We start from the raw sequence: 55813 nt of genomic DNA, 5'->3' as shown, positions 1-55813 counted from the left end.
AGAGTACTCTGTATTATAGAGTTATCTATTGATGGTGAGTTCAATGGAGTTGAGCCATGGCGAAGCAGCTGCTGCGCGGCGTGTTGAACGGACTGAAATGGGCCCTGTGCGCAGTCGGCGCCGTGGCGCTGATCCTGGTCGCGATGATCGCAACGCCACCGGAGCGGCCGCCCGAGATGCGGTCGGTCTCGGAGTCGGTGAAGCTTGTCGACTTCTCGACCATGCCGCCGCTCGAGCGTTTTCAGGCCCGTGACGGCACCTGGCTCGGCTTTCGCCACTACGTCCCGAACGGGTCGGCGAGCGGCCGTGGCGCGATCTTCATCCACGGCTCCTCCGGCTCCAGCGGCACCGTCAACCACGCGCTGACCCATGCGATCGCCTTGCGCGGCGTCGAGACCTGGGCGCTCGACATGCGCGGCCACGGCGCCTCGGGCACGCGCGGCGATATCGGCTATGTCGGTCAGCTCGAGGACGATCTGGTCGACTTCGTCGCTCATGTCCGCAAGGCTGCGCCCGATCTGCCGCTGACCTTGATCGGCCATTCCGCCGGCGCCGGCTTCTCGCTGCGCGTTGCCGCGACGCCGATCATGCAGGACATGTTCGTGCGCACCGTGCTGCTCGCGCCCTATCTCGGCTACGACGCGCCGACCAACAAGCCGCATGCCGGCGGCTGGGCCATTGCCGACGTTCCCCGCCTCCTCGGCCTCACCGCCCTCCGCAAGCTCGGCATCGACTGCTGCTCGCAGCTTCCGGTGCTTGCTCTCGCCGTGCCTGCGAATTCGGCGAAGTATCTCGTCTCCACCTATTCCGATCGCCTGATGCGCAATTTCGCGACGCGCGGCTATCGTCTCGATCTCGCGGCGACGACGCGCCCCATCACGATCTTCGGCGGTGCCGAGGACGAGATGATGATCTCGGACAAATATGCGGAGACGGTACAGGCGATCAAACCGTCGGTCGACGTCAAGATCATCGACGGCATCAACCACATGGGCATCGTCACCAGCCCGAAGGCGATCTCGGCCATCGCCGAGGACGTGGCAACGCGCGGGAGCGGGCAGTCATGATCGACAGCAAGGAGGCGTCCGCCGCGCTGGCCGACATCGACGATATCGTTCAGCGCGTGAAGCAATCGCAGCTCTATGAGCTCGCAAGCTATGCGGCCGTCTGGTGGGGCGTACTGGTGTTCGCAGGCAATCTCGTGACCTGGCTCTGGCCGATCTACGCGGTCTATGCCTGGGTCGCGGTCGATGTTCTCGGTGTCGGCGGTCTGGTTGCGCTACGCCTGCTCAATCCGCCGCATCATCCCCATGGTGCCGGCTTCGACGTCAGGCTGCTCCTGGTGTTCGTGCTGTTCTTCGCCTTCGGTTATCTCTGCACCAACGTGATCGGCCATTTCGGCCCGCGTCAGCTGGGCGCGTTCTGGCCGCTCTACTTCATGCTGTTCTACACGCTGGCCGGACTCTGGTTCGGCTATGCCTTCGTGGCGATCGGCCTCGGCATCTCCGCGCTGACGCTGATCGGCTTCTTCACCATCGGCGAGGCGTTCCCGCTCTGGATGGCTTGCGTCAACGGCGGCGGGCTGATCCTCGGCGGCCTCTGGATGCGGCGGATCTAGCCAATGGCCGAGCTCGACGACATCATCCACCAGCCACTGCGGCTCAAGATCATGGCGGCGCTGAACGCACTGCCTGTGTCCGCTGGCCTCGAATTCGCGCGGCTGAAAAAGCTCACCGGCGCCACCGACGGCAATCTCGGCGCGCATATCGAGACCTTGGCCAAGGCCGGCTATGTGTCCGTGGAGAAGGCCTTTGTCGGCAAGAAGCCGCAGACCACGGTGACCGCCACCGCTACCGGCCGCGGCGCCTTCGCGCGCCATGTCGCGACCTTGCAGGAGATCATCGCGGGCAAGCAGGTCTGACCTCCCCGTCATTCCGGGGCGTCCCGCTCTCTTCGCCGTCATTCCGGGGCGCGCCCTTTTGGGCGCGAGCCCGGAATCCATTTCACTACCAACGCTGCGGGCCAATGGATTCCGGGCTCGCGCTACGCGCGCCCCGGAATGACGGGGAATTGGAATGGCGCCCCCTTGAGACGCGCCGCGATTCGTGCGACCTCCGCCCCCAGCAAACCCCTCTTTTCGAGCCTTCGATGCACATTCTCCTGCTCGGTTCCGGCGGCCGCGAACATGCCCTCGCATGGAAAATCGCGGCCTCCCCCCTGGTGACCAAATTCTGGTGCGCGCCTGGCAATGCCGGCATCGCGCGCGAAGCGGAGTGCGTGGCGCTCGATGTCGCCGACCATGCCGCCGTGATCGACTTCTGCAAGACGAACGCGGTCGAGTTGGTGGTGGTCGGCCCGGAGACGCCGCTGGCCGCCGGCATCGTCGATGATCTCACCGCCGCCGGCATCAAGGCGTTCGGGCCGAGCGGGGCCGCCGCCCAGCTCGAAAGCTCCAAGGGCTTCACCAAGGCGCTCTGCACCGAATTCGGCATTCCGACCGGCGCCTACAAGCGCTTCACCAACGCCGATGACGCGCGCGCCTATGTCCAGAGTCAGGGCGCGCCGATCGTCGTGAAGGCCGACGGTCTTGCCGCCGGCAAGGGCGTCGTCGTCGCCAAGACCGTGCGTGAGGCCGAGGACGCCATTGCCATGATGTTCGAGGGCGCCTTTGGCGAAGCCGGCACTGAAGTCGTGATCGAGGAGTTTCTCCCGGGCCGCGAGATCAGCTTCTTCGCGCTGTGCGACGGCGAGACCGCCATTCCGCTGGCCTCCGCGCAGGACCACAAGCGCGTGTTCGACCACGACGTCGGCCCGAACACCGGCGGCATGGGCGCCTATTCGCCGACGCCGCTGGTGACGCCGGCGATCCATGACGCGATCATGGCCAGGATCATTCTGCCCACGGTCGCCGGCATGAAGCAGCGCGGCACGCCGTTCCGCGGCGTGCTCTATGCCGGGATCATGCTGACCACGCAGGGTCCGAAGCTGTTCGAGTTCAACGTCCGCTTCGGCGATCCCGAGTGCCAGGTCTTGATGCTGCGCATGATGTCGGACATCGTGCCGGCGTTTATCGCCGCCTGCGACGGGGAGTTGAAGCATTTCGATCTGCGCTGGTATCCGGAATCCGCGCTCACCGTGGTGATGGCGGCGAAGGGCTATCCCGGCGACTATCAGAAGGGCACACGTATCGAGGGGTTGGAGGAGGCCGCCAAGGTCGATACCGTCGAGATCTTCCACGCCGGCACGGTCGCAAAGGACGGCGCAATCCTCGCCAATGGCGGCCGCGTGCTCAACGTCTGCGCGCTGGGGGCGACCGTGACGGAGGCGCAAGGCCGCGCCTATCAGGCCGTGGACCGCATCAACTGGCCGGAAGGCTTCTGTCGCCGCGATATCGGCTGGCAGGCGGTGGAAGCCGAGAAGGCCAGGGGCTGACAGGCTTTTTTCCGCTGCGCGCGCACGGAACCTTGCGCCATCGCGCCGCCACATCGACATTTCAAAAATGCGTAGTCGGCTGTTGGGCTTAGCGCCCTTCGCCGAGGACGCGTGCTACTGTGCATGGGGTTGTTTTCGACATTTTTGTTGGGAGCCGCTCCGGGACTGACCAGACAAGGATGCAGAAAGATGTCCGATCTCGCCGACCTCTACCCCGGCTTCGCCTCCGAGTGGATCAACACCTCCTTCGGCCGCATCTTTGCCCGCGTCGGCGGCAAGGGACCGCCGCTCTTGCTCCTTCACGGCTTCTCCGAGACGAATGTGATGTGGCACCGCGTGGCGCCGCAGCTTGCCGACAAGTTCACGCTGATCATCGCCGACCTGCCGGGCTATGGCTGGTCCGACATGCCCGAAAGCGACGCGCTGCACATGCCCTACAGCAAGCGCGCGATGGCCAAGGCCATGGTGGAGGCGATGGAGCGCCTCGGCCACGTGCACTTCGCGCTCGCCGGCCACGACCGCGGCGGCCGTGTCTCCTACCGCCTCGCGCTCGACCATCCCGGCCGGCTGTCGCGGCTCGCCGTGCTCGATATCCTGCCGACCTATAATTACTGGGAGCGGATGAACCGCGCCTACGCGCTGAAGATCTATCACTGGACCTTCCTGGCGCAGCCCGCGCCGCTGCCGGAGACGCTGATCTCGAGCAATGGCGAGTTCTTCCTGCGCTTCAAGATGGCGAGCCAGACCAAATCGAAGACGCTCGACGCCATCGACGAGCGCGCGCTCGAACACTACATCGCCCCGTTCCGCGATCCCGCCCGTGTGCACGCGATGTGCGAGGACTACCGCGCCGGCGCCTATTTCGACTACGACCTCGACAAGGCCGATTTCGAGGCCGGCAAGAAGATCACCATTCCCATGCTGGCGCTGTGGGGCAACGCCGGCGTCGCGCAGGCCGCCGCGACACCGCTGGATACGTGGAAGCAATGGGCGACTAATGTCGACGGCATGCCGGTGGATTCCGGCCACTTCCTCACCGAGGAGAACCCCGACGTCACCGCGCAGGCGCTGCGCGAGTTCTTCCTCGCGGGCTAACGCCGCTCCCGGAAGAACTCCCTGAGCAGCCGCGCTGCTTCGCTCTCGCCGACACCGGAATAGACGTCCGGCGCGTGATGGCAGGTCGGTGAGGCAAAGAACCGCACACCGGACTCGATCGCGCCGCCCTTGGGGTCGGCGGCGCCGTAATAGAGTCGCCTGACCCTTGCAAAAGAGATCGCGCCCGCACACATGGTGCAGGGCTCCAGCGTCACGTAGAGGTCGCAGTCGACCAGGCGCTCGCTGCCGATCTTTTTCGCGGCCTCGCGCAGCGCAACGATCTCGGCATGGGCCGTGGGGTCGTAGTCGGTCAGCGTCCGGTTCGCCGCGGTGGCGATGACCTCGTAGTTGCGGACGACCACGCATCCGATCGGAACTTCGCCCGCCTTTCCGGCATTTTCGGCCGTTTTGAGCGCCAAATCCATGAAAGAGGGGGCTTTCAAGCCTCGTATCATCGCCAGAAACCTGCTAGTAGCTCCGCCTTCAGCAAGAGTGAATACCGGTTTTGCCTGAGCATGCGGCTCGGAACGAGCGCGCACACTGCTTTCTGGCCACCCCCTGAGTGAGATTATTCATGCCTCGCGACAGCGACAAAGACAACGATTCCCGCGGCCGGCGTGATCGTGGCCCGGCCAAGGGCCGGTCCGGCAAGCCGCGCGGCCCCGAGAAGAAGTTCGCCAAGCGCGGCCCTGAGGGCAAGGGCGACAGCCGCCCGCCCCGCGGCGACCGCGACAGCCGTCCGTTCCGCCGCCGCGAGGAGGGCGATGCGCCGCGCCGCGATTTCAGCGACCGCCCGCGCTTCAAGCGCGACGACCGCGGCGGTGAGGAGCGCAGCTTCAAGCCGCGTGGCGACCGTCCGTTTTCCGATCGCACCTCGCGCGATGGCGAGAAGCGGCCGTTCAAGCCGCGCGGTGATCGCCCGTCCTACGGCCGTGACGACCGTCCGCCGCGCAGCCGGGATCGCGACGACTCCCGTCCGGCCGGCCGGACCGGCGACAAAAAGTTCGGCGACAAGCGGCCCTACGCGCCGCGTGGCGACCGTCCGGAACGCAAGTTCGACGGTGAACGGAAATTCTCGCGCGGCGCACCGGACCGCGGCGACCGCCCGCGCGATCGTGGCGAGCGCAGCGATTCGAAGCCGTGGCAGAAGCGCGATGCGGGTCCGCGCGGCGACCGGCCGCCGCGCAAGGATTTTGGCAAGGGTCCGCGCAAGGATTTCGGCGGCCGCGACCGCGGCGAGGACAAGCCCTGGCAGAAGCGCGAAGGCGGCGAGGATCGCCCCCGGTTCTCGCGTTCGCGCGACGATCGTCCGTCGGGCGATCGTCCGTTCCGCGAGCGGCCCAAGTTTGATCGCCCCAAGTTCGATCGCCCGCGCGATGATCGTCCAAAATTCGATCGCCCCCGTCGTGACGGCGATAGCGAGCGCGGCGGCGACCGTCCGAAATTCAATCGCCCGCGCGAGCGCTCGGAAGGCCGCTCCGATTGGCACGAGCATCCGCGCAGCGAAGGTCGCTTCGGTGATCGTCCGCGCCGTGAAAACGAGGACGAGAGCAGGATCTTCGAGAAGCGCCCGGCCTTCGGCGGCCGCGGTGCCTATCGCGAGCGCGATCGGGATTTCGAGGGGCGGCCGCGCCGCGAAGAAGCGCCGAAGCCGAAGAAGGCCGGCGAGCGCATCGCCAAGGCGCTGGCGCGTGCGGGGCTTGCCTCGCGCCGCGACGCCGAGGAGATGGTCACGCAGGGCCGCGTGACCGTCAACGGCCGCGTCATCAATTCGCCCGCACTCGACGTGACGCCGAACGACGTCGTCGCTGTCGACGGCAAGCCGTTGCCGCCGCGCGAGCGCACGCGGCTGTTCCTCTATCACAAGCCGCGCGGCCTCATGACCACGCATGACGACCCCGAGGGCCGTCCGACCGTGTTCGACAATCTGCCTGAAGGTCTACCGCGCCTGATCAGCGTCGGCCGGCTCGACTTCAACACCGAAGGCCTGTTGCTGCTCACCAATGACGGCGGCCTCGCGCGCACGCTTGAGCTGCCGGACACCGGCTGGCTGCGCCGCTACCGCGTCCGCGCCCATGGCGACGTCACCCAGGCACAGCTCGACGAGCTCAAGAGTGGCATCGAGGTCGAGGGCGTCAAATACGGTCCGATCGATGCGACGCTGGAGCGCGACCAGGGCGCCAATGTCTGGCTGGTGTTCGCGATCCGTGAAGGCAAGAACCGCGAGGTGCGCAACGTCTGCGCCCATCTCGGGCTCGAGGTGAACCGGCTGATCCGCGTCTCCTACGGCCCGTTCCAGCTCGGCGAAGTCCCCGAGGGGCAGGTCGAGGAGGTCAGGTCCCGCGTGCTGCGGGATCAGCTGGGCGACAAGGTGATCGAGAAGTCGGGCGCCGAGTTCGACGTGCCGCAGAAGGCCGCTTCGACCGACGACGGCGTGCCGCGCGAGAAGAAGCCCGCCAGCAAGCGCGCCGTGATCAACGACCGCAAGGGCCGCCGCGTTCTGGTGCAGCGCACCGGCAGCGACGAAGCGCGCGAGCGCAACGAGGCGGAGGCGAGCGGCTACGGCCCGCCGCGCCGTCCCAAGCGCGGCTATCACGGCAAGCGCGACCTGACGCCGCGGGACGGCGAGTAACGTCGAATGGTTCAAGCGACCCTGACACTCCGCAACGGATCGTCATGGCCGGGCTTGACCCGGCCATCCACGTCTTGCTCGGGTCCATGGTTGAAGAACGTGGATGCCCGGGACATCTGCGCGAAGACGCGCTTCGCGCTTTTGCCCGGGCATGACGGAGACATCTAGATGCGCGTCGTCGGCGGTCGATTGAAGGGGCGTAATCTCGCCTCACCGTCCTCGCGCGACATCCGCCCCACGGCGGATCGCCTGCGCGAGTCCGTGTTCAACATCCTCGTCCACGCCTATGACGATCCGATCGAGGACGCGCGCGTGCTCGATCTCTTCGCCGGCACCGGCGCGCTCGGCATCGAGGCGTCTTCGCGTGGCGCGAAGTTCGTGCTGTTCGTCGACAACGGTGCGGAGGCGCGGGCGTTGTTGCGCAACAATGTAGAATCGCTCGGCCTCGGCGGGGTGACAAAAGTCTATCGCCGCGATGCGACCGATCTCGGCCCGGCGCATCCCGTCGAGCCGTTCTCGCTGGTATTCCTCGATCCGCCCTATGGCAGGGGACTTGCGGAGAAGGCGCTTGTGAGCTTGCGCGACGGCGGCTGGCTCACGCCGGGCGCGTTGCTGGTGGTGGAAGAGGCGAAGGCCGCGCAGTTCGCGACGCCTGATGGCTTCGAGGAATTGGAGCGGCGGGCTTATGACGACACGGAGTTCGTGTTTTTGAAGAGGCCGTAGCTTTGCTGCCGTAGGGTGGGCAAAGCGAAGCGTGCCCACCACTTCTGCTGCTCTCTCGGAGAGATGGTGGGCACGGCGCTACGCGCCTTTGCCCACCCTACGAACCCTACGAAATCACCGCCGCCCGAACAGCTTCTCCACATCCGACAGCTTCAGCTCGACATAGGTCGGCCGGCCGTGATTGCACTGGCCGGAGTTCGGCGTCTCCTCCATCTCGCGCAGCAGGGCGTTCATCTCCTCGGGCCTGAGCCTGCGGCCGGCGCGCACCGAGCCGTGGCAGGCCATGGTGGCGGCGACGTGCATCAGGCGGCGCTCGAGCGGCAGCGCTTCGTCCCACTCGGCCATATGCTCGGAGAGGTCGCGCAAGAGCCCGCCCGCGTTGGTCTTGCCGAGCAGCGACGGCGTCTCGCGCACGGCGACCGCGCCCGGGCCAAAGGATTCGATCGCAAGCCCGAACGAGGCAAGCTCCTCGCTGCGCTCGAGCAGGCTCTCCACCGTGGCCTCGTCCATCTCGACGATCTCGGGGATCAGCAGGATCTGCCGCTGCACGCCGTTGGCGGCCAGCGAGGCCTTCAGCCGCTCATAGACGATGCGCTCATGCGCCGCGTGCTGGTCAACGATGATCAGGCCGTCGCGGGTCTGCGAGACGATGTAGGTCTCGTGGATCTGCGTGCGCGCGGCGCCGAGCGGGCGATCGACGAGGTCGCCGACGGGCTGCGTCTCGAACCGCACGTCCGCACTGGGCGCGCCGACGTCGAACGCGGCTTGGGCGCGCTCGGCGAAGGCAGGGGCCGCCGCCCCGTCGAATGACGGCATCGGTGCGACCGGCGCGGATGGCGAGGCCCGCCAGTCCCAGCTCGCCGGGCGCGGCGTGAACGCGGGCCGGAACGAGGACAATGCGCTCTCGCCGCTGTTGGCGGCGGTGCGCCTGCCCTCGCGCGCGAGCCCTTCCTTCAATCCATGCACGATCAGCGCGCGCACGAGGCCGGCGTTGCGGAAGCGGACCTCGGTCTTGGCCGGATGCACGTTGGCGTCGACCTCGCGCGGATCAAGCGTGACGAACAGCGCCACGACCGGATGACGGTCGCGCGGCAGATAGTCGGAATAGGCCGCGCGCACCGCCCCTAAGATCAGCTTGTCGCGCACCGGGCGGCCGTTGACGAAGAGATATTGCCCGAGCGCGTTGGCTTTCGTCAGCGCAGGGGCTGCGGCATAGCCGGAAACGACGACGCCCTCGCGCTCGGCATGGACCTCGATGGCATGGCTGCGGAATTCCGCGCCGAGGATGTCGCCGAGCCGTGTCAGCCGTCCGGCGGCGCCGGGTAGCGCCGCGGCCCAGGTCACCGGCGCACGCTCTTCGCCCGCGAGTGTGAAGGCGACGTCCGGTCGCGCCATTGCGAGCCGCCGCACCACCTCGCGGATCGCCTCGGCCTCGGTGCGGTCGGTCTTCAAAAACTTCAGCCGCGCCGGCGTGGCGTAGAAGAGGTCGTTGACCTCGACGCGCGTGCCGTGGGCCAGCGCCGCCGGCATGATCTCGGACTTCTCGCCGCCCTCGACGGTGAGCGCCCAGGCGTGCGGCTCGCCGGCATGGCGCGTGGTGATCGACAGACGCGCCACCGAGCCGATCGAGGGCAGGGCCTCGCCGCGGAACCCGAGCGTGCGGATCTGGAGCAGGTCCTCGTCGTCGAGCTTGGAGGTCGCGTGGCGCTCCACCGCGAGCGCGAGATCCTTCGCCGTCATCCCGCTGCCGTCGTCGGTGATGCCGATCCGCCGCCGGCCGCCGCCATCGGTGAAGACGTCGATCCGGCTCGCGCCGGCGTCGATCGCGTTCTCGACCAGTTCCTTGACCACGCTCGCGGGCCGTTCGACCACCTCGCCGGCGGCGATGCGGTTGACGACTTGCTCTGGCAATTGGCGGACGGGCATGGGCTCACTCGGCGAATATCCCAGTCTAATGCCTCGGGGGCACAAATGCATGGGGAAGGTCGAGCTTCCCACATGGCAAATGTGGGCGCGTCCAACCTCGCGTACTTCTTATGCACGCGGGGAACGTGTTCCGCGCTGCCGCATATGCGGAGGACAATTCCGCGAAACCGCCTCGAAATCCCTAAACGATCACCACATGAGGCGGCTTGCATCGCGATTGCGCCGTTCGAACTCTCTATGCGATGAACCGGTCCGGTGCAGGCGGACGGCGCAGGACGCAGCCGACCCGGTCATCGCAAAAAATCCAGGAGAAATGGATGAAGTTGGTGAAGACTTCTGCAATCGCATGCGCTCTTGCGGCCCTCATTGCGACGCCCGTTTTCGCGCAAGGCACGTCAGCTGGCACCAAGCCCGGCGGCACCGTGCAAAGCAAACCCATGCAGGGGGGCGCGTCAGCCAGCGAAGATGAGGATCTCGGCACGCAGCAGGGCGCTGCGGGTGAGAAGGTGGGCATGAAGTCGACCAAGGGAACGAAGGGCGCGGTCGGCACAACGGGAAGCGCAGCACACAAGGGGGCGGTCGACGATTCCGCTTCGGGCAGTCCCGCTACCGGCAAGCGTTACTGACGCCGAGACGTGAACCTGCAAACCTCCGGTCGCTCGGCGGCCGGAGGTCTTTGCCCATTCAATCGTCGAAACTCCGGCCGCGTCCGGCCTTGACGTCGCTGCGACGCTTCTTGCCGTCGAGGCGGCGCTGCTTGGAGCCAAGGGTCGGCCGTGTCGCGCGCCGTGGCTTCGGCCGTATCATCGCCTCGCTGAGGATCTCGACGAGCCGGTCGATGGCGTCCTGGCGGTTGCGTTCCTGGGTGCGGAAGCGCTGGGCGTGGATCACGATCACGCCGTCCTTGGTCATGCGCTGGCCGGCGATGCGGGCGAGCCGGATCGTTGCATCCTCCGGCAGGGTCAGCTTGCGCGTGTCGAAGCGCAGCTGGGCCGAGGTTGCGACCTTGTTGACGTTCTGCCCGCCGGGGCCGGAGGCGCGGACGAAGCCGATCTCGATGTCGTCCTCGTCGATGACGAGATCGCGGGATATCCGCAGCATGATGGCACCATTCGTGATGACCGGACATATCCCGGACGTCCACGTTCGGCAATGGCGCTCATGCGAAACGCAAATGGCCGGGGCAAGCCCGGCCATTTAACACCGCGGATGGAAGACCTCAGTTCGACTTGGGCGCCGCTGCCGCCGGCTGCGCGGCGGCCTGCGGGGCGCGGCCGACGACGACGGTCAGGAGGCCCTGGCCCCAGAGGCGCTTGGCGGCCGCCTTGGCGTCGTCCAGCGTCACCGCGTCGACGATGGCGTTGCGCTTCTCGATATAGTCGATCGGCAGCTTGTCCTGCTGATATTGCAGCAGCGCCTGGGCGAGCTTCGAGGACGTATCCAGCGCCAGCATCTGCGAGCCCTTGAGGTAGGACTTGGCCTCATCGAGCTCCTTCTGCGTCGGGCCCTCCTCGGCGATCCGGCGCACCTCCTTCTCGATGGCCTCGATGGTGTCGCCGGCGCGGTCGGCGCGGGTGCCGGTATTGCCGATGAAGACCGCCGAATGCTCCATCCAGAGCAAGGATTCGAACACCGAATAGGCCAGCCCGCGCTTCTCGCGGACCTCGCGATAGAGCCGGGAGGACAGTCCGCCGCCGCCGAGGATGTGGTTGACGACATAGGCCGCCATGAAGTTCGGGTCGCTGCGCTTCACGCCGGGGCCGCCGAAGGTGATGACGGTCTGCGGCACGTCGAGCGGCATGAAGGCGCGCTGCGGCGGCTTGGCCGCCTCGATGTCGGGGACCGGCACGAGATTGGCTTTGGCGGGCAGGCTGCCGAAGGTGTGGTCGAGCAGCTTGCCGAGGGTCGCCGGATCGACGTCGCCGACGACTGCGACCTTCAAAGTGTCCTTGGCGAGCACGCGGCCGACATAGTCCTTCATGTCGGCGACGGTGACGGTCGGCACGGTGTCCAGCGTGCCGTTGGTCTGCCGGCCGTAGGGATGATCGCCGAAGGCGACCTCCAGGAATTTGCGGCTCGCCAGCGACGACGGATTGGTGGTCTCGCGGCGCAGGCCCGAGATCACCTGCGAGCGGATGCGCTCGACGTCGGCGGTGTCGAAATGCGGCGAGGTCAATGCCATCCGCAGCAGGTCGAAGGCCTCGTCCTTGTTGTCGCGCAACATGCGCAAGCTGCCGCGGAAGGCGTCGCGGGTGGCGCTGAAGGAAAGCTCGATGGCGCGGCGGTCGAGCCGCTCGTGGAAGGTCTTGGAGTCGAGATCGCCGGAGCCTTCGTCGAGGAGATCGCCGACGAGATTGGCGACGCCCGACTTGTCCTTGGGATCCTGAGCCGAGCCGCCGGCAAAGGAATATTCCATGGCGATCAGCGGAACGGTGGCATCCTGCACGAACCAGGCCTCGATGCCGCCCGGCGAGATCAGGCGCTGGATCTTTGCTGCGGCCTGCGACGGCGAGACCGCGGCGAGCGCGAGCGCCGCGCCAGTGACGAAGGACAGCGCGAAGTGCCTTGTGCGTCGGAAGTGTTTTGCGCGAAGGAAGGGATAGGTCACGAACGCTTCTCCTCGCGCTTGGTGGTCGCAGTGTCCTTGATCAGATAGCCCGTCACCGAACGCTTCTTCTCGAGCCATTTTTGCGCAGCAGCGCGAACCTGTTCGGCGGTGACCGCGCGAATGCGGTCGGGCCAGCTCCTGATGTCCTCGATCGACAGGCCCGTGGTCAGCGCGCCGCCATACCAGCGCGCCAGCACCGCCTGGTTGTCCTGGGCGTAGATCGCTTCCGCGATGAGCTGGGTCTTGACCCGCTCGAGATCCTCGGCGCGGATCGGGTTCTGCGCGATGTCGGCGATGACGCCATCGGCCGCCTGCTCGACCTCGGCGAAGCTGACGCCGGGTTTCGGCGCGGCCGAGATCGCGAACTGCGTCGGGTCGAGCGAGATGCTGGAATAGCTGGCGTTGGCGGAGACCGCGAGCGGCTTGTCGACGACGAGGGCGCGGTAGAGATAGGAATTGCTGCCGCTGCCCATCAGCTGCGCGAGCACGTCCAGGGCCGCGCTTTCGCCGGCCGCAGCCGTGGTCGCCGAGGGAACGAGATAATAGCGCCGCAGGCTCGGCTGCTCGACGCGCGGGTCGGCCAGCGTGACGGTGCGCGGTGCCGCCGGCTCCGGCTCCTGCGGGCGGACGCGGCGTGCCGGGATCGCGGGCTGGGCGGGGATGGCGCCGAAATTGCGCTCGACCAGCGGACGGATGTCGGCGGCTTCGACGTCGCCGGCGATCACCAGGATCGCGTTGTTCGGCGCGTAGAAGCGACGGTAGAAGGCCAGCGCATCCTCGCGATCGAGTTTCTCGATCTCCTGGTGCCAGCCGATCACCGGCCGGCCATAGGGATGGTTGAGATAGAGCGCGGCCATGATCTGCTCGTTGAGCCGCGCGTCCGGATTGTTGGCAACGCGCATGTTGTACTCTTCGAGCACGACGTCGCGCTCGGGCAGCACGTTCTCGTCCTTGAGGATCAGGCCGGTCATGCGATCGGCCTCGAACTCCATCATGGTCGGCAGCTGCTCGCGCGGCACGCGCTGGTAGTAGTTGGTGTAGTCGACCGAGGTCGAGGCGTTCTCGTTGCCGCCGACACGAAGCACGGTCTGGGAGAATTCGCCGACCGGATGCTTCGAGGTGCCCTTGAACATCAGGTGCTCGAGGAAGTGCGCGAGCCCGGATTTGCCCGGCGTCTCGTCGGCCGAGCCGACCTTGTACCAGATCATCTCCGTGACCACGGGCGTGCGGTGATCCGGGATCACCACGACCTGCATGCCGTTGCTGAGCGTGAAGCTGGCGGGCGGGGCCGATGTCACCGTGGTCTGGGCGAGGGCCGCGCTGGCTGAGAGGACACTCGTCGAAAGCAGCGCGGCAAGGAGGCAGGCAGCCGATCGGTAAGAGGACATCATGATCCCTAGTGAAAGGCCGAGGTCCGGATGTCCGGCTCGGCGGCACGGCATGCTACACCGTGCGGCTGAGGCTTCGCGTCACGAAGCAGAGAACGCCGTCATCGTGAAGTTAAAGATAAGTCATGTGCTTCGTCCGGCCTACACCGGGCGATTGCGGCAGTTCCGTATGGGGACGCCAATCGGCAAGAGCGCTATTTCTCTTTTTCCTTACCACTGAGCACGTCAAAATAGGTCCTTTTGGACTTATCCGGTCCCCCGGCGCCATAGGCGTAATTGGGCGAGGGCGTCTGGTATCCGGGCGGTGGTTCGGTCAGGGATGCCCGCGGCGGCTCAGACGTGAATTGCTTGGATTCTTCGCTGTCACCCTTGAAGAGGCCGAGCAGACCTCCCTTATAGCCGAGCTGGCTGGGGCTCAGGGTTGGATTGTTCCCGCCCGGCTGGACAGAGTCGTTGCTCGACGTGCGGCTGTTGCCGCTGGTCTTGGCGGCGTTCAATTCGGCCGGAGTGAGTGGTCGGGCCGCTTCCCAGGGGTTCACGAACTTGGTGCCGGATTTCTTCCTGGCAGCGGCAGCCTCCTTGCGGCGCTTTTCATCCGGGTCATTTGGCCAGTTCGGAGGAGCCGCCTCGGCGGACGATGCCGGGGGCGGCAGGTCGAGCTTCGGCGGCACCACCAGCGGCGAACGTTCGCGGTATTCAATTCCGGGCGTTTCCATGCTCTTGGCGCCGAGACCGGACATCAAATTATCGATGATCTTTTCCTCGAAGGTCCGATCGTCTTCGTCATCATCGCCGGCGCGGGCCGCGCCTGCTGCCATGACGAGACCGATGCCGAGCGCGACAGTGGACAATTTCAACGCCCGCCAGAACTCCCACCGGGGGTCTCGAACCATCGAACCGCTGGTCTTCGAGCTGCGCATCAGTGTACCTGTTCCATATTGTGGCAGATTGCCGCTCGCACGCGGCTCAAATTCTCGCAAAAAGCGGGTTCCACCTGCCGGTCCGTATCGGCCGGGATCAGGGCGCTTTTGCGGCGGGTACCCCCAGGAAGGAATCATACAATAGCGCCGCCACCCCAGCAACGATGGCCACGTCGGCGAGGTTAAACACATACCAATTATAGGTATTTCCGCCGATCTCGATGTGGAATAGGGCGAAATCGATCACTGCGCCATGGGCGAACCGGTCGATGCCGTTGCCGATCGCGCCGCCGATGATCAACCCCAAGGCGACGGTCGCAAGGCGGGTGTGCGACCGGACCATCCAGATCGCCAAGGCGACCACAGCAATGACCTTCACGGCCATCAGCGCGAGCTGCGCCGCCTGGCCGTCGTTCTGGAGCCAGCCGAAGCTGATCCCGACGTTCTTGGCCAGCACCAGGTCGAAGAACGGCGTCACCTTCACCGCGCCGCGACGGGCGAGGTCGAACACGTTCAGCAGCCAGAGCTTCGAGGCCTGGTCAAGGATGACCGTGGCGATGGCCGAGACGATGCCGGCGCGGAGGGGGGTCATGCCAATCCCGTCGCCCCATTTTCCGCCGTCGTCCCGGCGAAGGCCGGGACCTCCGCGCGAGCGCTATGCGCTCGTCGCGACACTCCGAGGCGGTATTTGTTTGAAGGACTCGCGGTCATCAGCCTTCGCTGCAATTGGCGGCGGTGGTTATGGGTCCCGGCTCCCGTGCGCAATTGCGCAACTAGGCCGGGACGACACAGGTTAGGTCTGCACCCCCAGCGCCTTCCATTCGCGCAGCGCCTTAGCATCGCGCGGGGTGACGTCGGGGTATTCGGGGTCTTCGCCGACTGTCGGCGAGATCTTCCAGGAGCGGGCGCATTTGGTGCCGACCGCCTTCTCCACCACGACGGCAACGCCGGGCACGGCATCGAGGCGGAACGCAGAAGCCGGCGCCTCGCCCTCGCGCACCTCGTAGTTCGAGGTGATGCAGACTTCGGCGAGGTCGGTGTCGAACAGCGTCGCCAGCATGCCGCGGTCGGCGACATAGATGACCGGCGAGGCCTCCAGCGACGAGCCGATGTTCTTGGCGGCGCGTTCGAGCTCGAGCGCGCCGGTGACGACACGGCGGACGTTGCGGATCGCCTCCCATTTCTCGGCGAGCTTGTCGTCGCGCAGGCTTTCGAGATTGGTCGGGAACAGCGTCAGATGCACCGACGGTTCGGCGTCGGGCCGGTACATGCGCCAGGCTTCCTCAGCGGTGAAGCTGAGGATCGGCGCCAGCCATTTCAGGATCGAGGCGCACAACAGGTCGATCGTGGTCAGCGCCGCCTTGCGCGTCGGCGAGGACGGCGGATCGCAATAGAGCGTGTCCTTGCGGATGTCGAAGTAGAACGCGGACAGCTCGCTGTTCAGGAACGCGGACAGCGTTGCCACCACGCTCTTGAAGTCGAACGTCTCGTACGCCTTGCCGATCAGCTCGGCGCGCATCGCGAGCTCGTGCAGCATCAGCCGCTCGAGCTCGGGCATCTCGGCCGGCGGAACCGCGTCAGCCGGCTTGTAATGATGCAGCGTGCCGAGCATCCAGCGCACGGTGTTGCGCAGCTTGCGATAGGTCTCGACGGTGTTCTTCAGGATCTCGGGGCCGATGCGCTGGTCGTCGGTGTAGTCGCAGGCGGCAACCCAGAGCCTCAAGATGTCGGCGCCGGATTCCTTGATGACGGCCTGCGGCTCGATGGTGTTGCCGAGCGACTTCGACATCTTGCGGCCGTGCTCGTCCTGCGTGAAGCCATGGGTCAGCACGATGTCGTAAGGGGCGCGTCCCCGCGTGCCGCAGCTCTCCAGCAGCGAGGAGTGGAACCAGCCGCGATGCTGGTCCGAGCCTTCCAGATACATCACGGTGTCGGTGCCGCCGTCGACCTTGCGCTTGATGCCTGACAGCCCCGGGAAGTGCACGGGGTCCTCGAGCACGAAGGCGTGCGTCGAGCCGGAATCGAACCAGACGTCGAGGATGTCGTCGACCTTCTGCCAGCCTTCGCTCGCGCGCGGGCCGAGGAAGCGTTCGCGCGCGCCTTTCGCGTACCAGGCATCCGCGCCTTCCTTTTCGAAGGCGTCGCCGATGCGGGTATTGACGGCCTCGTCCTGGAGGATCTCGGCGGAGCCGTCCGCCTTCTCGCGCACGAACACGGCGATCGGCACGCCCCAGGCCCGCTGGCGCGAGATCACCCAGTCGGGGCGCGCCTCGATCATGCCGTTGATGCGGTTTTCACCGGACGGCGGCACCCATTGCGTCACCGAGATCGCGTGCAGCGCGCGGGCGCGCAGCGTGTCGCCGGACTTGGTCTTGCCATCGGTGGCAACATCCTTGTCCATCGCGATGAACCATTGCGGCGTGTTGCGGAAGATCACCGGCTTCTTGGAGCGCCAGGAATGCGGATATTGATGCTTGAGCCGGCCGCGCGCGAGCAGCATGCCCTTTTCGACCAGGGCCTTGATCACGGCCTCGTTGGCATCGCCCTTCTCGCCCTTGTCGTTGATGACGCGCTTGCTGACGAAGCCGGGGGCATGGTCGGTGTAGGCGCCGTTCTCGTCGACCGTATAGGGGATCGCCGTGTTGACGCCGCGCGCATCGAGATCGCGCCCATGTGCCATCCAGGCGTCGAAGTCCTCGCGGCCATGGCCGGGGGCGGTATGGACGAAGCCGGTGCCGGTATCGTCGGTGACGTGGTCGCCGGGCAGGAGCGGCACGACGAATTCATAGCCGCCGGCAAGACCCTTCAGGGGATGGGCGCATTCGATTGCGTCCATGGTGTCGGCGGGGACGTCGCGCACCTTCTCATAGGCGGTGACACGCGCCTGCTTGAACACTTCTTCGGCGAGCGCATCGGCGAGGATCAGGAGATCGCCGGTCCTGGCCCAATTGTCCGCGGGCGCATCCGTGACCTTGTAGAGGCCATAGGCGATCTTCGGCGAGAACGAGATGGCGCGGTTGCCGGGTAGCGTCCAGGGCGTGGTGGTCCAGATCACGACGCTCGCGGAGGCCAGCACGCCATGTGCCGGCGAGGTCACCGGGAATTTCACCCAGACCATGTCGGAGGTGTAGTCCTCGTACTCGACCTCGGCTTCGGCCAGCGCGGTCTTCTCGACCACGCTCCACATCACCGGCTTGGAGCCGCGGTAGAGCGTGCCGTTGGCGGCGAACTTCATCAGCTCGCGCGCGATCTGGGCTTCGGCCGGGAAGCTCATGGTGGCGTAGGGATGGTCCCAGTCGCCGATCACGCCGAGACGCTTGAACTCCTCACGCTGCACGCCGAGCCAATGGGTGGCATAGGCGCGGCATTCCTTGCGGAAATCGATCATCGCGGCACTGTCGCGGAAGTCGGGCTTCTGCTTGCCCTTCTTGCGATAGTGCTCCTCCTCGACCTTCCACTCGATCGGCAGGCCGTGGCAGTCCCAGCCGGGCACGTAGTTGGAATCGAAGCCGAGCATCTGCTGGCTCTTGGTGACGAGATCCTTGAGGATCTTGTTCAGCGAGGTGCCGATGTGGATGTTGCCGTTGGCGTAGGGCGGGCCGTCATGCAGCACGAACTTGTCGCGGCCCTTGGCGCCCGCGCGCAGCTTCTCGTAGAGGCCGATCTCGTACCAGCGCTTGAGGATTTCCGGCTCGCGCTGCGGCAGGCCGGCGCGCATCGGGAATTCGGTCTGCGGCAGGAACAGGGTTTTCGAATAGTCTTTGACTTCGGACTTTTGGGACTTTTGCGGCTTTTCGGACATGAGGCTGACTGGCTCGGAAGGGCGCGGGAAAACGGATGGCGATGCGGAATCGCGGGGGTGAAACGACGACATCCCGGTCTTGCGCCGAGCCAAAGGCTCAGGCGGAAGCCGGGCCGCTAATCCCTATGATGCGCCGCGCAAACATGGGCTCTCCATAGCAGCCGGGCGGAGGAAGCGCAAAGGTCCGGCAGGCCGGTTTTCGGCCTCAATCGATGACGCCAAGCCGCGGAAATGCGTCCGGGGCGGCGGCCAGCATGGCGCGGGCGCGGGCGGAATCGTCGTCCATCTGGCGGATCAGGGCCTCGATGCCCTCGAATTTCAGCTCCTCGCGGATGAAGCCGACGAAGGCGCAGTCGAGCACCTGCCCGTAGAGGTCGCCCTTGAAGTCGAACAGGAAGATTTCCAGGAGAGGGGCGCCATTGTCGAAGGTCGGCCGGCGGCCGAAACTGGCGACCCCGTCCAGGCGCTCGGCGCCGCGGCCGACCCGTACCGCATAGATGCCGTGCTTGAGGCCGCAATTGGCGTCCAGGCGGATATTGGCGGTGGGGTAGCCAAGGTCGCGGCCGCGCTTCTCGCCATGGATCACCTCGCCGGTGATGAACCAGGGGGCGCCGAGCATGGTGGTGGCTTCGTCCAGCTGGCCTTCGGCGAGCGCAATCCGGATGGCGCTGGAGGAGACCGGCCGTTCGTCGAAATCGACATGCGGTTGCACGTCGACCTCGATGCCGAGCCGGGGCGCCTCGTTGACCAGCAGGCTCGGCGAGCCGACCCGTCCCTTGCCGAAATGGAAGTCGTAGCCGACCGCGATTGCGCTGACGCCGAGACGCCCGATCAGCTCATGGTGAATGAAATCTTGCGCGCTGGTGCCGGCTCTTGCCTTGTCGAAGGTCATGACCACGGCGCCGGAGAGCCCGGTCCCGGCCAGAAGCCGCAGCTTGGCCCGCTCGTCCGTCAGGCGGAATTGCGGGGTGTTGGGGCTGAAAAACCGCCGTGGGTGCGGCTCGAAGGTCAACGCCAGCGCAGGGCGGCCATGCGCCCGGCCCATCTCCAGGGCCGCTGCGATCACTGCGCGATGGCCGAGATGAACCCCGTCGAAATTGCCCATGGCGACCACGGCGCCCCGGGGAATAGCGGAATCCGGCGTGGTGTCGCGGATAACGGTAAAATGCGGGGCCATCAGGGGAATTCTCGAGCCGGGCGGGACCGGCCGGGACCGTGGCTTGACCCGCCCGGCGAAGTCAAGCGGGGGGAGGCGGCGGCATTGAACGCGATTTCAATTCTTCGGGGGCGGTCCCAGTTAACGCGCTGTTTAACGCCTTGATGCTAGTCCTTGAAACGTGGAACTGCACGGGCCTCAGGCCTGGCAGCTCCAATCGTAATATTCCTGGGTTTGCGTTGGGGGAGTCGAGATGGCGGTTGATTTGTCGATGCCGGTTCTGGTGGTGGATGACTACAGCACCATGATCCGTATCATCAGGAATCTGCTGAAGCAGCTTGGCTTCGAGAACATCGACGATGCCAGCGACGGTTCGGCGGCGCTGAACAAGATGCGCGGCAAGAAGTACGGCCTCGTGATCTCCGACTGGAACATGGAGCCGATGACGGGTTACGACCTCTTGCGCGAAGTGCGCGCGGATCCGAACCTCGCCACCACGCCTTTCATCATGATCACGGCGGAATCGAAAACCGAGAACGTGATCGCGGCCAAGAAGGCCGGCGTGAACAACTACATCGTCAAGCCGTTCAACGCGGCGACGCTGAAGACCAAGATCGAGGCGGTTTTCCCGGACATGGCGAGCGCGTAAGCGCGCTTTCGAATCCATCAGGTGAATTTGGAAAGCCCGGGCGCTCGTCCCGGGCTTTTCCGTGTTGGGCCAGTCATTCCGGGGCTATGCGCCAGCACTGAACCCGGAATCTAGAAGATCACCACTTCAATTCGCGCATCAGCGCCTTCGGGGGGTGACCGAACAATTCCATCACGGACGCCGGGTCGAGCTGGTCGAGACCTTCGAACTCCTCGGCATGGATGCCGCGGGTGACGAACAGGCAGTCGATGCCGAATTCGCGCGCGCCGGTGAGGTCGGTGCGGACGGAATCGCCGATCGCCAGCACGCGTCTGCGGTCGATCTGGTGGCCCTGGCGTTCGCCGGCGAGCGCCATCGCGCGCTCGTAGATCGGCCGGTGCGGCTTGCCGTAGAAGATCACCTCGCCGCCGAGCTCGCGATAGAGCTCGGCGATCGCGCCGGCGCAATAGATCAGCCGGTCGCCGCGTTCCACCACGATGTCCGGGTTGGCGCAGACCAGCGTCAGCTTGCGCTCGCGCGCCTTCAGCATCATGCCGCGATAGTCTTCCGCCGTCTCGGTCTCGTCGTCATAGAGGCCGGTGCAGACGATGTAGTCGGCCTCTTCCAGCGGCGCGGTCACCGCATCGAGGCCGCGATAGATCGAGTTGTCGCGCTCGGGGCCGAGCCAGAACATCTTGCGGCCGGGATGATCGGCGACATAGAGCCGGGTCAGGTCGCCCGACGAGACGATCGCGTCATAGGTCTCGTCGGCGACGCCGAGCTTGCGCAATTGCCGCTGCACGGAGTCGGCGGGGCGCGGTGCATTGGTGATCAGGATCACCGTACCGCCGCGGTTGCGATAGGTGTGCAGCGCTTCGCAGGCTTCGGGGAAAGATTCCAGGCCGTTGTGAACCACGCCCCAGATGTCGCTGAGCACGACGTCCACATCGCCCACGAGCTCATGCAGGCTTTCGGCGAAATGCAGCGTGGTCATGATGCGCGCGGCCGATCAGATTCGGCGCGCGAGCGCCGCGTTGCCGGTGATGCGTTGTGCCGCAGGTGCGGCTGACGTCGCGCCTGGGCTGGGTGGAGCGGAGCCATTGGATCCCTGAATGTCCTGCGCCTGGTTCGGCGAGGCCCCGCCGGTAGCAGATGCCCCCTCCGGCCGCAATGGCCGGGGCGGCGCGAACAGGAACCCCTGGCCGAACCGCACGTCATAGTCGAGCAAGTCGACCACGGCGCGCTCGCCTTCGATCCGCTCGGCGATCAGGTCGATGCCGAAACGGCCGAGCAGGTCGGAGAGGTCGGACGGGTGGATGTCTGAGGTCGAGGCCTGCCTCGGGTCGAGCAACAGCGTGGCCGGCACCTTGATGAAGCGCACGCCGCGGTCGGCGAGCTCGCGCGGTTCGATGCGCAGATCCGTGACATGGTCGATCGAGAAGCGGAAGCCGCGCTGGGCGAGCGCGGCGAGGTTCTCGGACTCGGCCGGGCCGAGATTGCGGAAGGTCGACTGCTTGAACTCCAGCACCAGCGACGGCGCCAGCGCCCGGTTGGCTTCGAGGAAGTCGAGGCATTGCGCGAAGGTGGTGGAATTGCCGAGCGTGGAGGCCGCGACGTTGCAGAACACGCCGACGTCCTTGTTGCGGACCATGAGGCGGCGCAGCACCTGCACACAGCGCAGCATCACCATGTTGTCGATGCGCCCGATCAGGCCCGAGGCCTCCGCGATGCTGATGAACTCCTCGGCGGCGATCAACTGGTCGCGCTCGTCGCGGACCCGTGTCACCGCCTCATAGAACCGCACCTTGCGCTGCGGCAGCGTCACCATCGGCTGGAGGAAGATGTCGATGCGGTTCTCGTCGATCGCGTTGCGCAGCGTCGCCAGCAATTGGGTCTGGTTGCGTCCGTTGACGGTCTGAACCGGATGGGCGGTTTGGGCCTGAACTGCCGGTGCCGGCCGCGGCTGCGCTGCGGGAGGCGGGGGAGTCGCGGGAAGCGGTGGCGGCGGCACCGGCCGCTCCTCGAGCGGCGCGATCAGGTCGATCGGCGTTTCCGGGTCAGGCCTCGCGGCCGGAGCCGCCGCAGCTACAGGCGCGGCACCAGCCAGCAGGTCCTCATGGGTCGACACGGTGGAAGCCAGCTGCCTGACCAGCCCGCCGAGCTCGTTGATCTCGCCGACCACCGACTGGATGCGGTCGGAATTGGTCGAATTGGACGAGGCGATGCGCCCTTCGATCGCAGCTAACCGGCGGCCGAATTCGGCCACCTGGCGGGCGAGGTCGGCGGTGCCGCGCGAGAGGTCGGCGATCTGGCCGCCGACGTCGCTGCGGTCGCGCAGCCGCATCGACACCGCGTTGTAGAGGATCAGGAAGGTCAGCGCGGTCAGCGCCACGATCGCGGATTCGGTTCCGCTGATGCCGGCGACCGCGTAGAGCACAAGCCCGAGCGAGGCCGCGACCAGAACCATGCAGATGGCGATGAAGATCGTCGAAATGCGAATCATGCCGCGCGTTACGCCTCAAGAGCTGACTGCCTCACCCGGGAAAACACGGGTTACTGTGCGAACCCGTCACGCCTCATGCTCCCCCAAGCCGCATGACCCTAACATCATTGTTGATTCGAGGGGATAGTGGTCCGTTTGCGGCGAGGTCAGGACGGCGCGGCGGCGCCGACCGTATCCGCGGCGACCGCCTCGCGGCTGCCGAGCGGCTTGGGTTGCCCGGTGGTCGTGTCGCGCAGGGTCTGCCGTTCGATCTCCGAATTCAGCTCGGCGCCGAACATGACGACGATCGCGGACATCCACATCCACATCATCAGCCCGATCGCCGCCCCGAGCGAGCCGTAGGTGGCGTTGTAATTGGCGAACTCGGACAGATACCAGGACAGCAAGGCAGAGCCGGCAATCCAGAGCAGGGCGGCCGTCACCGCGCCGAGGCTCAGCCATTGCCAGCGCGGCGCGTCGCGGCTGGGTGCGAAGCGGTAGAGGACGGCGAGCGCCGCGAGCAGGATGAGGAACAGGAGCGGCCATCGTGCCAGCGCCACGATCAACTTGCTTTCGGGCGCCATGCCGAGATGATTGAGCGCGAGCGGGAAGGCGACGACGGCACCCACCATCAGCAGCAGTGCCACGATGCCGCCGACCGTGAAGGCCAGCGACACCGAGTTCAGCAGGATGAAGCTGCGCTTCTCGCGCTCCTCATAGGCGACGTTGAGGGCGTCGAAGATCGATTTGACGCCGGCATTGGCGCTCCAGATCGCAAGCAGGAGGCCGAGCAGGAAGGTGGCACCAAGCGTTGTATTGCCCTTCGACACCACGCGCGCGACCTGGTCCTCGACGATCCGGAACGAGCCCTCGGGCAGCATCGTCGCGAGGGTCTGGAGATTGGCGCTGATCGTGGCGGGATCGGCGAACAGCCCATAGGACGAAACGAGCGCGGTGACGGCCGGAAAGACCGCGAGCAGCCCGAAGAACACGACGCCGCCGGCGGTCGCGAGCAAGCGATCGTCGTCGATGCGCTGATAGGTGCGCCAGAAGATATCCTTCCAGCCGGCCCAGGGGATCGCGAAGGGGCTTTTGGAACGGCGCCCGCGGCCGGGCTGCGTCGCGGCACGGGTTGCGCTCGTTTCCGGAGAGCTTGCTTCGTTGTTGCGGTGGTCTTGCGGAGGCCCCGGCCGGATTACGCCGGGGTCCCGGAAGTAGCGTTCGGCGGTCAGCACGAAGACGGCGGTGGCGGCGACCAGCAGCCAGGAGTCGAGCTGCCCTGAGCGCCGCGCCGCCACCTCACGCCTCCAATTTGTGCCCGTGCCGTCTCCGACGCGCGGCCGTGAAGCCCAGCAGCCCGACGGCTGCGAGCATCAGACCCAGTTGCACGGGACGGTTGGCGCGCACGGGCCGGGTGTTGCCGCCATGGCTGCGTTCGCCGGGCGCGAGCGGCGCCAGGGGAATCGTCGTCGCGACCTCTTTCACCGCCTGCTTGACCGTTCCGCGTGGAATCCGCGGGGAGGCGATCGCAACGCGCAGACGGCTGGCCAGCGGCACGATCGGCTTGTCCCGACGCTTCATTTGAGCCAGAGCCGCGCCGGCGCAGCACGCGGCCAGGACCAGCAGGACCGCGCCGACGGCACCAAAACCCCAGAATTGTCCGTAGATGATTGCGATCCAGCGGTACAGGGCGACCAGACCGACAAAGAAGGCCGCGATCAGGAACAGCCCGGCCACTGCGAACAGGCCGGCCGCGACCGCATAGGACGTCGCCCGTCCCGTGGCCTGGCTGGTGCGGTCACGCAAGTAAGACCGGGTGGCGCGCCTGAGATGGTTGAGTTTCAGCGCCATGCCGGCGCGCAGCAATTCGCCCGATGGCGCGAGCATGCGGACATCCTCCGAGAGCGAGACATTCGTCGGGGATGAACGTGACGGGATTTGACTTGTTCCGCGCGGAGCGTCGCCGCGGTGACCGATCAGCCGAGATCGGCGGCCGCGATCCAGAACACCTCGCCTTCGGAGTCTTCGGTGTCGAGCCAGAGCAGCGGCAGTTCCGGAAAGGCCTCGTCGACCAATTCGCGGCCGCGGCCGATCTCGCAGATCAACCCGCCATCCGGCGTCAGGTGATCGGGGGCGTCGCGCAGGATCCGGCGCACCACGTCGAGACCGTCGGCGCCGCCATCGAAGGCGAGCTTCGGCTCGGCCCGGCATTCCGGCGGCAATGCCGCCATGCCTTCCGCATCGACGTAAGGCGGATTGGTGATGATGAGGTCGTATCTGTTGTCGCCGAGCGGGGCGAACAGGTCGCCGCGATGGAGCGTGACCCGCTCATCGAGCCCGTGTTCCCCGACATTGCGCGCGGCGACTTCGAGCGCGCCCCTGGAGATATCGACGGCATCGACCGTTGCATTCGGGAAGTGATACGCGGCGAGGATGGCAAGGCATCCCGATCCCGTGCAGAGGTCGAGCACGCGCTCGACGGCCGTGGGGTCGTCGATCAGCGAGCCGGCCTCGCCGTCGCCGCCGAAATGCGAATCCAGGAGCTCGCCGATGAAGGAGCGCGGGACGATAACGCGCTCGTCGACATAGAAGGGCAGGCCGCGCATGTAGATCTTGTTGACGAGATAGGCGGCCGGTTTGCGCGTGGTCACGCGCTTATGGATGAGATCGAGGATGGTCTTGCCTTCCGCAGCCGTGACGCGCGCGTGGGCAAAGGCCTCGAACTGGTCGGGATGCAGATGCAGGGCCTCGCAGACCAGGAAGGCCGCTTCTGCCACCGGATCGGTCGTTCCGTGCGCGAAGGCGAGCTTGGCCTCGTTGAAGCGGCTCACGGCATAGCGGACGAAGTCGATGAGCGTGACAAGCTCGCCGCGGCCGACCTTCGCAAGCCTGGGCGCGGCGCGGCCGCGCGCCGTCTTTTTTGAAGCTCTTGCCATCAGGATTTGGTCCAGCGTGCGGCGGCCTCGTCGTCACGGGCGTGGGCTTCGACCCAGCCGGTGCCGGTGGCGCTCTCTTCCTTCTTCCAGAACGGCGCGCTGGTCTTGAGATAGTCCATCAGGAACTCGGCTGCCTGGAACGCCGCCTGACGATGCTGCGAGGCGGTCAGCACCAGCACGATGTTCTGGCCGGGCATGAACCGCCCGACGCGGTGGATGACCGTGACGCCGTTGAGCGGCCAGCGCGTGGTCGCCTCGTCGACATGACGCTTGATCTCTTCCTCGGCCATGCCGGGATAATGTTCGAGCGTCAACGCGGCGATCTTCGCGCTGTCCTCGTCGCTGCGGCAGATGCCGGAGAAGCTCACGACCGCACCGATGTCGGTCCGGCTCTTGGTCAGGAGCGCGATCTCGCGCGCAATGTCGAAATCGTCTTCCTGGATACGGATGGTGACGGGGCCGGTGGTCGCAGGGGAAGTCATGGGCCTAGCCGCCGGTCATAGGCGGGAAGAACGCGATCTCGCGGGCGCCCGCGATCGCGGCGTCCGACTTGACGTGGGCGTGGTCGATCGCGGCGCGGATGACCTTCGGCTTCTCGAAGGCGTAGGCATAGGCCTCGCTCTGGCCGGAGAGCCAGGCGATCAGCTCTTCCACGGTGCGCACGGTCGCTGGCGGCTCGATGGTCTCCTCGGCCTTGCCGACGCGTTCGCGCACCCAGGCAAAATACTTCACCTTCATACCTCATCCTCCTTGATGAGGTGATGGATGCCGGAGCGGAAATAATCGTAGCCGGTGTACATGGTGAGGATCGCCGAGGCCCACAGCAGCAACAGGCCGATCTGGGTCACGACAGGCACGACCTGGTCGCCGGCCTCGCCCGCGAGCAGGAAACCGATGGCGACGAGCTGGACCGTGGTCTTCCACTTGGCAAGCTTGGTGACGGGCACGCTGACGCGCAGCGCGGCGAGATATTCGCGCAGGCCCGAGACCAGGATCTCGCGGCACAGGATCACGATGGCGGCCCACAGCGACCAGCCATGGATGATGCCGTCGGCGGCCAGCATCAGCAGGCAGGAGGCGACCAGCAGCTTGTCGGCGATCGGATCGAGCATCCGGCCGAACGCCGATTGCTGATTCCAGATCCGCGCGTAATAGCCGTCGAGGTAATCGGTGACTGCTGCCGCGATGAAAATGGCGACCGCGACCCAGCGCAGCCACAGCGGCTGATCCAGAATCGACTGTGCGTAGATGCACCCGACCACGACCGGGATCGCGGCGATCCGGCCATAGGTCAGGATGTTCGGGAGGGACATCGCGCGGCTGGTCGTCCCTCGTGTCGTGGCGATGTTCATCCGTCCTACCAATACCGCTGTGGCCCGAAGGTCAACCGTTCCGCTCCCCAAATGGGGTGCGGGATGCGACGACCATATGACCACGGCCCCCTTTAGTTCACCCCGGCTGGGGATGGAAATACTCGAAAATCCTGCGGGCGCTTTCGGCGCTCACCCCCGGAACCTTGCCGAGATCGGCGATCGAGGCCCGTTCGATCTCCTTCAGGGTTCCGAAATGATGCAGCAAGGCACGTTTGCGTGACGGGCCGATGCCCGGAATCTCCTGCAAACCGGCCTCGCGGATGTCCTTCTTGCGCAGCTTGCGGTGCGAGCCGATGACGAAGCGGTGGGCCTCGTCGCGCAGGCGCTGGATGAAATAGAGCACGGGGTCGCGCGGCTCGAGCTTGATTGCCTCGCGCTCCGGCATGAACAGGGTCTCGCGGCCGGCATCCCGGTCCGGCCCCTTGGCGACCGACATCAGCGACACCTGGGTCAGGCCGAGATTTGCAAAGATCTCCCGGACGGCATTGAGCTGGCCGCGGCCGCCGTCGATGATCACGAGGTCGGGCCATTGCGGAAAATCGTCGTCCTTGACCTTGGCGCCCTCCTCGGGCGGGTTGATGAGACGCTTGAAGCGGCGCTCCAGCACCTCGCGCATCATGCCGTAGTCGTCGCCGGGCGTGAGCCCTTCCGACTTGATGTTGAACTTGCGGTACTGGTTCTTCACGAAGCCGTCCGGGCCGGCGACGATCATGGCGCCGACCGCGTTGGTGCCCTGGATGTGGCTGTTGTCGTAGACCTCGATGCGCTTGGGGGCATGCGGCAGGCTCAGCGTCGTCGCCATGGCGTCGAGCAGGCGGCCCTGCGTCGCGGTGTCCGCGAGCTTGCGGCCCAGCGCCTCGCGCGCGTTGGTCAGCGCGTGGGCGACGAGCTCCTTCTTCTCGCCGCGCTTCGGCGCGGTGACCTCGATCTTGTGCCCGGCCTTGATCGAGAGCGCGTTGGCAAGCAGCTCGCTCTCCTCGATCTCATGCGAGAGCAGGATGTTCTTCGGCGGCGGCTTGTCGTCGTAGAACTGGGCGAGGAAGGAGCCGAGCACTTCTTCGGGTGTAAAGGTCTTCTCCGCCCGCGGGAAATAGGCGCGGTTGCCCCAGTTCTGGCCGGTGCGGAAGAAGAACACCTCGACGCAGGAGAAGCCGCCCTCCTGGTGGATGGCGAACACGTCGGCCTCTTCCACCGTGCGCGGATTGATGCCCTGCTGCGACTGGATCGCCGACAGCGCGGCGAGGCGGTCGCGGTAGAGTGCCGCGCTCTCGAATTCGAGCTCATTGGCCGCCTTCTCCATCTCGCCGGCGAGCTCCTGCTTCACCGCATGGCTCTTGCCGGAAAGGAAGTCGGTCGCCTCGCGCACCAGGGTCGTGTAGCCGGGGAAATCGATCTCGCGGGTGCAGGGACCGGCGCAGCGGCGGATCTGGTAGAGCAGGCAGGGCCGGGTGCGGCTCTCGAAGAAGGAATCGGTGCAGGAGCGGATCAGGAACGCGCGCTGCAGCGCCGTGATGGTGCGGTTGACGGCACCGGCGGAAGCGAACGGGCCGAAATAGCGTCCGGGGCGGGTCTGCGCGCCGCGGTGCTTCAGGATCTGCGGCGCCCAATGGTCGCCGGTGATCAGGATATAGGGAAACGACTTGTCGTCGCGCAGCTGCACGTTGAAGCGCGGCCGCAGCTGCTTGATGAGGTTGGCTTCCAGCAGCAGCGCTTCGGTCTCGGTGTTGGTCGAGACGATCTCCACGGTCACAGTGGCGGCGATCATGCGCAGGATGCGCGCCGGCTGCGGCGCATTCTGGCGCGCGTAGTTGGAGAGGCGCTTTTTGACGTTCTTGGCCTTGCCGACATAGAGCACGTCGGCATTCGCATTGAGCATGCGATAGACGCCGGGCGAGGTCGGCGCGAGCCGGACCGCGCGCTCGATCGCCTCATGACCCGTCGCCAGCGGCTCTTCGCCGACCGCGCCGCTCTCTTCCAGGATGTCAGGCAGCAGCGCGTCGTCCTCGTCGTCGCCGCCTGTGGTGGCGGGATCGAGGTCCGGCGGTGCCGTCTCCTGGGACGGGGCGTCCGGTGCCATGCCGCGCCTGGATTTGCGCGCGCGGGCGTCGTCCGGATCGTCGGTGGAATCGTGAACCATGGGACGAATTTAGGCGCTGGGGATGCCGATTTGAAGTTCCGGCCATGCTGCACGCACAGGATGGCGGCGCAGTTCCCGGTAACGCTTCCTTAAGTCTGTTAAGCGCGCGGTAACGGGTCTTAACAGCCCTTTAACTTAAAACTCTCGATAAATCTTACGCGAAAAGGTCTTGGTTCCGTAACCATGCGACATGGCCCGGCGCGGCGGCGCAGGCATCGCACCGGTTTACGGCAGTTGCGTTGGAGTGTGTGATGAAGAGGCTCGTTGTGGGCGCAGCCGTGTTGGTTGCCGCCGGCTGGACAGCTTCGGCAGAGGCCGCCGATCTCAGTTACGGGCAGCGTGCGCCCTATACCGTCAATCAGCCGCTCAATGCCTATAGCTGGGCTGGTCCGTATCTTGGTGCCAATCTCGGCTATGAGTGGGGGTCGGTGAGTAACTCACCCGTAAAGCCCTCCGGCTTCGTCGGCGGCATTCAGGCCGGCTATAATTTCCAGAACGGTCCATGGGTGTTCGGCGTCGAGGGCGATATCCAGGCCGCCGGCGCTGATGACACCTTCGCGCCGTGGAAGTTCTCCAATCCGTGGTTCGGCACCCTGCGCGGCCGTGCCGGCTATGCCTTCAGCAACGTGCTGTTCTACGGCACCGCCGGCCTCGCCTTCGGCGAGCTGCGCGCGCAGACCTTCGGCTGGACCGAGTCGCACACCAGCGCCGGCTGGACCATCGGTGCCGGTGCGGAAGTGGGCTTCGCGCCCAACTGGACCGCCAAGCTCGAATATCTCTACATCGATCTGTCGACGAGTCAGTTCGCAATTACAGGCGTGTCAAACGGCTATAGCGCCAGCGTTGTGCGCGCAGGCGTGAACTATCACTTCTGATAGCCAAATAAGAAAATACCGGACAATAACCTCCCGGCCGCTCGCGGCCGGGACTTTTTTGCGCCAGGTTTTTTGAGTCAGGCCCGCTAGGAGAGGATGACCAAATTGACCGCCTTCGGTCCCTTCCCCTTCTTGTCCGGTTCGACTTCGAAAGTAATACGCTGTCCTTCGGCAAGGTCCTTCAGTCCCGCTCGCTCCACAGCAGTGATGTGAACGAAGACATCGCGACCGCCGTCATCCGGCTTGATAAAGCCGTAGCCGCGCTCGCCGTTGAAGAACTTGACCGTTCCCGTCATGGCCATCGGGAAACTCCCCCTCATTGCTCCTCCGCCGCGACGCAGACTCACGTCACGACATGACCGGGCCTTACGGAGCCCGGGAGCTGGCCATCCTTGGGCGGACCTTTCGGTCCGGCCGGATCTTTCTTAGGCCTTCACTCCGCCGCAACCATTCGCGGAAGCGGAACGTAAAGCCAGTCACGGAAATAGCATAATACGGTTCTTTGCAGATTGACTACCGCTCCTGCATCTTTTTCCTAAATGCCGGAGTGTTACGGCCTCGGCACCTCTAATCGGAATCTGGCAGCGCCGCCCTGGCCGAGCGGCATTTCGAGCTCGGGCAGGATCGTCTTGAGCTCGCCATGCAGCGTGTAAGGGGGATTGACGATCAGCAGTCCGGTAGAGGTGAGGGCGGCGCCGTCGGCTTGCGGCGCGACACTGAATTCGAGGCGCAGGCATTTGCCCGGCGGCTTTGCTGCGGCTGCGAGCCGCGCCACGAGCTGCGTCAGCGTGTCGGTGGCGCGCCGGCTCTTGGCGGGATACCAGATTACATAGATACCGGTCGGCCATTTTGCGAAAGCCTCCGAGAAGACTTCGCCCAGCCGTTCGAACTCGTTCTTTGCCTCGAATGGCGGATCGATCAGCACCAGCCCGCGCCGTTCCTTCGGCGGCACGAAGGCCGGCAGCGCCACCCAGCCGTCGAGATCGACCACGCGGGCCTGCTCGTCGCGGCGCAGCACGTCGATCAGCGCCTTGCGTGCTTTCGGCTCGAGCTCGCAGGCGACGAGGCGGTCCTGCGGCCTGAGCAGGCCGCGCGCGATCAGCGGCGAACCCGGATAGGCCTTGAGCTCGCCCTTCGGATTGAAGGCGCGGACGATGTCGAGATAAGGCTTGGTCAGCGCGGCGGTCTCGTTCGACAGGCGCGCTTGCATCAGCCGCGCGATGCCGGTCAGCCATTCGCCGCCGCGCCGCGCCTCGTCGCTTTCAAGATCGTACAGGCCGGCACCGGCATGGGTGTCGATGACGCGGAACGCCCCCGGCTTGTCCTGCAAGTAAGTGAGGATGCGCGCCAGCACGATGTGCTTGATGACATCGGCGAAGTTGCCGGCATGGAAGGCGTGACGGTAGTTCATGGAAAGAGCACTACGCCACGTCACGGCCTGAGCAAAGAGGCACTAATGCGTGTCCCGGACGCGGTGCAGCGTGTAACGCTGCGCCGCTGAGCCGGGACCCAGCTTCTTCGTTCGTGATGGGCCCCGGATCAGCGGTGCACCACGCCGCGTTTCGCGGCGCATTGCACCGCATCCGGGGCACGAGAGCCCGTCTACCCACCCCTGATCGGCGGCATCGTCACCTGGTCGCGGCGGCAGGCGCGGCGGTCGATCTCCTCGCAGGCGCGGAATTGCAGGTCCTTGCTGAGGCAGATGCGGACCTCGGAAAGCCGCGTCCGGTTGCAGGTGACCGAGACGGCGGCGCTGCCGAGGCCCGGATTGGCCTTGATGAAGGCCTCCTCGACCTCCGCCGGCGCCACGGTCTTGGCCTGCGACAGGTCGAGATACTCGGCCGGAATCTTGATCGCGGCGCGCGCTTTCCGGATCGTCTCGAAATAGCTGCGGTCGGCGAGCCCCGAGCAGGTGCCGTGCTTGTCCCATTCGTTGAAGATCAGGCCCGGCGCCGGCATCAGGTCGAGCATCGAGGAGACGATGCTGCGGTTCAGCCGCGGCGCCGGCCGCTGGCAATATTCCGGAAAGCCGTTCTCATATTGCGGCCACAGCCCGTGCACCACGAAAGCATAGGGCCGGCCGCTGCACTGGATCTGGGAGCGGCCGCCGCGCTCGGCCGCCTCCTCGCAGAAGGAGGGCGACCACGACAGCGACAGCACGTAGAAATCGAATTCGCCGGGCGCGTTCTGCCGCTTGTCCTGGGCTTGCGCGACGCCCGCCAGCGAGACCAGCCCGGCGGCAAGGGGCAGGGCAAGGACCAGCGAGATCATCAGGCGGGAGAATGAGTGCAATCTGGAATGAAACATGGCGACGCCCCTCAACTAGACTGTGCAATCGAGCCTAGCAGGCGATAAGAACATTTCAAGAACAAAATTCGGGCGGCCTCCGTCAGGCCGCTGGGCTAGGTCCGAATCAGGGCTTGTCGAATTAGGGCTTGGCGGCGCGGCAAGCCGGATTGTAGGCCCAGTTGCGGTCGAGCCCGACCACGCACCATTCGACACCATTGCCGTAACCGGCAAAGCCGCCGTCCTCGATGATCGAGAAATGCACCTTGCGCACCTTGCCGTCGTTGAGCATGGCCTCGCCGGTGCAATAGCGGCGCGGAATGTTGTCGGACTGCCAGGGCCGGAACGCGGCCTCGCGCACGGCGGAGAAGCCGGTGATCTTCAACGAGGAATTCCAGAAGGCGCTTTCCTTCTCCCAGAACTGGGTGGCGATCGTCGGTAGCGCCTTGTCGCAATCGGCGACGCTGCCGTCATAGCGCGGTCCGCTCAGCCAGAAGTTCAGCTCCAGCGGATTAGCCGCCCTGGCCTCACCGAGCGACAGCGCCCCGAACAGGAGGCCGAGCACGGCGGCAAAGCGGAGCGATTTCAGGGAGGTCGAGGCGCGCATGGGCAATCCAGACAGCATGATCTGCGAAGGTCGGACGGTGCCGCGAAGGGCGGGTGAGGTCAAGTGCAGCGCGGCAACACTTGGCCAGGAGTTGACCATAACGTCGCATTCGACAGGGCTTCAGTTCTTTTCACTTCCGTCCCGGCACCGTAAACTGGCGCCAACCAATTGGAGTAACGGGAATGCGAATCATTGCGGCCGCCGGCCTTCTTGCCCTGGGTATGATGGCGAGCCAGTCGGCGCGCGCCGATATCCTTCCGGTGCCTCCGTTCAAGGGCAACGACACCGGCGGCATCATCGCCTATTCGATGGCCAATCAGGTCGATGCGCGGCAGGTCGCGGTCGATCATTGCGCGCGCTACGGCAAGGTCGTCAAATTCCTCGGCGTGCAGGCCTATGAGGGCGGATACATCTCGTTCTCCTGCCGCTGGGTGCCTTATGGCGCCGCCGATCAGCCGATCCGCACGCTGTACTGAGGCGTTTCCGTAGCGCAGCGATCTCTCAGCCGGGAGCATCCCACATGACGCGCAAACTTGCTTTGCTCGGCTCGGCCGTTTGCTTCGTGTTGTCGGCCGGCAGCGCCTGCGCCGACGATCTGCCGGTGCGCAAGGCCGGCCTGTGGGAATTGAAGATGGTCAGGAGCGGCTCTGCGATGCCGGAAATGACCATGCAGCACTGCACCGACGAGACCGTCGACAAGGAGATGAACAACAACGTCTCCCCGATGGCCAAGCAGATCTGCGCCAAGCAGGACATCAAGAAGACCGCGACCGGTTATGTCAGCGATTCCGAGTGCAGCGTCGCCGGCATCAGCACCACCTCGCATGCCGAGATCACCGGCGATTTCAACTCGGCCTATACGGTGAAGACCTCGTCACACGCGCAAGGCGGCGCCGCCGGCACCGCGGGGCGCGACACCACCATGACGCTCGAAGCGAAATGGCTGGGCGCCTGCAAGCCGGACCAGAAGCCCGGCGACATCGTGATGCCCGGCGGCTTCAAGATGAACGTGCGCGACGTCGACAAGCTGAAGAACCTGCTGCCGAAGTAGGCTCACCGCGAAACCGGTGCGCTCCCTCGCCCCGTTCTTACGGGGAGAGGGTTGGGGTGAGGGGCCTCTCTCCACAGGCGCGATCGTCGAGGGACCTGTACCCCCTCACCCGGATCGCGGCGGACGATGCTTCGCATCGCCGGGGGCGATCCGACCTCTCCCCGCAAGCGGGGAGAGGTAAGAACAGCTACACCGGTATTCGCACGCTCGCCCTTAATCCGCCCATCGGGCTGTCGCCGAGCGTGATGTCGCCGCCGTGGGAGCGGGCGATGTCGCGGGCGATGGCGAGGCCTAAGCCCGTGCCGCCTTCGTCCTGGTTGCGGGCGTTGTCCAGCCGCAGGAACGGCTTGAACACCTCTTCGCGCAGATGCGCGGGAATGCCCGGGCCGTCGTCGTCGACCGTGACGGTCAGATAACGGTGATCGCGCTGGCCGGTGATGGCGATGCTCTTGCCGTAGCGCGCCGCATTGGTGACGAGGTTGGCGAGGCAGCGCTTGAACGAGGCCGGCTTCACCGTCACCACCGGCAGTCCGTTGAATGCGACGGTCGCAGCGTGGCCGTGGCGTTCGGCATCGCTGCGCAACTCCTCGAGCGCCTGCGCCATGTCGGTCGGCTGCGACTGCTCGCCGGAATCGCCGCGGGCGAAGGCGAGGTAGTCTTCCAGCATCATCGACATCTCGTCGACGTCCTTGCGCATGCCCTCGAGCTCCGGGCTGTCGCCGATCAGCGCCAGCTCGAGCTTGAAGCGGGTCAGGATGGTGCGCAGATCGTGGCTGACGCCGGCCAGCATCGCGGTGCGCTGCTCCATCGTGCGCTCGATGCGCGACTTCATTTCGAGGAAGGCGACCGCCGCGCGCCGCACCTCGCGCGCGCCGCGCGGCCTGAAGTTCGGTGCCTCGCGTCCCTTGCCGAAGCTTTCGGCGGCATCGGCAAGACGCAGGATCGGCTTGATCTGGTTGCGCAGGAACAGCACTGCGACGATCAGCAGGATCGAGGACGTGCCGACCATCCAGAACAGGAAGATTTCCGAGTTCGAGGCGTAGGCCGCACTGCGCTGCGCGAACACCCGCATCACGGCGTCGTCGAGCTGGATGCGGATCTCGACGAGGTTGGAGCGGCCGACCGTGTCGATCCAGAACGAGCGCCCGATCTGGCGGCCGAGCTGCACCGACAGCGTCTGGTCGAGCAGCGAGAAGAACGGTTTTGGCCCCGGCGGCGGCATGTCGCCGGCGGGCAGGAAATCGACGACGAGGCCCAAACGCTGCTGGGCGATGCGGCGGATCTGGTCGCGGTCCTTGTCCTGCGGATAGCCCTTGTAGACGTCGATCAGCGCGGCGATGTCCTGCACCACCGCGGCCGACAGGCGGCGCGTCACCGTGTTCCAGTGCCGCTCCATGAACACGAAGGCGACGACCGATTGCAGGATCACCATCGGCACGATCATGATGAGGAGCGCGCGGGCATAGAGGCCGGTCGGCATCCAGCCCTTGAACGCGTTGCCCATCCAGCCATTGGCGGCGGATACGCGGCCGGCGGCGCTCTTCAGCAGCGTCAGGCCGGTATCGATCGTGCTCATCGGTCGCGCTTCACTGCTTTATGGTGATGCCACCAGCCGGTAGCCGATGCCGCGCACCGCCTGGAGGAACAGCGGATTGGCGGGATCGGTCTCGATCTTGCGCCTGAGGCGGTTGATCTGCACGTCGACGGCGCGCTCGTTGACGCTGCCATTGCCGGTCAGTGCGCTGCGCGGCACGGTCTCGCCCGGCGTCTCCGAGAGAATCCGCAGCATCTCGCGCTCGCGGTCGGTGAGGTGAATGACCTCCTCGCCCTGGCGCAATTCGCCGCGATCGAGATGGTAGACGTAGGGGCCGAACGCGATCTTCTCCACCACCGCCGCCTGCGGCGGCGGGGCGGCGCGCTTGAGGATGTTGTTGATGCGCAGCGCGAGCTCGCGCGGCTCGAACGGTTTTGCGACATAGTCGTCGGCGCCGATCTGAAGGCCCTCGATGCGGGCTTCCGCTTCATGGCGCGCCGTCAGCATCACGATCGGCACCGAGGAGGAGGTCCGGATGAAGCGGGCGAGGTCGAAGCCGGTCTCGCCGGGCATCATGACGTCGAGGATCAAGAGGTCGAAATGCAGGCCCATGAGCTTCGAACGCGCATCGCTGGCGCTGGCCGCGGTCGAGACGCGATAGCCTTCGCTGGCGAGGAAGCGCGACAGCAGATCGCGGATGCGGCGGTCGTCGTCGACCAGCAGGAGATGCGGGGCATCATCGGCCGGTTGCACCGGCGGACGGGCGAGCGTGGCAGCGAGCGGCACGGTCACTCCTTTGCGTCTTGATTGACGGAGGCGAAGATCGTCTCCAGCACCTTGTCCGGATCGTCGCGATCGATCATCGCGCGCAGGAAGCGCTTGACCGTCTCCGCGTCCTGCGGCGCCATCTCGGCGAGCGCCTTGGTGATCCGCGTGGTTTGGAGCCCGGCGAGCTTCTGCACCAGCGCCTCGCCCTTCGGCGTGGCGTAGAGCAGGCGCTGGCGGCGGTCATTGTCGCCGGTCTTCTGCACGATATAGCCCTCGTCCAGGAGCTGCTTGAGCACCCGGCCGAGCGACTGTTTTGTAATGCGCAGGACGTCGAGGAGATCGGCGACCTTCAGCCCGGGATAGCGGTAGACGAAGTGCATGACGCGGTGATGGGCCCGGCCGAAGCCGAAAGCCTCCAGCTCCTGGTCGGGATCGCCGACGAAGTCGCGATAGGCGAAGAACAGCAGCTCGATGATATCCCAGCGCAAATTGCCTCCTTCGCCTGCGACCGGCCGGTGCTCGGCAGCGTCTTGAGAGGGAGTCGCGAAATTTATGTCAGGCATATTGACGTATCTTGGGTTCAATGTTACAAAACGATCGACCCGCACGAAATTTTAGATCGTTTCGCGTCGGGTGGCATCGAAGCAGAGGCGGCCGGAGAGAGCCGGACAGGCGGCGACGGCCGGATCAGATCTACCGTGCGATTGTCGAGCGGCATTTCGACAAAACATACTGGACTTCCGCCTTCCGCAAAAGCATGTCCTCGACGACATGCTGGCCACGGAAACCGGCCGTAACAAGGCTGGCGGTGGCCCGGCCACAACTCTAATCAAGCCAGCCGGACCCGAAACAGGGCAGGCGGGCGCCAGAACAGCGCCGCTACCGGCAGCGGGAGCCAAGGACATGAGCATGAAATTCGACATCCAGCCCGCATCCAATCCTACTCCAGAGAAGGATCGCGTCGCCAAGCTGGTGGACCCCGGCTTCGGGCGGGTCTTCACCGATCACATGGCGATCGTCCGCTACAACCAGGCCAAGGGCGGCTGGTACGAGGCGCGGATCGAGGCGCGCGCCAACTTCCAGCTCGATCCGGCCGGTGCCGTCCTGCACTACGCTCAGGAAATTTTCGAGGGCCTCAAGGCCTACAAGCGCGATGACGGCGGCGTGAACCTGTTCCGCCCCGACGCCAATGCGCGGCGCTTCAGGGATTCGGCCGACCGCATGGCGATGGCGCAGTTGCCCGAAGACGTCTTCATCGAGGCGGTCGAGCAGGTCGTGCGCATCGATCGCGCCTGGATGCCGGGCGGCGAGGGCAGCCTTTACCTGCGGCCCTTCATGATCGCGAGCGAGACCTTCCTCGGCGTCAAGCCGTCGTCCGAATACATCTTCGCGGTGATCGCCTCGCCCGTCGGCTCCTATTTCAAGGGCGGGCCTGCGCCGGTGTCGATCTGGGTGTCGGAGAACTACACGCGCGCCGCGGTCGGCGGCACCGGCGCCGTCAAGTGCGGCGGCAACTATGCCGCGAGCCTGCGTGCACAGGCCGAGGCCATCCAGCACGGCTGCGATCAGGTCGTGTTCCTCGACGCGATCGAGCGCCGCTACATCGAGGAGCTCGGCGGCATGAACGTCTTCTTCGTGTTCGACGACGGCTCGCTCTCGACGCCGCCGCTCGGCACGATCCTGCCCGGCATCACCCGCGACTCCATCATCACGCTGGCGAAGGATGCCGGCAAGACGGTGCGCGAGGAGCCGTACTCGCTCGACCAGTGGCGCAAGGATGCAGCCAGCGGCAAGCTGAAGGAGGCTTTTGCCTGCGGTACCGCGGCCGTGATCTCGCCGATCGGCAAGGTGCGCTCGGTGAGTGGCGATTTCGAGATCAGCGGCGGCGCCGCCGGCCCCGTCGCCATGGGCCTGCGCAAGCAGCTCGTCGACATCCAGTACGGCCGCACCAACGATCCGCACAGCTGGATCCGCAAGGTGTTTTGATACGCGATGAGAGCGTTTCCCCTCTCTCACGAGGGAGAGGGGAAATGCGCAACGTTTGTGGCCTATTGCGCACTGAACGTGCTGCTGCGGACACGCGACAAAGCCAGGACACAACAAGCATCCTGGACATCGCGATCATGGCAACAAAACTCTCCCAACCCGCGAAATGGGTCGTTTTCGCCGCCATCACCGGCGTCTGCGTTTTCGGCATCCTGACCATCGGCCCGACGCACGAGGTCGCAGCGCAAGACCGCTCGCCGATCGTCGACGTGCGCACCACCGATCCCGAGATGAACACCGCGATCGCACGCGCCCGCGGCACGCTCCCGACCTTCTGGGCCTCGTACGAGGCGCCCAAGCCGTCGGAGGCCGGGCACGCCCTGAAAGTGCGCTTTTCCACCCGCAAAGGCGGCGAGCACATCTGGATCGCCGAGGTGAAGAAGCAGCCCGACGGGACCTATTCGGGCCGCTTCGCCAACCAGCCGCGCGATCTGCCCGGCCAGCGGGCAGGCGACGAGGTCAAGTTCAGCGAAGCCGACATCTCGGACTGGATGTTCATGCGCAACGGCAAGATCGTCGGCGGGGAGACCATCAAGCCGACGCTGAAGTCGCTGCCAAAGGCGGACGCCGACGCGCTCCGGGCACGCATGGAGCAGCCGTAGAGGTAGGGTCGTCATTCCGGGATGGTCCGAAGGACCAGACCTCAGGTGCGCAGTTGCGCACCGGGGAATCTCGAGATTCCGGGTTCAATGCTGCGCATCGCCCCGGAATGACGGCGAACTGGACAGGCCATGGGGCTCCCGGCATGCCGCAGCGGTTGCCGCCTCGCGCGTCGGCTGGTAAACGCCGCGCATGGCCGAGAAACCCAAAAAACCCCAGAAACTGAAGGCGCGTCTGCCGCGCGGGCTCGAGGATCGCGATCCCGCCGCGATCCGGGCGACGCGCGAGATGGTCGAGAAGATCCGCGCCGTGTACGAGCTCTACGGCTTCGAGCCGGTGGAGACGCCGGCGATGGAATACACCGACGCGCTGGGCAAGTTCCTGCCCGACCAGGACCGCCCGAACGAGGGTGTGTTCTCGTTCCAGGACGACGACGAGCAGTGGATCTCGCTGCGCTACGATCTGACCGCGCCGCTCGCCCGCTACGTCGGCGAGCGCTACGGGACCGACGCTCTGGTCTTGCCCTACCGCAGCTACCGCGTCGGCTACGTCTTCCGCAACGAGAAGCCCGGCCCCGGCCGCTTCCGCCAGTTCATGCAGTTCGATGCCGATACGGTCGGTTCGGCGACGCCGGCGGCGGATGCCGAGATCTGCATGATGGCGGCCGACACGATGGAGGCGCTTGGCATTGCGCGCGGCTCCTATGTCGTGAAGGTGAACAACCGCAAGGTGCTCGACGGCGTCATGGAGAGCATCGGCCTCGGTGGTGATGAGAATGCTGCACGGCGGCTCACCGTACTTCGCGCCATCGACAAGTTAGATAAGTTTCCGGCTGCTGAAGTGCGTAAGCTCTTAGGTGCTGGACGATGGGATGGCGGAGAGGAAGGCAAGGGAGACTTCACGAAAGGCGCAGGTCTGGATGAAGTCTACGCAAATCGTCTTCTGGAGTTTGTAGCGCCCGCCGAGCCAACCGAGAACCCCTCGCGCGATATCCTGTTCACGATGCCCAAGCATTGGGATGAACTTGCCGTCAATGAACGTTTCAAGGATGGTGGTCAGGAACTTCTCGCGATAAAAAATCTCTGCGAGGATTCTGGATACGGCCGGGATCGGGTTCGGATCGATCAGACCATTGTTCGTGGTCTGGAATATTACACCGGCCCGGTATTCGAGGTCGAACTCCTGCTCGACACCAAGGACGAGAAGGGCCGCCCCGTGCGGTTCGGCTCGGTCGGTGGTGGTGGCCGCTATGACGGCCTGGTCTCGCGCTTCCGCGGCGAGCCGGTGCCGGCGACCGGTTTCTCCATCGGCGTGTCGCGGCTGCAGGCCGCGCTGACGCTGCTCGGCAAGCTCGACACGCGGCCCGAGTTCGGGCCCGTCGTCGTCACCGTGTTCGACCGCGACCGCGTCGCCGACTATCAGAAGATGGTCGCGTCCTTGCGCACCGCCGGCATCCGCGCCGAGCTCTATCTCGGCAATCCCAAGAACATGGGCAACCAGCTCAAATATGCCGACCGCCGCAATAGCCCTTGCGTCATCATCCAGGGCTCCGATGAAAAGGCGCGCGGCGAGCTGCAGATCAAGGATCTGATCGAGGGCGCGAAAGCGGCGGCCGCGATCGCCTCCAACCAGGAATGGCGCGAGAGCCGCCCGGCGCAATTCTCATGCAGCGAAGCCGACCTCGTCGCAAAAGTGCGCGAGGTGCTGGCGCGCCATGACGTAAAGTGGGGATAGCCATTCCGGCAGGCCGTCATGGCCGGGCTTGTCCCGGGCATCCACGTCTTGTTTGATGGGAAAGAACGTGGATGGCCGGGACAAGCCCGGCCATGACGAAGCAGCAGGGAGAAGACAATGCCTGAGATCACCGTCAGCATGGCCGAAGGCCGCACCGATGAACAGAAGGCCGGCATGATGCGTGACATCACCCAGGCACTGGTGAAGAATCTCGGCGTCGACGCCGACGCGGTGGTCATCCAGATCAACGAAGCCCCGCTTCGCCACAAGATGAAGGGCGGCAAGACCTTCGTGGAGCGCGCGGCCGCGGCGAAGAAATAGTTTCGGCTGGCGCGGGTAGCCACAGTCGCAGCAGCAATCACAACTGTCGTCCCCGCGAACGCGGGGACCCATAACCACAGGGAGCGGTTGCGGGCGAGCTGCTAACTACGAGTCTTCGCCAAGCTACTCCCTGTGGCTATGGGTCCCGGATCTGCGCTTCGCTTGTCCGGGACGACACTGAGCAAGCACCATGGACGCACGCGACTTCATCACGACAGGCATGAGCGCGGAGCGCACGCTGGTGGTCCCAGTGGAGCGCACGGTCGGGCACTTCGTGCCCGGCATGCCTTTTGTCTATGCGACGCCGATGATGATCCTCGAGATGGAGATGACCGCGGGCGACGCGATCCGCTCTGCGCTTCAGCCGGGCTGGGTCACCGTCGGCACCGAGGTCGACATCCGCCATCTCGCAGCCGCCCTCGTTGGCGCGACGGTGCGGACCACCGCGAAGGTGGTCGCGGTCGAGCGCCGCGTCATCCGTTTCGAGGTCGAGGCGTTCGAGGGCACGCGCAAGCTCGGCGAAGGCCGCCACGCGCGTGGGCTCGTCAATGTCGAGATGTTCAACAAGCGGCTCGCCGCGGGCTCGAAATCGTAGGGTGGGCAAAGGCGCGAAGCGCCGTGCCCACCATTGCTCCGCGTGCGAGATAGATGTGGTGGGCACGCTTCGCTTTGCCCACCCTACGGCATCTACGGCACCTGTTTACTTCGCCAGTTCCTTGGACCGCTGCGTTGCGGCCGCAATCGCGCGGATCATCAGGTCGCGCAGGCCGGGCTCAGCCATCAGCACGCCGAGCGCTGCGGCCGTGGTGCCGCCGGGCGAGGTGACGTTCTGGCGCAGCGTGCCGGAGGGAAGCTCGGATTGATGCAGCAGCTCGCCCGAGCCGGCGACGGTTTCGCGCGCGAGCTTCGTCGCCAGCGCCTCGGGCAATCCCGCTTCGACACCGGCGCGCGCAAGTTCCTCGGCGAGCAGGAACACATAGGCCGGCCCCGAGCCGGACACGGCGGTCACCGCATCCATCAGGCTCTCGTCCTCGACCCATTCGACCGAGCCGGTGGCGCGCAGCAGCGCATCGGCTACCGCGCGCTGCGTGGTGCTGACGGTCTTCGCCGCAACCGCCACCGTGATGCCGCGGCCGATCGCGGCCGGCGTGTTCGGCATTGCGCGCACCACGGCGCCGCCACAGACCTCCTGGAGCGAGGCGATCGTGGTTCCCGCCATGATCGAGACCACGGAGGTCTTCTCCGAGACGAAGGACTTCAGCTTCGCACCGGCCTCGCGGAACATCTGCGGCTTCACCGCGACGACCATGGTCTCGACCTGGCCTGCCGCATTCACATCGGGATTGAGCGCCACGCCCTTGGCGGCAAGCGCGGTGATCTCGGGCGCGATGTGCGGGTCGACCACCGCGACACGGCGCGGATCGAGCCCGCCCGCCAGCCATCCGGTCAGCATTGCGCCGCCCATCTTGCCGGCGCCGGCAAGAAGGATGGTGCCGGTGATGTTTTGAAGGGTGCTGTTCGCCACTGTGGTCACCACAAATTCGGTGTCGTCCCGGCGAAGGCCGGGACCCATAACCACGAATGTTTCTAGTGGATGCAGGTGTTGGCAACAAGCCGCGTGCCCTAAGCGATATCACGCGGTGGGTCCCTGTGCTCCCCGTACGCAATTGCGCACTCGGCCGGGACGACGGTGGGGAGGGAGCGGCGGCTCCCTTACGTCACGAGAGAACTTACGCCTCTCCCACCGTATCGAACATCGCCGCGTCCATTGCTTCCGCCGTGGTCTTGCCGGCCCACACCACGAACTGGAACGCCGGGAAGTAGCGCTCGCAGGCGTGGATGGCGCCGGCGAGCATGGCCTCGCATTGCGCGGTCGAGGCGGTCAGCCCGCCCGGCAGCACCAGGGCCTGGCGGTGCATGACCATGCCGGTGTTGGTCCACAGGTCGAAATGGCCGACCCACAACTGCTCGTTGACGGCGGCGACGAGCCGCTGCACTTCGCTCCGCCGCGCGACGGGAATCTTCATGTCGAACGCGCAGGCCAGATGCAGCGCCTCGATCCCGCCCATCCAGGTGAAGGAGAGCTGGTAGTCGGTCCATTGTCCCTTCGAGACAATCGTGAGTTCGTCTTCGCCGGAGCGTTCGAACGGCCAGTTGTTGCTGGCAGCGATATCCTCGACCACCGCGAGCGGATGACTTCGGGAATCGATAGCGCCTTCGAGCAGGGACATGCCGTCTCGACCTCTTGCCTTCTTGTTGTCTTTGATACGCACGCGGTTGGTCCGGCGCGCGCTCCCCCAACATCGCTGAGGCGATCCCCTCGGAGTCGCTCTCGCGATCCCGGGATCAGCGCGGGCTTGTCGCGGATCAACTGATGTGATTTGCGGAATCTGCGCAACTGGCTGCCGAGTCCGTCCACAAGTCAGGACTCGTTCGTCCACAGCTCATCTCCGCCACAATTCTTAACGGAGGAGAACAAACCGGAATCGGATCGACCTGCCTTGCTGCGTTCCATGTGCCGGTGCCCTCCTTGCGGGTCCGGATCGGTCCCGCCCTGTTCGATTTTCTGCCCCGCAGGATTTTCGCAGAGTTTCGCCCTGACGTCATAGGCACATGCGTAGTACCCATAAGGAAGGTTCTTGCTGGCCGTCCCCGTGTTCGTCATAATTCGGAATAGTCCACCCATATCGGGTGGATAAGTTCTCAGGGCGGGGTGGAAGTCCCCACCGGCGGTAAGGGCCGAAAGGCCCAAGCCCGCGAGCGCCTTCTCCTTGACAGGGATTCCCTCGGGGACCCCTTGAGAGGGAAGGGTCAGCAGATTCGGTGCGACTCCGAAGCCGACGGTTAAAGTCCGGATGAAAGAGAACGGTCGGTGGCAGACGCATCGCAAGGTGCGGCTGTTTGTCGTTCCGTATGCCCTGATTCTGGTCCTTAACTGAGGAAAGCCATGAATCAGATGTTGCAAGATCCCCAAGCTGAAACTGCCGAGACAACCCAACCGCCGGTTCCCGTGGACCCGCCGGCAATCGAGCATCCGCGTTTTGCAAAGCCGCAGCGGGTGGCCTTCGTGCAGGCCTGCTGGCACCGCAACGTGGTCGAGGAGGCCCGCATCGCCTTCATGAAGGAGGCCGAGGCGCGCCACCTCACCCATGTCGACGTGTTCGAGGTGCCGGGCTCGTTCGAGATCCCGCTGCACGCGCAGATCCTCGCCAAGACGCGGCGCTACACCGCGATCGTCGCGGCCGGCCTCGTCGTCGACGGCGGCATCTATCGCCACGAATTCGTCGCCGACACCGTGATCAAGGCGTTGATGGACGTGCAGCTCCGCACCGAGGTGCCGGTGTTCTCCGCGGTGCTGACGCCGCAGCAATTCCACGAGACCGAGGTGCACTACGATTTCTTCCGCAGGCATTTTGCGATCAAGGGCGTCGAGGTCGCAGAAGCCTGCGCCAACACGCTGCTCGGTCTGGAGCGCTTGCGCGGCCAGGTCGCGGCGGGGATTGTGTAACGCAGCGCAACGACCATCACCCCTCATCCCAAAGAGCGCGCAGAGCGTCTCGAAGGATGAGGGGCTACTCTACGATCGCTGCCATCTTGCCGTCACCCCAACGACACGCCCGCCTTCGCCCGGCTGATCCCGAGCGTCAGGATGCGCTGCAGGAGATCCGGATATTTGAGCCCGGCATGTTGAGCCGCCGTGGCGAATTCCTGGCTCTTGGCGATCTCGGGGTTGGGATTGGCTTCGATGAAATACGGCGTGCCGTCGGCGGCGAGTCGAAAATCGATACGCGCGTAGCCGTCGAGGCCAAGCGCCCGGTAGATGCGCTTCGCGGCGCGCTGGATGCGCGCGGTGACTTCGGGCGCGAGGTCCTTCGCCGGCCCGTCGACGATGCCGACCTTCTCCTGATAGTCGGTGTCGTGCTTGGCTTTCTCCGTGGCGATGTGCCGTGAACTGCGTCCGCCCATGCTGCCGAACTTCAGTTCCCAGACCGGCAGGACGCGCAGCCGGTTGTTGCCGAGCACGCCGACATAGAGCTCGCGCCCCTCGATGAACTGCTCGGCGATCGCGGCGGATTCGACGCGCTCGTGGATGAAGGCGACCCGTTCCGCGAGCTTCTCGTCGGTATCGACGATCGATGCCTGCGAGATGCCGAAGGACCCGTCCATGTTCAGGCTCTTGACGATCAGCGGCAGCGCAAGGCGCGTCGGGCGTTTCACCTTGCGGCGCATCGGGAAGACGGCGAAGGCCGGCGCCGCGATCCGGCGGTGATGCACCAGCGTCTTGGACAAATCCTTGCCGCGCGCCAGGATCAGGCCGCGCGGATTGCACCCGGTATAGGGGACCTTCATCAGCTCGAGATAGCTGGCGATGTGCTGGTCGTAGGCGACGTTGTTGTGGAATTCCTCCAGCAACGTGAAAACCACGTGCGGCTTGAACTCTTCGATCGCCTCGCGCACCGGCTTGATTTCGTCCTGCGCGCCGAGGGCGCGCACCTCGTGGCCGGCCGCGCGCAAGGTGCTCACCACGTCGTATTCCGTTTTCCACGCGTTGATTTCCTGCGCGGTGTATCCGTCGCTTGAGTCCGGAGGCATGAAGTCCGGATGCATCAGGACCAGAATGCGCAAGCGTCTCATAGCGCGATCCATTTGCGCCGAGACGGGCCAAACAGCGCGTGCATCGTCTTGGCGGTCACGAGGACGGTGAAATCGAGAACGAGCTTCTGTTCGGGGCCGACGGCGCGCAGATCGAGCTCGCGGCAGCGGGAGATCATGTCGTCAAGCACGGCATCGAGCGTGAGCTGGTTCTCGCCGGTCCACCGCGCGACCAATTGCCTGATCTGGGCGCGGTGTCGCCTGATCAGGCTCGAAGCGGGCTTTGACCGAGAGTGCCGTGGATCGGCGGAAAACAGCCTCGAGAGGTCGCGGTCGTAGGTCTTCGGCGGCGTGAAGGCGTAGAACGCCTGCTTCTTCTTGTAGTGGTCGTCGAGCGTCTGGCCGAGCCTGCTCAACGGGTCGACACGCTCGCGTGTCGTGATAAGCGGCCGCTTGCCTGCGATCTCGCCCATCAGTTCGTCAACATATTCGAGCTTCTTCAGCGCCGGCCAGCCGGCATATCGTGTCCGCCAGTTCGAACGCGGCCGCAGCCACACCGCAAAGGTTTCGGCGAAGTCTTCGTCAGGATGGCTCTGCGCGTACCAGAGCCGAAGATGCTGGACATAGCGCCGGCTCGCCGGATTGGGCCGGTAGTAGCGCGGATAGTGCTTTGACGATGGGCCGAACAGCTGCTGCCAGCGCCGGCGGCGCTGCAACTGATAGCCGTGCTGGATGGCATGGCCTGCCTCGTGACGGAGGATGGCCATGCACTCGCGCCAGGTTCCGCCCTCGACGTCGAACATCATCCTCTTCTCGAGCTTCATCAGGCGGGGATGGGCGAGATAGAACGGGATGGCGATGCCGGGCACATCTCCCGGACTGAACCATTCGCTCGAGATCCATGTGTGCGGCCGCAGCCGGATGCCCCGCTCTTCCAGCTCCTCGTGGAGCGTGCCGACGCAATCCTCGAGCCAGGTACCTTCGACCGTAACCCTCAGGCTGCTGAGGCGTTGCGTGAGCAACTGCTCATCCGACAGCTTTTCCCAGGCAAATTTCCGGCGTGGCATCGGGCATCCAGAGGGCAGAGATGACTCGGCGTCTGGATGATGTCATGGGCCGTGGTTGGCAACAACCCGTGGGGCTTGTGCTGCGGCGCAGTCGGAGCGCGAGCCGGAAGGGTGGGGCAAAGCGAAGCGTGCCCGATCATTGCCCATGACCGTCATGGCAATAAAAAAGGTGGGCACGGCGCGTTGCGCCTTTGCCCACCCTACGATCGTGACGGCGTAAATGGATTAATCGAACAGGCTCGACACCGACTCTTCCGCCGCGGTGCGCGCGATCGCGTCCGAGATCAGGCTGGCGATCGGCAGCGTGCGGATGTTCGGCGCCTTGCTCACCGCGTCCGTCGGCAGGATCGAGTCGGTGATCACGAGCTCCTTCAGCTTGGAGTTGGTGATACGGGCGGCCGCGCCGCCGGAGAGCACGCCGTGAGTGATGTAGGCGTAGACGTCCTTGGCGCCCTTGGCGATCAGCGCATCGGCCGCGTTCACCAGCGTGCCGCCGGAGTCCACGATGTCGTCGACCAGGATACAGGTGTAGCCGGCGACGTCACCGATCACGTTCATGACCTCGGACTCACCCGGCCGCTCGCGGCGCTTGTCGACGATGGCGAGCGGAGTGTTGATGCGCTTGGCAAGGCCCCGCGCGCGGGCCACGCCGCCGACGTCGGGCGAGATCACCATCGTCTTGGAGAGGTCGAACTTGTCCTTGATGTCGCGCACCATCAGCGGCGCCGCGTAGAGATTGTCGGTCGGGATGTCGAAGAAGCCCTGGATCTGGCCGGCATGCAGGTCGAGCGTCATGACGCGGTCGACGCCGGCCTGCGTGATCAGGTTGGCGACGAGCTTGGCCGAGATCGGCGTGCGCGAGCCCGATTTGCGGTCCTGCCGGGCGTAGCCGAAATAGGGCAGCACCGCGGTGATGCGGCGCGCCGAGGAGCGGCGCAGCGCGTCGGTGATGATCAGCAGCTCCATCAGATGGTCGTTCGCCGGGTACGAGGTCGACTGGATGATGAAGGCATCCGAGCCGCGGACGTTCTCCTGGATCTCGACGAAGATCTCCATGTCGGCGAAGCGCCGGACCACCGCTTTGGTCAGCGGCAGGTCGAGGCCTTGCGCGATGGCCTGGGCGAGTGCCGGATTGGAGTTGCCGGCGACAAGCTTGATGGAGCCGTTCTTGGCCGACATGGACGCTTCCTCCCGCGCTTTGCTGGATAGGACGTTCAACATCTGGGAATACCCACTTGAAGCACGGTTACGACGGGCGAGGAAATATCAGGCCGGGGGCTGCAATGGCAACCCGGGATGCTACGTTTTCCCTTTGAAAATCCTGAGTCGGGCCAACGGTTTGGCCGCAACTTGAGGCCGTGGTTTAGCGGGGGTTATCGCTCGGCGTAGCCGAGCGCCGAGGCCGGCATCTCGGGTGCCGGAGCCTCCGGGGTGACGCTTGCCACCGCAGGTCCCCGCAGGCCGGGAGCGGCGCCCGGCGCCTCCGGCGTGCCGTTGATCATGTTGGAAAGTCCGCTGAATCCGGCCTGGGCGATCTTCCGCAACACCAGGTCGTCGGCAGCTTGCCAGGGATCGCGGCCACCCTTGGCGGAGGTCGGTTCCTCGCCGGAGAGGCGCAGCGCCCGCTGCTGGTTGGCGTCGTAGACGTCCCAGACCCAGGCGATCACGGTCCTGCCGCGCACGATCTGGGCGGAGAGGTAGCTCCGCACGCGATAGGCGGCCGTCCCCTCGCGGGAGACCACGGACAGGCTGCGCAGCTTGGATTCGCTGTCGAGCACGCCGACCATGCGGTCGAACACCTGCGGCGGCGGCCCGTCGATCGATTCGAAGGCCACCGTCGCCCCGGAGCCGGCGCTTGGCGCCATCGCATAGGAATTGGCGGCACCACCGCCGCCGGCGCAGCCGCCAAGTGCGGCCGCCGCTGCCAGCAGCATGACCGCCAGCACGCGCGAACCCGCGCGGCGCAAGATGGATGACGCGTCCCTCATTATGGAGGGCAGCGATATCGTTAAAATCGATTAAGGTCTAGGGCGGGCGCGCCACATCCCACTGTCATTCCGGGGCGCGCCCACTTGGTGCGAACCCGGAATCCATTTCTCCGCATAAGTTGCTGCATGATGGATTCCGGGTTTTCGCTTCGCGAGCCCCGGAATGACGGCGTGTTGCCTCTGTGTTCACGCTTCGAGCGCGATCGCGTGGACGTGCCGGCCGTAGTCCGGCTCCTTGCGATGCACCGAGCGGCGATAGCTGAAGAAGCGCTCGTCGGCGTAGGTGTCGAGGCCGAGATCGTCGATCATCAGGATGCCGGCGGCCTCCAGCCGCGTCCGGATGAAGCCGGCGAGGTCGAACATCGCGTGGCCCTCGCGCACCGACGGGATGAAGAACATCGCGTTCTCCGCGTCCGCCTCGATGAAGCGCGCCACGAACTCGTTGCCGACTTCATAGCTCTCCTGCCGGATCAGCGGGCCGATCGCGGCGATGATGCCGCCGCGCGTGGCGCCGAGCTTTTCCATCGCCGAGATCGTCGCCTCCAGCACGCCGGTCAGCGCGCCTTTCCAGCCGGCATGGGCACCGCCGATCACGCGCGCATTGGGATCGACGAACAGCACCGGCCCGCAATCGGCGGTGGAGACGCCGAGCGCGATGCCGGGCGTCTTGGTCACCAGCGCGTCGCCCTTCGGCCGCGGCCCGCTCGGCCACGGCGTCTCGGCAACCAGCACGTCGGGCGAATGGATCTGGTGCAGGCTGAGGAAGCGTTCCGGCGCCACGCCGACATGCTCGGCCATGCGGCGGCGGTTCTCCGCGACGAGGGCCTGATCGTCGTGGGAGCCGAGCCCGCCATTCAGCGCGGAATAGATGCCGCCGGAGACGCCGCCTTCACGGGTGAAGAAGGAATGGCGCAGGCCTGGCACCGCCGACAGCAGTGACGAAGCGAGAGTCATCAGTTCCCTCCGGCGTGTTCGAGATCGCTGAGGCCGGCAAGGCCTGACAGCCGCGGCTCGGAGATGCCGAGTACCTTGAACATCGAGCCCATGCCGCTGCGCCCGGTGTCGGTCAGTCGCTTCAGCGCCACCGAAATGTCGGTGGCGACCTCTGGCGTCGCCTTCTGCATCAAGGCGGCCGCGCGGGTGTCGATGCCGACGCGCTTGAGGAAATCGCCCTGCGTCACCGGCCCGTGCACGCGGGCGCCGACATCCTCGGCCGCGCGCGCCAGCGCCTGGAAGTCGACATGGGCGGTGACGTCGGCCTGGCCAGGCGCCTTCAAGGGATCGGTGAAGGTGTGGCGCGCGATCGCCTGGAAGGTGTCGCCGGCATCGCTGCGCAAATGGCCGTAATCGATGATCAGCGCCGCACCGTCCTGGTCGCGCACGCGCGTGGCGAGCTTCATGACCTCGCTGTCGGGACGCCATTCGAACACGGCGCCGACGGGAGCTGCGCGCACCAGGGGCGGCAGCAGCACGTCGAAGCGCGGCGTCGGCTCGGCGGCTGCGCCGAACTGAAGCTTGCCGTTGGGATCGATCTCGATCACGCGCTCGTGCCAGCCGTTCTCGCGCTTCACCATCTGGTGGATCGGCAGCACGTCGAAATATTCGTTGGCGAGGATGATGCTCGGGCCTTCGGGCACGTCGTCGATGCTGTCGTGCCAGGCGATGTTGCGCACGCCCGACAGCATCGCACTCTGCCGTTCGCGCAGGACGGGATTGACCTCGACCAGGTGGATATGAAGCGCCTGGTAGAGCGGCGGCAGCACGCGGAGCGCGCGCAGCGCGTCCGCCATCATGGTACCGCGGCCGGGGCCGAGCTCGATCAGCCGCAAAAATTGCGGCGAGCCCATCTGCTTCCACACCGAGGCGGTCCACAGTCCCAGCAGCTCGCCGAACATCTGGCTGACCTCGGGCGCGGTGGTGAAGTCGCCTTCACGCCCGAGCGGATCGCGCGAGACGTAATAGCCGTAGCGCGGGTGCATCAGGCACAGTTCCATGTACCGCCAGACCGGCATGGGGCCCGAGGATTTGATCAGCGCCTTGATCTCGTTGAGTAGCAGCTGTTCGGTCACGGCCCATCTTCTCGAAAGGAATTAACTGATAGCCCCGATGGGCCTCGGCGCACCGCGCCTGATAGCCAATACAATAAGTATGAGGCCTACAATAAGCATCGGGATCGACAACAGCATGCCCATGGTTAACCCGCCCCAGAGGTAGCCGAGCTGGACGTCCGGCTCGCGGAAATGCTCGCCGGCTATCCGGGTCAGACCATAGATCAGGATGAAGGCGCCGAGGATCATGCCGGGTCGCTTCAGGGCGCCGAGGCGGATCATGATCGCAAGCACCGTGAACAGCAAAATGCCCTCCATGCCGGCCTCATAGAGCTGGCTCGGATGGCGCGGCAGATGTGTCGGGTCGTTGGGGAAGATCATCGCCCAGGGCAGGCTCGCATCGGTGGCGCGGCCCCACAATTCGCCATTGATGAAATTGGCGATGCGCCCGAGCAGCAGCCCGACCGGCGCGACCGCGGTGGTGATGTCGCCGAGCGACAGGATCGGGATGCCGTTGCGATAGGCGAACCACATCACCGCGACGACGCAGCCGAGGAAGCCGCCATGGAACGACATGCCGCCCTCCCACAATCTGAAGATCGCGGCGGGGTGATCGATGAAGAAGGGCAGATTGTAGAACAGCACGTAGCCGGTGCGGCCGCCCAGGATGATGCCGAGCGTGACCCACAGGATGAAGTCGTCGACCTGCACCAGCGAGATCGGCGCCGGCCCGCCCCATAAACGCTCGTTCTTCAGGAGCGAGCGCGCATAGAGCCAGCCGAACACGATGCCGCAGATATAGGCCAGCGCGTACCAGCGGATCGCGAACGGGCCGATCTCGAGTGCGATCGGCTTGAAGGCGGGAAAGTCGATGAGCAGAAAGGGCATCACGCCTTCTATGTCTAGACGAGATTGCGGCGATAGAGCGCCAGCAGCCGCTCCCAATGCCGCTCGGCGGCGTCGCGGTCATAGGCCGGGCGCTTGGGGAAGGCGAAGCCGTGATGCGTGCCGGGATAGATCTCGACCTCGGCTTTGGCGCCGCTCATGCCCTGCTTGACCTTCTCGATGATCTCCGTGGGCGCGTAGATATCGGTCTCGGCGCAGGCGAAATAGAGCTCGGCCCTGGTCTTGCCGCCAGCGAGATGCGGGCTGTCGTCCTGGTCCGTCGCGAGCTGCGTGCCATAGACCGAGGCGGCGGCCTTGACGCGATCGGGGAAATGCGTGGCGGCGTTGACGGCGTAGCGGCCGCTCATGCAGTAGCCGACGGTGCCGACCATCTTCGTGTTCGCGGCGGCCTGGCCCTCCGCATAGGTGAGCAGCGCGCTTGTGTCGTCCATGATCATGGGGATCGTAAGCGAGCCCATCAGTGCGAACATGCGCTTGCGCTCCGGTGCGTTCGGGTCAGTCGGCAGCGCGCCGAGCTCCATCACGCCGGAGCGGTAATAGAGGTTCGGCAGCATCACGTAATAGCCTGATGTCGCGAGCCGGCGCGCCATGTCGCGCAGCTCTTCGCGGATCGCCGGCGCGTCCATGTAGAACAGGATGACCGGAAACGGCCCCCCACGTTCGGGATGGGTGATGAAGGTTGCGGTGTGGCCGTCCCTGGTGGGAATCGCGATCTGCTGGTCGATCATCTCGTGCGCCTTGTGATTCTTCTTATGCCGGGACGTTGAATACGATTGCAAGGAAACCGGGGCATGACAAGGATACCGCCGATCGGCCCTTGAACCGGCCCAATAGGATTGCCATTGTGTTTCCGAGAGTTCGCGCAAAGTTTATCGGAGCCGCCAGGAGGCCGAAATGACCCAGACCAACAACCGGTTTTTCGACGAGATCGGCCGCCTGATGAACGACGCCGCCGGTGCGGCCCAGGGCGTCAAGCGCGAGTTCGACACGGTGATGCGGACCCAGGCCGAGAAATTCCTGCGCGACATGGACCTCGTCAAGCGCGAGGAGTTCGAGGCGGTCAAGGACATGGCCCGCCTGGCGCGTGAGGAGAACGAGGCCCTGAAGGCGCGCATCGTGGCGCTGGAGGCGAAGCTCGGGGGGGTAGGGCCGGCGTGAAGATCGGCGGGGGCTGCCTCCGCTCGTCATGACCGGGCTTGACCCGGCCATCCATCCCCTTCGAAAGGTCCGTTTAGGTGATGGATGCCCGGGTCAAGCCCGGGCATGACAGGGGCCCATTCTCCTTGTCATTTCCGCGTCTTCCGGGTAAAAGCCCGCCACGTTCGCGGCCCCCGCACCCCTGGAGGCTTGCTGCGAACTATGCCATGGGCCGCGCTGCGGCCCATTAACTTTTGCAAAAACAAGGACTTAACGTTATGGCGACGACCGTCAAGGAATTGAAGGCGACCGCACGTCCGAAGAGCGGCAAGGGGGCCGCCCGGGCTGAGCGTCGCGCCGGGAGAGTGCCCGGAGTGATCTATGGTAACAACCAGCCCCCGGTGACGATCTCGATTGAAGATCGCGAACTGCGCCAGCGCATCCTCGCCGGCCGGTTCCTGACCACGCTGGTCGATATCGACCTCGAGGGCAAGAAGCACCGCGTGATTCCGCGCGACTACCACCTTGATCCGGTCAAGGACTTCCCGATCCATGTCGACTTCATGCGGCTCGGCGAAGGCGCCACCATCCGTATCAGCGTGCCCTTGCACGTGGTGAAGTCGGAAGCCTCCCCGGGCGTGAAGCGCGGCGGCACCGTCAACATCGTCGCCCACGCGATCGAGCTCGAATGCGGTGTCGAGAGCATCCCGCAGTACATCGAGGCCGACGTCGGCTCGCTCGAAATCGGTCACTCGCTGCATCTGTCGGACGTCAAGCTGCCGGCCGGCGTGAAGGCGCTGACCCGCGAGGACGCGACCCTCGTCACCATCGTGCCGCCGTCCGGCTACGCCGAAGAGCAGAAGGCTGCTGCTGCGGCCGCGGCTGGTGGTGCGGCTCCGGCTGCGGGCGCTGCTGCTCCGGCGGCTGGTGCGGCTGCTCCGGCTGCTGCTGCTCCGGCAGCGGCTGCCAAGGCTCCCGCCGGCGGCGACAAGAAGAAGTAATCTCTTAAAGAGCTGGCGCGCGGTCCCTGATCGCGCGCCGAGCGAGGGGCGCGCCGCGTCATGCGACTCTTTGTTGGGCTCGGCAATCCCGGCGCGAAATACGCACGTAACCGGCACAATATCGGCTTCATGGCCGTCGACGAGATCGCGCGGCGTCATGGTTTCTCGCCATGGCGCCGCAGGTTTCAGGGCGAGACCTCGGAAGGTGCGCTCGGCACCGAGCGCGTGATCCTGCTCAAGCCGATGACCTACATGAACGAGTCCGGCCGCAGCGTTCAGGAGGCGGCAGGCTTCTTCAAGATCGCGCTAGGCGACGTCACCGTGTTCCACGACGAGCTCGAACTGCCGCCGGGCAAGGTGCGGGTGAAGGTCGGCGGCGGCATCGCCGGCCACAACGGTCTGCGCTCGATCTCGGCGCATATCGGCAACGACTACCGCCGCGTCAGGCTCGGCATCGGTCATCCCGGCGTCAAGGAACTGGTGCACGGCCACGTGCTGTCGGACTTCGCCAAGGCTGACAACGACTGGGTGGCGACGCTCTGCGACGCGGTCGCCGAGCACGCCGCGCTGATCGCCAAGGGCACGGACGCGACCTTCGCCAACAGGGTGCATCTTGCCATGCAGGCGAAGGGATTTTTGACCAAGGACGAGAACGGCAAGGAATAACGTCGCTGTTCTCTCCGTCATGCCCGGGCTTGTCCCGGGCATCCACGATCTTCGTTCCGCGCATTAAGGCGTGGATGGCCGGGTCAAGCCCGGCCATGACGAATACGGATAGAGGACGACCATGGGATTCAAATGCGGGATCGTCGGATTGCCCAATGTCGGCAAGTCGACCTTGTTCAATGCGCTGACCGAGACGGCCGCGGCGCAGGCCGCGAACTATCCGTTCTGCACCATCGAGCCGAATGTCGGCGAAGTCGCCGTGCCCGATCCGCGGCTCGACAAGCTCGCGGCGGTCGCCAAGTCCGGCCAGATCATTCCGACCCGGCTGACCTTCGTCGACATCGCCGGTCTCGTGCGCGGCGCCTCCAAGGGCGAGGGCCTCGGCAACCAGTTCCTCGCCAACATCCGCGAGGTCGATGCCATCGCGCATGTCGTGCGCTGCTTTGAAGATTCCGACATCACCCATGTCGAGGGCAAGATCGCCCCGCTCGCCGACATCGAGACCATCGAGACCGAGCTGATGCTCGCCGACCTCGACAGCCTCGAGAAGCGCGTCGACAACCTCACCAAGAAGGCCAAGGGCAACGACAAGGACGCCAAGGAGCAGCTCGACCTCGTCAACCGCACGCTGGTGCTGCTGCGCGAGGGCAAGCCCGCACGCCTCGTCGAGCGCAAGGCGGAGGAGGAGCGTGCCTTCGGCATGCTCGGCCTGCTGTCGTCCAAGCCCGTGCTCTATGTCTGCAACGTCGAGGAAGCCTCGGCCGCGACAGGCAATTCGTTCTCGAAGGCGGTGCAGGAGCAGGCTGCCAAGGAAGGCGCCGTCGCCGTCGTCATCTCCGCCAAGATCGAATCCGAGATCGCCACCATTTCGCGTGAAGAACGCGCCGACTTCCTGGAGACGCTGGGTCTCGAAGAGGCCGGCCTCGACCGCCTGATCCGCGCCGGCTACACGCTGCTCGACCTCATCACCTATTTCACGGTGGGCCCGAAGGAAGCGCGTGCCTGGACCATCCATCGCGGCACCAAGGCGCCGGGTGCGGCCGGGGTGATCCACACCGATTTCGAGAAAGGCTTCATCCGCGCCGAGACGATCGCGTATGACGACTACGTCGCGCTCGGCGGCGAAGCCGGCGCCCGCGATGTCGGCAAGCTGCGGCTCGAAGGCAAGGAATACGTCGTCGCCGACGGCGACGTGATGCACTTTAGGTTCAATACGTAAGAGACGTCGGCGCGATTTTCCTCCGACGTCGTCCTGGACAAGCGAAGCGCTGATCTACCGTCTTGTCTGTCAAGGGGGCCGATCGGCTGTAAGTGTGCGGCATCGTGCTCGGCAGTCAAGGCGGCTGC

Annotated in this window: 57 protein-coding genes and 1 riboswitch; of the genes, 22 read left to right on the top strand and 35 right to left on the bottom strand. The window is 65.5% G+C overall.

All coding sequences use genetic code 11. The features are described from left to right. Positions 1-56 precede the first annotated feature (56 nt). The 5 genes from XI09_RS36390 to XI09_RS36370 all read left to right on the top strand — a co-directional run bounded on the left by XI09_RS36390 (position 57) and on the right by XI09_RS36370 (position 4527). Positions 57-1067, top strand: a complete 1011-nt coding sequence (locus XI09_RS36390) for an alpha/beta hydrolase (RefSeq protein ID WP_271571180.1) — start codon at positions 57-59, stop codon at positions 1065-1067. Beyond that, complete coding sequence (locus tag XI09_RS36385) at positions 1064-1618, top strand: hypothetical protein (protein ID WP_271571179.1); 555 nt, start codon at positions 1064-1066, stop codon at positions 1616-1618. The genes XI09_RS36390 and XI09_RS36385 overlap by 4 nt, the downstream gene beginning before the upstream one ends. Before the next feature lie 3 nt (positions 1619-1621). Beyond that, positions 1622-1921: a winged helix-turn-helix domain-containing protein gene (locus tag XI09_RS36380; protein WP_060910428.1), complete on the top strand. Its 300-nt coding sequence runs from the start codon at positions 1622-1624 to the stop codon at positions 1919-1921. Between the two features lie 227 nt (positions 1922-2148). Next, positions 2149-3432: a phosphoribosylamine--glycine ligase gene (gene purD / locus XI09_RS36375; protein WP_271571178.1), complete on the top strand. Its 1284-nt coding sequence runs from the start codon at positions 2149-2151 to the stop codon at positions 3430-3432. A 189-nt stretch (positions 3433-3621) separates the two neighbouring features. Continuing rightward, positions 3622-4527, top strand: coding sequence for an alpha/beta fold hydrolase (locus tag XI09_RS36370; protein WP_271571177.1), 906 nt, complete (start codon positions 3622-3624; stop codon positions 4525-4527). Here the strand turns inward: XI09_RS36370 and XI09_RS36365 are convergent. Further along, positions 4524-4982, bottom strand: a complete 459-nt coding sequence (locus XI09_RS36365) for a nucleoside deaminase (RefSeq protein ID WP_271571289.1) — start codon at positions 4980-4982, stop codon at positions 4524-4526. The genes XI09_RS36370 and XI09_RS36365 overlap by 4 nt on opposite strands. A gap of 119 nt (positions 4983-5101) precedes the next feature. On the opposite strand from XI09_RS36365, the gene XI09_RS36360 reads away from it, so the two are divergent. Together XI09_RS36360 and rsmD are read left to right on the top strand one after the other, a co-directional pair. Continuing rightward, positions 5102-7159, top strand: coding sequence for a pseudouridine synthase (locus XI09_RS36360; RefSeq protein ID WP_271571176.1), 2058 nt, complete (start codon positions 5102-5104; stop codon positions 7157-7159). Between the two features lie 168 nt (positions 7160-7327). Then, positions 7328-7882 carry a 16S rRNA (guanine(966)-N(2))-methyltransferase RsmD gene (gene rsmD / locus XI09_RS36355; RefSeq protein WP_271571175.1) on the top strand — a complete coding sequence of 185 codons (555 nt, stop codon included), beginning with the start codon at positions 7328-7330 and terminating at the stop codon, positions 7880-7882. A gap of 114 nt (positions 7883-7996) precedes the next feature. Here rsmD and mutL read toward each other — a convergent pair whose 3' ends face one another. Then, positions 7997-9808 carry a DNA mismatch repair endonuclease MutL gene (gene mutL / locus XI09_RS36350; RefSeq protein WP_271571174.1) on the bottom strand — a complete coding sequence of 604 codons (1812 nt, stop codon included), beginning with the start codon at positions 9806-9808 and terminating at the stop codon, positions 7997-7999. A gap of 317 nt (positions 9809-10125) precedes the next feature. On the opposite strand from mutL, the gene XI09_RS36345 reads away from it, so the two are divergent. Beyond that, on the top strand, positions 10126-10434 hold the full coding sequence (locus XI09_RS36345) for a hypothetical protein (protein WP_271571173.1): 309 nt from the start codon (positions 10126-10128) through the stop codon (positions 10432-10434). A gap of 58 nt (positions 10435-10492) precedes the next feature. Here the strand turns inward: XI09_RS36345 and arfB are convergent, their stop codons facing one another. The 7 genes from arfB to XI09_RS36310 form a co-directional block, all read right to left on the bottom strand. Continuing rightward, on the bottom strand, positions 10493-10909 hold the full coding sequence (arfB, locus tag XI09_RS36340; RefSeq protein WP_092189759.1) for an alternative ribosome rescue aminoacyl-tRNA hydrolase ArfB: 417 nt from the start codon (positions 10907-10909) through the stop codon (positions 10493-10495). 118 nt (positions 10910-11027) lie between these two features. After that, complete coding sequence (locus tag XI09_RS36335) at positions 11028-12416, bottom strand: M16 family metallopeptidase (protein ID WP_442869646.1); 1389 nt, start codon at positions 12414-12416, stop codon at positions 11028-11030. Beyond that, a complete protein-coding gene (locus XI09_RS36330; RefSeq protein ID WP_442869645.1) occupies positions 12413-13807 on the bottom strand; it encodes a M16 family metallopeptidase in 1395 nt (464 codons plus the stop codon). The genes XI09_RS36335 and XI09_RS36330 overlap by 4 nt, the downstream gene beginning before the upstream one ends. Before the next feature lie 191 nt (positions 13808-13998). Next, positions 13999-14724: a hypothetical protein gene (locus XI09_RS36325; protein ID WP_271571171.1), complete on the bottom strand. Its 726-nt coding sequence runs from the start codon at positions 14722-14724 to the stop codon at positions 13999-14001. Between the two features lie 97 nt (positions 14725-14821). Then, positions 14822-15316 (bottom strand): signal peptidase II, encoded by a 495-nt coding sequence (gene lspA, locus XI09_RS36320; protein ID WP_271571170.1) that lies wholly within the window; start codon positions 15314-15316, stop codon positions 14822-14824. Between the two features lie 201 nt (positions 15317-15517). Further along, on the bottom strand, positions 15518-18526 hold the full coding sequence (ileS, locus tag XI09_RS36315) for an isoleucine--tRNA ligase (protein WP_271571169.1): 3009 nt from the start codon (positions 18524-18526) through the stop codon (positions 15518-15520). Positions 18527-18731: 205 nt separating this feature from the next. Then, positions 18732-19703, bottom strand: coding sequence for a bifunctional riboflavin kinase/FAD synthetase (locus tag XI09_RS36310; protein WP_271571168.1), 972 nt, complete (start codon positions 19701-19703; stop codon positions 18732-18734). A 232-nt stretch (positions 19704-19935) separates the two neighbouring features. Between XI09_RS36310 and XI09_RS36305 the strand changes: the two genes are divergently transcribed. Continuing rightward, entirely contained in the window at positions 19936-20331 is a 396-nt protein-coding gene (locus XI09_RS36305; protein ID WP_008567674.1) for a response regulator, read from the top strand. A 118-nt stretch (positions 20332-20449) separates the two neighbouring features. Here XI09_RS36305 and XI09_RS36300 read toward each other — a convergent pair whose 3' ends face one another. The 9 genes from XI09_RS36300 to uvrC form a co-directional block, all read right to left on the bottom strand. Further along, the gene (locus XI09_RS36300) at positions 20450-21304 is read right to left on the bottom strand and encodes a TIGR01459 family HAD-type hydrolase (protein WP_271571167.1); all 855 of its coding nucleotides are present in this window, start codon (positions 21302-21304) and stop codon (positions 20450-20452) included. Positions 21305-21319: 15 nt separating this feature from the next. Continuing rightward, positions 21320-22813: an EAL domain-containing protein gene (locus tag XI09_RS36295; RefSeq protein WP_271571166.1), complete on the bottom strand. Its 1494-nt coding sequence runs from the start codon at positions 22811-22813 to the stop codon at positions 21320-21322. A gap of 146 nt (positions 22814-22959) precedes the next feature. Continuing rightward, positions 22960-24090 carry a YihY/virulence factor BrkB family protein gene (locus XI09_RS36290; protein ID WP_271571165.1) on the bottom strand — a complete coding sequence of 377 codons (1131 nt, stop codon included), beginning with the start codon at positions 24088-24090 and terminating at the stop codon, positions 22960-22962. 1 nt (position 24091) lies between these two features. Beyond that, complete coding sequence (locus XI09_RS36285; protein ID WP_271571164.1) at positions 24092-24679, bottom strand: phage holin family protein; 588 nt, start codon at positions 24677-24679, stop codon at positions 24092-24094. An 89-nt stretch (positions 24680-24768) separates the two neighbouring features. After that, complete coding sequence (gene prmB, locus XI09_RS36280) at positions 24769-25728, bottom strand: 50S ribosomal protein L3 N(5)-glutamine methyltransferase (protein ID WP_271571163.1); 960 nt, start codon at positions 25726-25728, stop codon at positions 24769-24771. Beyond that, entirely contained in the window at positions 25728-26210 is a 483-nt protein-coding gene (locus XI09_RS36275) for a molybdenum cofactor biosynthesis protein MoaE (protein ID WP_271571162.1), read from the bottom strand. Before XI09_RS36275 ends, prmB begins: the two co-directional genes overlap by 1 nt. 4 nt (positions 26211-26214) lie before the next feature. Beyond that, positions 26215-26466, bottom strand: coding sequence for a molybdopterin converting factor subunit 1 (moaD, locus tag XI09_RS36270; RefSeq protein ID WP_007596861.1), 252 nt, complete (start codon positions 26464-26466; stop codon positions 26215-26217). Further along, positions 26463-27080, bottom strand: coding sequence for a CDP-diacylglycerol--glycerol-3-phosphate 3-phosphatidyltransferase (gene pgsA, locus XI09_RS36265; protein ID WP_011090204.1), 618 nt, complete (start codon positions 27078-27080; stop codon positions 26463-26465). Before pgsA ends, moaD begins: the two co-directional genes overlap by 4 nt. A 97-nt stretch (positions 27081-27177) precedes the next feature. Then, positions 27178-29238 (bottom strand): excinuclease ABC subunit UvrC, encoded by a 2061-nt coding sequence (gene uvrC / locus XI09_RS36260; protein ID WP_271571161.1) that lies wholly within the window; start codon positions 29236-29238, stop codon positions 27178-27180. A gap of 251 nt (positions 29239-29489) precedes the next feature. Between uvrC and XI09_RS36255 the strand changes: the two genes are divergently transcribed. Continuing rightward, positions 29490-30113: an outer membrane protein gene (locus tag XI09_RS36255; RefSeq protein WP_177234798.1), complete on the top strand. Its 624-nt coding sequence runs from the start codon at positions 29490-29492 to the stop codon at positions 30111-30113. Between the two features lie 86 nt (positions 30114-30199). On the opposite strand, the gene XI09_RS36250 is transcribed toward XI09_RS36255, so the two are convergent. The 4 genes from XI09_RS36250 to XI09_RS36235 all read right to left on the bottom strand — a co-directional run bounded on the left by XI09_RS36250 (position 30200) and on the right by XI09_RS36235 (position 33006). Then, complete coding sequence (locus XI09_RS36250; RefSeq protein ID WP_008544396.1) at positions 30200-30415, bottom strand: cold-shock protein; 216 nt, start codon at positions 30413-30415, stop codon at positions 30200-30202. A gap of 248 nt (positions 30416-30663) precedes the next feature. Then, on the bottom strand, positions 30664-31524 hold the full coding sequence (locus tag XI09_RS36245; protein ID WP_271571160.1) for a 23S rRNA (adenine(2030)-N(6))-methyltransferase RlmJ: 861 nt from the start codon (positions 31522-31524) through the stop codon (positions 30664-30666). Between the two features lie 191 nt (positions 31525-31715). Beyond that, the gene (locus XI09_RS36240; RefSeq protein ID WP_271571159.1) at positions 31716-32420 is read right to left on the bottom strand and encodes a ribonuclease T2; all 705 of its coding nucleotides are present in this window, start codon (positions 32418-32420) and stop codon (positions 31716-31718) included. Between the two features lie 121 nt (positions 32421-32541). Further along, positions 32542-33006: a hypothetical protein gene (locus tag XI09_RS36235; RefSeq protein ID WP_271571158.1), complete on the bottom strand. Its 465-nt coding sequence runs from the start codon at positions 33004-33006 to the stop codon at positions 32542-32544. A 182-nt stretch (positions 33007-33188) separates the two neighbouring features. Here XI09_RS36235 and XI09_RS36230 point away from each other — a divergent pair, with 182 nt between their 5' ends. Both XI09_RS36230 and XI09_RS36225 read left to right on the top strand, forming a co-directional pair. Then, complete coding sequence (locus XI09_RS36230; RefSeq protein ID WP_211414273.1) at positions 33189-33482, top strand: hypothetical protein; 294 nt, start codon at positions 33189-33191, stop codon at positions 33480-33482. 44 nt (positions 33483-33526) lie between these two features. Beyond that, positions 33527-34057, top strand: coding sequence for a DUF3617 domain-containing protein (locus XI09_RS36225; protein ID WP_271571157.1), 531 nt, complete (start codon positions 33527-33529; stop codon positions 34055-34057). 187 nt (positions 34058-34244) lie between these two features. Here the strand turns inward: XI09_RS36225 and XI09_RS36220 are convergent, their stop codons facing one another. Genes XI09_RS36220 through XI09_RS36210 form a run of 3 tightly spaced genes read right to left on the bottom strand, consistent with a single transcriptional unit; the run spans position 34245 to position 36922 of the window. Next, positions 34245-35633: an ATP-binding protein gene (locus tag XI09_RS36220; RefSeq protein ID WP_092189796.1), complete on the bottom strand. Its 1389-nt coding sequence runs from the start codon at positions 35631-35633 to the stop codon at positions 34245-34247. 18 nt (positions 35634-35651) lie between these two features. Next, positions 35652-36383, bottom strand: a complete 732-nt coding sequence (locus XI09_RS36215; protein WP_027545994.1) for a response regulator — start codon at positions 36381-36383, stop codon at positions 35652-35654. Then, a complete protein-coding gene (locus tag XI09_RS36210) occupies positions 36380-36922 on the bottom strand; it encodes a MarR family transcriptional regulator (RefSeq protein ID WP_271571156.1) in 543 nt (180 codons plus the stop codon). The genes XI09_RS36215 and XI09_RS36210 overlap by 4 nt, the downstream gene beginning before the upstream one ends. Before the next feature lie 340 nt (positions 36923-37262). On the opposite strand from XI09_RS36210, the gene XI09_RS36205 reads away from it, so the two are divergent. From XI09_RS36205 to XI09_RS36185, 5 genes are all read left to right on the top strand, one after another. Then, complete coding sequence (locus XI09_RS36205; RefSeq protein WP_271571155.1) at positions 37263-38345, top strand: branched-chain amino acid aminotransferase; 1083 nt, start codon at positions 37263-37265, stop codon at positions 38343-38345. A gap of 137 nt (positions 38346-38482) precedes the next feature. Further along, positions 38483-39007, top strand: coding sequence for a YegJ family protein (locus tag XI09_RS36200; RefSeq protein ID WP_271571154.1), 525 nt, complete (start codon positions 38483-38485; stop codon positions 39005-39007). Between the two features lie 190 nt (positions 39008-39197). Next, positions 39198-40739 (top strand): histidine--tRNA ligase, encoded by a 1542-nt coding sequence (gene hisS / locus XI09_RS36195; protein ID WP_271571153.1) that lies wholly within the window; start codon positions 39198-39200, stop codon positions 40737-40739. Between the two features lie 117 nt (positions 40740-40856). Further along, the gene (locus XI09_RS36190; protein WP_008144861.1) at positions 40857-41060 is read left to right on the top strand and encodes a tautomerase family protein; all 204 of its coding nucleotides are present in this window, start codon (positions 40857-40859) and stop codon (positions 41058-41060) included. 190 nt (positions 41061-41250) lie between these two features. After that, positions 41251-41655, top strand: a complete 405-nt coding sequence (locus XI09_RS36185; protein WP_271571152.1) for a thioesterase family protein — start codon at positions 41251-41253, stop codon at positions 41653-41655. Positions 41656-41760: 105 nt separating this feature from the next. On the opposite strand, the gene proC is transcribed toward XI09_RS36185, so the two are convergent. Then, positions 41761-42633: a pyrroline-5-carboxylate reductase gene (gene proC / locus XI09_RS36180; RefSeq protein ID WP_271571287.1), complete on the bottom strand. Its 873-nt coding sequence runs from the start codon at positions 42631-42633 to the stop codon at positions 41761-41763. 157 nt (positions 42634-42790) lie between these two features. Next, positions 42791-43291 carry a YbjN domain-containing protein gene (locus XI09_RS36175; RefSeq protein ID WP_092189808.1) on the bottom strand — a complete coding sequence of 167 codons (501 nt, stop codon included), beginning with the start codon at positions 43289-43291 and terminating at the stop codon, positions 42791-42793. 464 nt (positions 43292-43755) lie between these two features. Beyond that, a riboswitch (FMN riboswitch) is annotated at positions 43756-43931 on the top strand. Positions 43932-44007: 76 nt separating this feature from the next. Here XI09_RS36175 and XI09_RS36170 point away from each other — a divergent pair. Then, on the top strand, positions 44008-44568 hold the full coding sequence (locus XI09_RS36170; RefSeq protein ID WP_271571151.1) for a 6,7-dimethyl-8-ribityllumazine synthase: 561 nt from the start codon (positions 44008-44010) through the stop codon (positions 44566-44568). A gap of 92 nt (positions 44569-44660) precedes the next feature. Here XI09_RS36170 and XI09_RS36165 read toward each other — a convergent pair whose 3' ends face one another. The 8 genes from XI09_RS36165 to XI09_RS36130 form a co-directional block, all read right to left on the bottom strand. Next, positions 44661-45695, bottom strand: a complete 1035-nt coding sequence (locus tag XI09_RS36165; RefSeq protein WP_271571150.1) for a D-alanine--D-alanine ligase family protein — start codon at positions 45693-45695, stop codon at positions 44661-44663. Beyond that, entirely contained in the window at positions 45692-46720 is a 1029-nt protein-coding gene (locus tag XI09_RS36160) for a putative zinc-binding metallopeptidase (protein ID WP_271571149.1), read from the bottom strand. The genes XI09_RS36165 and XI09_RS36160 overlap by 4 nt, the downstream gene beginning before the upstream one ends. A gap of 225 nt (positions 46721-46945) precedes the next feature. Next, the gene (locus tag XI09_RS36155) at positions 46946-47899 is read right to left on the bottom strand and encodes a ribose-phosphate pyrophosphokinase (protein WP_271571148.1); all 954 of its coding nucleotides are present in this window, start codon (positions 47897-47899) and stop codon (positions 46946-46948) included. 194 nt (positions 47900-48093) lie between these two features. Further along, positions 48094-48708 carry a hypothetical protein gene (locus XI09_RS36150; protein WP_271571147.1) on the bottom strand — a complete coding sequence of 205 codons (615 nt, stop codon included), beginning with the start codon at positions 48706-48708 and terminating at the stop codon, positions 48094-48096. 186 nt (positions 48709-48894) lie between these two features. Next, positions 48895-49662: a peptidoglycan editing factor PgeF gene (pgeF, locus tag XI09_RS36145; RefSeq protein WP_271571146.1), complete on the bottom strand. Its 768-nt coding sequence runs from the start codon at positions 49660-49662 to the stop codon at positions 48895-48897. Then, a complete protein-coding gene (locus XI09_RS36140; RefSeq protein WP_271571145.1) occupies positions 49662-50777 on the bottom strand; it encodes a class I SAM-dependent methyltransferase in 1116 nt (371 codons plus the stop codon). The genes pgeF and XI09_RS36140 overlap by 1 nt, the downstream gene beginning before the upstream one ends. Positions 50778-50798: 21 nt before the next feature. Further along, complete coding sequence (gene lgt, locus XI09_RS36135) at positions 50799-51644, bottom strand: prolipoprotein diacylglyceryl transferase (protein WP_271571144.1); 846 nt, start codon at positions 51642-51644, stop codon at positions 50799-50801. A 14-nt stretch (positions 51645-51658) separates the two neighbouring features. Next, entirely contained in the window at positions 51659-52390 is a 732-nt protein-coding gene (locus tag XI09_RS36130) for a dienelactone hydrolase family protein (RefSeq protein ID WP_271571143.1), read from the bottom strand. A gap of 166 nt (positions 52391-52556) precedes the next feature. On the opposite strand from XI09_RS36130, the gene XI09_RS36125 reads away from it, so the two are divergent. From XI09_RS36125 to ychF, 4 genes are all read left to right on the top strand, one after another. After that, positions 52557-52820 (top strand): accessory factor UbiK family protein, encoded by a 264-nt coding sequence (locus XI09_RS36125; RefSeq protein WP_271571142.1) that lies wholly within the window; start codon positions 52557-52559, stop codon positions 52818-52820. A 257-nt stretch (positions 52821-53077) separates the two neighbouring features. Then, a complete protein-coding gene (locus tag XI09_RS36120) occupies positions 53078-53800 on the top strand; it encodes a 50S ribosomal protein L25/general stress protein Ctc (RefSeq protein ID WP_271571141.1) in 723 nt (240 codons plus the stop codon). 60 nt (positions 53801-53860) lie between these two features. After that, positions 53861-54466 (top strand): aminoacyl-tRNA hydrolase, encoded by a 606-nt coding sequence (gene pth / locus XI09_RS36115; protein WP_271571140.1) that lies wholly within the window; start codon positions 53861-53863, stop codon positions 54464-54466. 121 nt (positions 54467-54587) lie between these two features. After that, positions 54588-55685, top strand: coding sequence for a redox-regulated ATPase YchF (gene ychF / locus XI09_RS36110; RefSeq protein WP_271571139.1), 1098 nt, complete (start codon positions 54588-54590; stop codon positions 55683-55685). The last annotated feature ends 128 nt before the right edge of the window (positions 55686-55813 follow it).

The sequence above is a fragment of the Bradyrhizobium sp. CCBAU 11386 genome, from assembly GCF_028128955.1.
Taxonomy (GTDB): domain Bacteria; phylum Pseudomonadota; class Alphaproteobacteria; order Rhizobiales; family Xanthobacteraceae; genus Bradyrhizobium.
This window is presented reverse-complemented; position numbering and strand designations above follow the sequence as displayed.

Coding starts and splice junctions, on each gene's coding strand:
- XI09_RS36120 (WP_271571141.1), top strand. CDS start 53,078: ATGGCGACGACCGTCAAGGAATTGAAGGCGACCGCACGTCCGAAGAGC.
- XI09_RS36205 (WP_271571155.1), top strand. CDS start 37,263: ATGAGCATGAAATTCGACATCCAGCCCGCATCCAATCCTACTCCAGAG.
- pgeF (WP_271571146.1), bottom strand. CDS start 49,662: ATGACTCTCGCTTCGTCACTGCTGTCGGCGGTGCCAGGCCTGCGCCAT.
- XI09_RS36130 (WP_271571143.1), bottom strand. CDS start 52,390: ATGATCGACCAGCAGATCGCGATTCCCACCAGGGACGGCCACACCGCA.
- hisS (WP_271571153.1), top strand. CDS start 39,198: ATGGCCGAGAAACCCAAAAAACCCCAGAAACTGAAGGCGCGTCTGCCG.
- lgt (WP_271571144.1), bottom strand. CDS start 51,644: ATGCCCTTTCTGCTCATCGACTTTCCCGCCTTCAAGCCGATCGCACTC.
- XI09_RS36330 (WP_442869645.1), bottom strand. CDS start 13,807: ATGATGTCCTCTTACCGATCGGCTGCCTGCCTCCTTGCCGCGCTGCTT.
- ychF (WP_271571139.1), top strand. CDS start 54,588: ATGGGATTCAAATGCGGGATCGTCGGATTGCCCAATGTCGGCAAGTCG.
- XI09_RS36285 (WP_271571164.1), bottom strand. CDS start 24,679: ATGCTCGCGCCATCGGGCGAATTGCTGCGCGCCGGCATGGCGCTGAAA.
- XI09_RS36250 (WP_008544396.1), bottom strand. CDS start 30,415: ATGGCCATGACGGGAACGGTCAAGTTCTTCAACGGCGAGCGCGGCTAC.
- XI09_RS36170 (WP_271571151.1), top strand. CDS start 44,008: ATGAATCAGATGTTGCAAGATCCCCAAGCTGAAACTGCCGAGACAACC.
- XI09_RS36345 (WP_271571173.1), top strand. CDS start 10,126: ATGAAGTTGGTGAAGACTTCTGCAATCGCATGCGCTCTTGCGGCCCTC.
- XI09_RS36155 (WP_271571148.1), bottom strand. CDS start 47,899: ATGTCGGCCAAGAACGGCTCCATCAAGCTTGTCGCCGGCAACTCCAAT.
- XI09_RS36190 (WP_008144861.1), top strand. CDS start 40,857: ATGCCTGAGATCACCGTCAGCATGGCCGAAGGCCGCACCGATGAACAG.
- XI09_RS36200 (WP_271571154.1), top strand. CDS start 38,483: ATGGCAACAAAACTCTCCCAACCCGCGAAATGGGTCGTTTTCGCCGCC.
- pth (WP_271571140.1), top strand. CDS start 53,861: ATGCGACTCTTTGTTGGGCTCGGCAATCCCGGCGCGAAATACGCACGT.
- XI09_RS36220 (WP_092189796.1), bottom strand. CDS start 35,633: ATGAGCACGATCGATACCGGCCTGACGCTGCTGAAGAGCGCCGCCGGC.
- XI09_RS36380 (WP_060910428.1), top strand. CDS start 1,622: ATGGCCGAGCTCGACGACATCATCCACCAGCCACTGCGGCTCAAGATC.
- mutL (WP_271571174.1), bottom strand. CDS start 9,808: ATGCCCGTCCGCCAATTGCCAGAGCAAGTCGTCAACCGCATCGCCGCC.
- ileS (WP_271571169.1), bottom strand. CDS start 18,526: ATGTCCGAAAAGCCGCAAAAGTCCCAAAAGTCCGAAGTCAAAGACTAT.
- XI09_RS36245 (WP_271571160.1), bottom strand. CDS start 31,524: ATGAACTACCGTCACGCCTTCCATGCCGGCAACTTCGCCGATGTCATC.
- XI09_RS36240 (WP_271571159.1), bottom strand. CDS start 32,420: ATGTTTCATTCCAGATTGCACTCATTCTCCCGCCTGATGATCTCGCTG.
- XI09_RS36160 (WP_271571149.1), bottom strand. CDS start 46,720: ATGCCACGCCGGAAATTTGCCTGGGAAAAGCTGTCGGATGAGCAGTTG.
- XI09_RS36390 (WP_271571180.1), top strand. CDS start 57: ATGGCGAAGCAGCTGCTGCGCGGCGTGTTGAACGGACTGAAATGGGCC.
- XI09_RS36255 (WP_177234798.1), top strand. CDS start 29,490: ATGAAGAGGCTCGTTGTGGGCGCAGCCGTGTTGGTTGCCGCCGGCTGG.
- prmB (WP_271571163.1), bottom strand. CDS start 25,728: ATGGCAAGAGCTTCAAAAAAGACGGCGCGCGGCCGCGCCGCGCCCAGG.
- XI09_RS36300 (WP_271571167.1), bottom strand. CDS start 21,304: ATGACCACGCTGCATTTCGCCGAAAGCCTGCATGAGCTCGTGGGCGAT.
- XI09_RS36185 (WP_271571152.1), top strand. CDS start 41,251: ATGGACGCACGCGACTTCATCACGACAGGCATGAGCGCGGAGCGCACG.
- proC (WP_271571287.1), bottom strand. CDS start 42,633: ATGGGTCCCGGCCTTCGCCGGGACGACACCGAATTTGTGGTGACCACA.
- lspA (WP_271571170.1), bottom strand. CDS start 15,316: ATGACCCCCCTCCGCGCCGGCATCGTCTCGGCCATCGCCACGGTCATC.
- XI09_RS36225 (WP_271571157.1), top strand. CDS start 33,527: ATGACGCGCAAACTTGCTTTGCTCGGCTCGGCCGTTTGCTTCGTGTTG.
- moaD (WP_007596861.1), bottom strand. CDS start 26,466: ATGAAGGTGAAGTATTTTGCCTGGGTGCGCGAACGCGTCGGCAAGGCC.
- XI09_RS36275 (WP_271571162.1), bottom strand. CDS start 26,210: ATGACTTCCCCTGCGACCACCGGCCCCGTCACCATCCGTATCCAGGAA.
- XI09_RS36125 (WP_271571142.1), top strand. CDS start 52,557: ATGACCCAGACCAACAACCGGTTTTTCGACGAGATCGGCCGCCTGATG.
- pgsA (WP_011090204.1), bottom strand. CDS start 27,080: ATGAACATCGCCACGACACGAGGGACGACCAGCCGCGCGATGTCCCTC.
- purD (WP_271571178.1), top strand. CDS start 2,149: ATGCACATTCTCCTGCTCGGTTCCGGCGGCCGCGAACATGCCCTCGCA.
- XI09_RS36230 (WP_211414273.1), top strand. CDS start 33,189: ATGCGAATCATTGCGGCCGCCGGCCTTCTTGCCCTGGGTATGATGGCG.
- XI09_RS36370 (WP_271571177.1), top strand. CDS start 3,622: ATGTCCGATCTCGCCGACCTCTACCCCGGCTTCGCCTCCGAGTGGATC.
- XI09_RS36360 (WP_271571176.1), top strand. CDS start 5,102: ATGCCTCGCGACAGCGACAAAGACAACGATTCCCGCGGCCGGCGTGAT.
- XI09_RS36325 (WP_271571171.1), bottom strand. CDS start 14,724: ATGCGCAGCTCGAAGACCAGCGGTTCGATGGTTCGAGACCCCCGGTGG.
- arfB (WP_092189759.1), bottom strand. CDS start 10,909: ATGCTGCGGATATCCCGCGATCTCGTCATCGACGAGGACGACATCGAG.
- uvrC (WP_271571161.1), bottom strand. CDS start 29,238: ATGGTTCACGATTCCACCGACGATCCGGACGACGCCCGCGCGCGCAAA.
- XI09_RS36305 (WP_008567674.1), top strand. CDS start 19,936: ATGGCGGTTGATTTGTCGATGCCGGTTCTGGTGGTGGATGACTACAGC.
- XI09_RS36310 (WP_271571168.1), bottom strand. CDS start 19,703: ATGGCCCCGCATTTTACCGTTATCCGCGACACCACGCCGGATTCCGCT.
- XI09_RS36235 (WP_271571158.1), bottom strand. CDS start 33,006: ATGCGCGCCTCGACCTCCCTGAAATCGCTCCGCTTTGCCGCCGTGCTC.
- XI09_RS36295 (WP_271571166.1), bottom strand. CDS start 22,813: ATGATTCGCATTTCGACGATCTTCATCGCCATCTGCATGGTTCTGGTC.
- XI09_RS36165 (WP_271571150.1), bottom strand. CDS start 45,695: ATGAGACGCTTGCGCATTCTGGTCCTGATGCATCCGGACTTCATGCCT.
- XI09_RS36210 (WP_271571156.1), bottom strand. CDS start 36,922: ATGCCTGACATAAATTTCGCGACTCCCTCTCAAGACGCTGCCGAGCAC.
- XI09_RS36175 (WP_092189808.1), bottom strand. CDS start 43,291: ATGTCCCTGCTCGAAGGCGCTATCGATTCCCGAAGTCATCCGCTCGCG.
- XI09_RS36385 (WP_271571179.1), top strand. CDS start 1,064: ATGATCGACAGCAAGGAGGCGTCCGCCGCGCTGGCCGACATCGACGAT.
- XI09_RS36150 (WP_271571147.1), bottom strand. CDS start 48,708: ATGAGGGACGCGTCATCCATCTTGCGCCGCGCGGGTTCGCGCGTGCTG.
- rsmD (WP_271571175.1), top strand. CDS start 7,328: ATGCGCGTCGTCGGCGGTCGATTGAAGGGGCGTAATCTCGCCTCACCG.
- XI09_RS36365 (WP_271571289.1), bottom strand. CDS start 4,982: ATGATACGAGGCTTGAAAGCCCCCTCTTTCATGGATTTGGCGCTCAAA.